Annotated in this window: 47 protein-coding genes, 2 tRNA genes and 1 pseudogene (1 of these 50 cut by a window edge); 19 read left to right on the forward strand and 31 right to left on the reverse strand. The window is 38.9% G+C overall.

Features of this window, described 5'->3' with window-relative positions; genetic code table 11:
• Nucleotides 1-357 precede the first annotated feature (357 nt).
• Nucleotides 358-1,656, forward strand: coding sequence for a (Fe-S)-binding protein (locus JAZ75_RS01930; RefSeq protein WP_208699951.1), 1,299 nt, complete (start codon nucleotides 358-360; stop codon nucleotides 1,654-1,656).
• 22 nt (nucleotides 1,657-1,678) lie between these two features.
• The gene (locus tag JAZ75_RS01935) at nucleotides 1,679-2,473 is read left to right on the forward strand and encodes a (Fe-S)-binding protein (RefSeq protein WP_132844127.1); all 795 of its coding nucleotides are present in this window, start codon (nucleotides 1,679-1,681) and stop codon (nucleotides 2,471-2,473) included.
• A 49-nt stretch (nucleotides 2,474-2,522) separates the two neighbouring features.
• On the opposite strand, the gene JAZ75_RS01940 is transcribed toward JAZ75_RS01935, so the two are convergent.
• From JAZ75_RS01940 to JAZ75_RS01960, 5 genes are all read right to left on the reverse strand, one after another.
• Nucleotides 2,523-2,606: transfer RNA gene (locus JAZ75_RS01940), tRNA-Leu, on the reverse strand.
• A gap of 88 nt (nucleotides 2,607-2,694) precedes the next feature.
• Nucleotides 2,695-3,573, reverse strand: a complete 879-nt coding sequence (locus tag JAZ75_RS01945) for an exopolyphosphatase (protein WP_132772036.1) — start codon at nucleotides 3,571-3,573, stop codon at nucleotides 2,695-2,697.
• A gap of 174 nt (nucleotides 3,574-3,747) precedes the next feature.
• Complete coding sequence (locus JAZ75_RS01950) at nucleotides 3,748-4,758, reverse strand: Gfo/Idh/MocA family oxidoreductase (RefSeq protein WP_208699953.1); 1,011 nt, start codon at nucleotides 4,756-4,758, stop codon at nucleotides 3,748-3,750.
• A gap of 16 nt (nucleotides 4,759-4,774) precedes the next feature.
• The gene (locus tag JAZ75_RS01955) at nucleotides 4,775-5,326 is read right to left on the reverse strand and encodes a hypothetical protein (protein WP_132772038.1); all 552 of its coding nucleotides are present in this window, start codon (nucleotides 5,324-5,326) and stop codon (nucleotides 4,775-4,777) included.
• Between the two features lie 73 nt (nucleotides 5,327-5,399).
• Nucleotides 5,400-7,976 carry a phosphoenolpyruvate carboxylase gene (locus tag JAZ75_RS01960; protein ID WP_208699955.1) on the reverse strand — a complete coding sequence of 859 codons (2,577 nt, stop codon included), beginning with the start codon at nucleotides 7,974-7,976 and terminating at the stop codon, nucleotides 5,400-5,402.
• Between the two features lie 195 nt (nucleotides 7,977-8,171).
• Between JAZ75_RS01960 and JAZ75_RS01965 the strand changes: the two genes are divergently transcribed.
• From JAZ75_RS01965 to JAZ75_RS01975, 3 genes are all read left to right on the forward strand, one after another.
• The gene (locus tag JAZ75_RS01965; protein WP_208699956.1) at nucleotides 8,172-8,582 is read left to right on the forward strand and encodes an organic hydroperoxide resistance protein; all 411 of its coding nucleotides are present in this window, start codon (nucleotides 8,172-8,174) and stop codon (nucleotides 8,580-8,582) included.
• Nucleotides 8,583-8,675: 93 nt separating this feature from the next.
• Nucleotides 8,676-10,871 carry an FUSC family protein gene (locus tag JAZ75_RS01970; RefSeq protein ID WP_232789334.1) on the forward strand — a complete coding sequence of 732 codons (2,196 nt, stop codon included), beginning with the start codon at nucleotides 8,676-8,678 and terminating at the stop codon, nucleotides 10,869-10,871.
• A gap of 20 nt (nucleotides 10,872-10,891) precedes the next feature.
• Nucleotides 10,892-11,872, forward strand: coding sequence for a YpdA family putative bacillithiol disulfide reductase (locus JAZ75_RS01975; protein ID WP_208699958.1), 981 nt, complete (start codon nucleotides 10,892-10,894; stop codon nucleotides 11,870-11,872).
• Between the two features lies 1 nt (nucleotide 11,873).
• Here JAZ75_RS01975 and JAZ75_RS01980 read toward each other — a convergent pair whose 3' ends face one another.
• Entirely contained in the window at nucleotides 11,874-12,479 is a 606-nt protein-coding gene (locus tag JAZ75_RS01980) for a TetR/AcrR family transcriptional regulator (RefSeq protein ID WP_021191073.1), read from the reverse strand.
• A 104-nt stretch (nucleotides 12,480-12,583) separates the two neighbouring features.
• Between JAZ75_RS01980 and murB the strand changes: the two genes are divergently transcribed.
• From murB to JAZ75_RS01995, 3 genes are all read left to right on the forward strand, one after another.
• Nucleotides 12,584-13,600 carry a UDP-N-acetylmuramate dehydrogenase gene (gene murB / locus JAZ75_RS01985; protein ID WP_208699960.1) on the forward strand — a complete coding sequence of 339 codons (1,017 nt, stop codon included), beginning with the start codon at nucleotides 12,584-12,586 and terminating at the stop codon, nucleotides 13,598-13,600.
• A gap of 264 nt (nucleotides 13,601-13,864) precedes the next feature.
• Entirely contained in the window at nucleotides 13,865-14,377 is a 513-nt protein-coding gene (locus JAZ75_RS01990; protein WP_021191074.1) for an RNA polymerase sigma factor, read from the forward strand.
• 20 nt (nucleotides 14,378-14,397) lie between these two features.
• Nucleotides 14,398-14,643 carry a cytochrome b5 domain-containing protein gene (locus JAZ75_RS01995; protein ID WP_021191075.1) on the forward strand — a complete coding sequence of 82 codons (246 nt, stop codon included), beginning with the start codon at nucleotides 14,398-14,400 and terminating at the stop codon, nucleotides 14,641-14,643.
• Here JAZ75_RS01995 and JAZ75_RS02000 read toward each other — a convergent pair whose 3' ends face one another.
• The 5 genes from JAZ75_RS02000 to JAZ75_RS02020 all read right to left on the reverse strand — a co-directional run bounded on the left by JAZ75_RS02000 (nucleotide 14,644) and on the right by JAZ75_RS02020 (nucleotide 19,104).
• Nucleotides 14,644-15,558: a PfkB family carbohydrate kinase gene (locus JAZ75_RS02000; RefSeq protein ID WP_031288945.1), complete on the reverse strand. Its 915-nt coding sequence runs from the start codon at nucleotides 15,556-15,558 to the stop codon at nucleotides 14,644-14,646. It lies immediately after the preceding gene.
• 62 nt (nucleotides 15,559-15,620) lie between these two features.
• A tRNA-Asn gene (locus JAZ75_RS02005) sits at nucleotides 15,621-15,694 on the reverse strand.
• A gap of 1,085 nt (nucleotides 15,695-16,779) precedes the next feature.
• Nucleotides 16,780-17,253 (reverse strand): Dps family protein, encoded by a 474-nt coding sequence (locus tag JAZ75_RS02010; protein WP_045754271.1) that lies wholly within the window; start codon nucleotides 17,251-17,253, stop codon nucleotides 16,780-16,782.
• Nucleotides 17,254-17,286: 33 nt separating this feature from the next.
• The gene (locus JAZ75_RS02015) at nucleotides 17,287-18,066 is read right to left on the reverse strand and encodes an SDR family NAD(P)-dependent oxidoreductase (RefSeq protein WP_086946681.1); all 780 of its coding nucleotides are present in this window, start codon (nucleotides 18,064-18,066) and stop codon (nucleotides 17,287-17,289) included.
• A 123-nt stretch (nucleotides 18,067-18,189) separates the two neighbouring features.
• Nucleotides 18,190-19,104 (reverse strand): AEC family transporter, encoded by a 915-nt coding sequence (locus JAZ75_RS02020; protein WP_208699962.1) that lies wholly within the window; start codon nucleotides 19,102-19,104, stop codon nucleotides 18,190-18,192.
• A 116-nt stretch (nucleotides 19,105-19,220) separates the two neighbouring features.
• Here JAZ75_RS02020 and JAZ75_RS02025 point away from each other — a divergent pair, with 116 nt between their 5' ends.
• Entirely contained in the window at nucleotides 19,221-19,745 is a 525-nt protein-coding gene (locus tag JAZ75_RS02025; protein WP_045754274.1) for an FUSC family protein, read from the forward strand.
• Nucleotides 19,746-19,763: 18 nt separating this feature from the next.
• Nucleotides 19,764-20,609, forward strand: coding sequence for an AraC family transcriptional regulator (locus JAZ75_RS02030; RefSeq protein ID WP_208699964.1), 846 nt, complete (start codon nucleotides 19,764-19,766; stop codon nucleotides 20,607-20,609).
• Between the two features lie 445 nt (nucleotides 20,610-21,054).
• On the opposite strand, the gene JAZ75_RS02035 is transcribed toward JAZ75_RS02030, so the two are convergent.
• The gene (locus JAZ75_RS02035) at nucleotides 21,055-21,315 is read right to left on the reverse strand and encodes a hypothetical protein (protein WP_045754276.1); all 261 of its coding nucleotides are present in this window, start codon (nucleotides 21,313-21,315) and stop codon (nucleotides 21,055-21,057) included.
• A 29-nt stretch (nucleotides 21,316-21,344) separates the two neighbouring features.
• Between JAZ75_RS02035 and JAZ75_RS02040 the strand changes: the two are divergent.
• From JAZ75_RS02040 to JAZ75_RS02075, 8 genes and pseudogenes are all read left to right on the forward strand, one after another.
• Nucleotides 21,345-21,974: pseudogene (locus tag JAZ75_RS02040) on the forward strand (TraM recognition domain-containing protein); the annotation flags it as partial.
• A gap of 96 nt (nucleotides 21,975-22,070) precedes the next feature.
• Complete coding sequence (locus tag JAZ75_RS02045; RefSeq protein ID WP_208699966.1) at nucleotides 22,071-22,457, forward strand: hypothetical protein; 387 nt, start codon at nucleotides 22,071-22,073, stop codon at nucleotides 22,455-22,457.
• 160 nt (nucleotides 22,458-22,617) lie between these two features.
• Complete coding sequence (locus JAZ75_RS02050) at nucleotides 22,618-26,958, forward strand: CusA/CzcA family heavy metal efflux RND transporter (protein WP_208699968.1); 4,341 nt, start codon at nucleotides 22,618-22,620, stop codon at nucleotides 26,956-26,958.
• A gap of 66 nt (nucleotides 26,959-27,024) precedes the next feature.
• Entirely contained in the window at nucleotides 27,025-28,182 is a 1,158-nt protein-coding gene (locus JAZ75_RS02055) for an efflux RND transporter periplasmic adaptor subunit (RefSeq protein ID WP_208699970.1), read from the forward strand.
• A 35-nt stretch (nucleotides 28,183-28,217) separates the two neighbouring features.
• The gene (locus JAZ75_RS02060; RefSeq protein WP_045754281.1) at nucleotides 28,218-28,787 is read left to right on the forward strand and encodes a cytochrome b/b6 domain-containing protein; all 570 of its coding nucleotides are present in this window, start codon (nucleotides 28,218-28,220) and stop codon (nucleotides 28,785-28,787) included.
• 11 nt (nucleotides 28,788-28,798) lie between these two features.
• The gene (locus tag JAZ75_RS02065; RefSeq protein ID WP_093099842.1) at nucleotides 28,799-29,560 is read left to right on the forward strand and encodes a phosphatase PAP2 family protein; all 762 of its coding nucleotides are present in this window, start codon (nucleotides 28,799-28,801) and stop codon (nucleotides 29,558-29,560) included.
• A 10-nt stretch (nucleotides 29,561-29,570) separates the two neighbouring features.
• Entirely contained in the window at nucleotides 29,571-31,364 is a 1,794-nt protein-coding gene (locus JAZ75_RS02070; RefSeq protein ID WP_208699972.1) for a heavy metal translocating P-type ATPase, read from the forward strand.
• A gap of 221 nt (nucleotides 31,365-31,585) precedes the next feature.
• Nucleotides 31,586-32,035 (forward strand): PhzF family phenazine biosynthesis protein, encoded by a 450-nt coding sequence (locus JAZ75_RS02075; RefSeq protein WP_410528622.1) that lies wholly within the window; start codon nucleotides 31,586-31,588, stop codon nucleotides 32,033-32,035.
• A gap of 119 nt (nucleotides 32,036-32,154) precedes the next feature.
• On the opposite strand, the gene JAZ75_RS02080 is transcribed toward JAZ75_RS02075, so the two are convergent.
• The 4 genes from JAZ75_RS02080 to JAZ75_RS02095 form a co-directional block, all read right to left on the reverse strand.
• Nucleotides 32,155-32,535, reverse strand: coding sequence for a hypothetical protein (locus JAZ75_RS02080; protein ID WP_208699976.1), 381 nt, complete (start codon nucleotides 32,533-32,535; stop codon nucleotides 32,155-32,157).
• 402 nt (nucleotides 32,536-32,937) lie between these two features.
• Nucleotides 32,938-34,242: a site-specific integrase gene (locus JAZ75_RS02085; RefSeq protein ID WP_208699978.1), complete on the reverse strand. Its 1,305-nt coding sequence runs from the start codon at nucleotides 34,240-34,242 to the stop codon at nucleotides 32,938-32,940.
• A 388-nt stretch (nucleotides 34,243-34,630) separates the two neighbouring features.
• Nucleotides 34,631-36,076 (reverse strand): hypothetical protein, encoded by a 1,446-nt coding sequence (locus JAZ75_RS02090; protein ID WP_208699980.1) that lies wholly within the window; start codon nucleotides 36,074-36,076, stop codon nucleotides 34,631-34,633.
• A 5-nt stretch (nucleotides 36,077-36,081) separates the two neighbouring features.
• Entirely contained in the window at nucleotides 36,082-36,630 is a 549-nt protein-coding gene (locus JAZ75_RS02095; protein ID WP_208699982.1) for a hypothetical protein, read from the reverse strand.
• Nucleotides 36,631-36,786: 156 nt separating this feature from the next.
• Here JAZ75_RS02095 and JAZ75_RS02100 point away from each other — a divergent pair, with 156 nt between their 5' ends.
• A complete protein-coding gene (locus JAZ75_RS02100; protein WP_208699985.1) occupies nucleotides 36,787-39,672 on the forward strand; it encodes a hypothetical protein in 2,886 nt (961 codons plus the stop codon).
• A 78-nt stretch (nucleotides 39,673-39,750) separates the two neighbouring features.
• On the opposite strand, the gene JAZ75_RS02105 is transcribed toward JAZ75_RS02100, so the two are convergent.
• The 15 genes from JAZ75_RS02105 to JAZ75_RS02175 all read right to left on the reverse strand — a co-directional run.
• Nucleotides 39,751-41,523: a DUF4209 domain-containing protein gene (locus JAZ75_RS02105; RefSeq protein ID WP_208699987.1), complete on the reverse strand. Its 1,773-nt coding sequence runs from the start codon at nucleotides 41,521-41,523 to the stop codon at nucleotides 39,751-39,753.
• Between the two features lie 30 nt (nucleotides 41,524-41,553).
• Nucleotides 41,554-46,749 (reverse strand): ATP-binding protein, encoded by a 5,196-nt coding sequence (locus JAZ75_RS02110; RefSeq protein WP_208699989.1) that lies wholly within the window; start codon nucleotides 46,747-46,749, stop codon nucleotides 41,554-41,556.
• Nucleotides 46,750-46,920: 171 nt separating this feature from the next.
• Nucleotides 46,921-47,568 carry a hypothetical protein gene (locus JAZ75_RS02115; RefSeq protein ID WP_208699991.1) on the reverse strand — a complete coding sequence of 216 codons (648 nt, stop codon included), beginning with the start codon at nucleotides 47,566-47,568 and terminating at the stop codon, nucleotides 46,921-46,923.
• A gap of 107 nt (nucleotides 47,569-47,675) precedes the next feature.
• Entirely contained in the window at nucleotides 47,676-48,299 is a 624-nt protein-coding gene (locus JAZ75_RS02120) for a hypothetical protein (protein WP_208699993.1), read from the reverse strand.
• Nucleotides 48,299-49,114 carry a DUF4099 domain-containing protein gene (locus JAZ75_RS02125; protein ID WP_208699995.1) on the reverse strand — a complete coding sequence of 272 codons (816 nt, stop codon included), beginning with the start codon at nucleotides 49,112-49,114 and terminating at the stop codon, nucleotides 48,299-48,301. The genes JAZ75_RS02120 and JAZ75_RS02125 overlap by 1 nt, the downstream gene beginning before the upstream one ends.
• A 29-nt stretch (nucleotides 49,115-49,143) precedes the next feature.
• Nucleotides 49,144-50,367: an ArdC family protein gene (locus JAZ75_RS02130; RefSeq protein ID WP_208699997.1), complete on the reverse strand. Its 1,224-nt coding sequence runs from the start codon at nucleotides 50,365-50,367 to the stop codon at nucleotides 49,144-49,146.
• Nucleotides 50,360-50,515: a hypothetical protein gene (locus tag JAZ75_RS02135; RefSeq protein ID WP_208699999.1), complete on the reverse strand. Its 156-nt coding sequence runs from the start codon at nucleotides 50,513-50,515 to the stop codon at nucleotides 50,360-50,362. The genes JAZ75_RS02130 and JAZ75_RS02135 overlap by 8 nt, the downstream gene beginning before the upstream one ends.
• Before the next feature lies 1 nt (nucleotide 50,516).
• Nucleotides 50,517-51,041 carry a M23 family metallopeptidase gene (locus JAZ75_RS02140; protein ID WP_208700001.1) on the reverse strand — a complete coding sequence of 175 codons (525 nt, stop codon included), beginning with the start codon at nucleotides 51,039-51,041 and terminating at the stop codon, nucleotides 50,517-50,519.
• Nucleotides 51,038-53,062 carry a type IV secretion system DNA-binding domain-containing protein gene (locus tag JAZ75_RS02145; protein ID WP_208700003.1) on the reverse strand — a complete coding sequence of 675 codons (2,025 nt, stop codon included), beginning with the start codon at nucleotides 53,060-53,062 and terminating at the stop codon, nucleotides 51,038-51,040. The genes JAZ75_RS02140 and JAZ75_RS02145 overlap by 4 nt, the downstream gene beginning before the upstream one ends.
• 84 nt (nucleotides 53,063-53,146) lie before the next feature.
• Nucleotides 53,147-53,995: a conjugative transposon protein TraN gene (gene traN, locus JAZ75_RS02150; RefSeq protein ID WP_208700005.1), complete on the reverse strand. Its 849-nt coding sequence runs from the start codon at nucleotides 53,993-53,995 to the stop codon at nucleotides 53,147-53,149.
• Nucleotides 53,996-54,015: 20 nt separating this feature from the next.
• Entirely contained in the window at nucleotides 54,016-55,179 is a 1,164-nt protein-coding gene (traM, locus tag JAZ75_RS02155; RefSeq protein WP_208700007.1) for a conjugative transposon protein TraM, read from the reverse strand.
• 15 nt (nucleotides 55,180-55,194) lie between these two features.
• The gene (locus JAZ75_RS02160; RefSeq protein ID WP_208700009.1) at nucleotides 55,195-55,635 is read right to left on the reverse strand and encodes a hypothetical protein; all 441 of its coding nucleotides are present in this window, start codon (nucleotides 55,633-55,635) and stop codon (nucleotides 55,195-55,197) included.
• A complete protein-coding gene (gene traK, locus JAZ75_RS02165) occupies nucleotides 55,613-56,233 on the reverse strand; it encodes a conjugative transposon protein TraK (RefSeq protein WP_208700011.1) in 621 nt (206 codons plus the stop codon). The genes JAZ75_RS02160 and traK overlap by 23 nt, the downstream gene beginning before the upstream one ends.
• Nucleotides 56,234-56,258: 25 nt before the next feature.
• Complete coding sequence (locus JAZ75_RS02170; protein ID WP_232789336.1) at nucleotides 56,259-57,401, reverse strand: plasmid transfer protein; 1,143 nt, start codon at nucleotides 57,399-57,401, stop codon at nucleotides 56,259-56,261.
• A gap of 18 nt (nucleotides 57,402-57,419) precedes the next feature.
• Nucleotides 57,420-57,671, reverse strand: partial view of a hypothetical protein gene (locus JAZ75_RS02175; RefSeq protein WP_208700013.1) — the 3' end only. Its footprint extends 537 nt past the window's final position; only the last 252 of its 789 coding nucleotides appear in the window; its start codon lies off the right edge, out of view — the gene reads right to left on this strand; its stop codon occupies nucleotides 57,420-57,422.

Raw genomic sequence — 57,671 nt, forward strand, 5'->3', positions numbered from 1 at the left:
ACCTTACCTTACCTTACCTTACCTTACCTTACCTTACCTTACCTTACCTTACCTTACCTTACCTTACCTTACCTTACCTTACCTTACCTTACCTTACCTTACCTTACCTTACCTTACCTTACCGTTTGTTGCTAATAAGCAATAGCAAAACTGAAAATAGTAAATACCATCATAAAGATTGCTTAACACAATATATCTATCGTCAGAATTGAATACACACCCCAGCCCTACCTCCAAACCACAATGCCAAACTTATTTATTCAAAAAAGTCATTAATTTTTAAAAATTCTAAATAATATATTATGCATGCATAATATATTATTTATATTATATTTGTGTATACAGTGATAAAAAGATATGATTAACCAACTTATATTTACATTATGCTTTGTTAGCGCAATTATTCTGTTTGCAAAAAATGCTAGGCAGATTTATAAAAATATAAAAATAGGAAGAGCGCTTAATCGAAATGACAAACCTGCCGAACGTTTTAAAACCATGCTTTTGGTTGCATTTGGTCAAAAAAAAATGTTTAAGCGGATTATTCCCGCAATACTTCACCTTTTCGTTTATATCGGTTTTTGTATTATCAATATAGAGATGATTGAGATCGTAGTAGACGGCATATTTGGTACCCATCGTTTTTTATCATTTTTAGGAGGATTTTATAATTTCTTGATTGCCTCATTCGAATGGTTAGCTTTTGGTGTTCTGTTGGGCTGTATCATTTTCTTTATTCGCAGAAATGTCCTTCACTTAAAGCGCCTCAATAGCCCAGAATTAAAGAATTGGCCAAAAACAGATGCAAACCTTATTCTGATTACAGAAATTCTGTTAATGACAGCGTTTTTATTAATGAATGCCGCAGATCAAAAATTACAGCTCTATGGCGAATCACATTATATTATTGCCGGCTCATTTCCAATCAGTCAATATATAATTTCATTCCTACCTTCCGATCCATCTGCTCTGATATTGATTGAGCGGATCTGCTGGTGGTTCCACATTCTTGGAGTATTAGCTTTTCTTAATTATTTACCCTATTCAAAACACCTGCACATTTTGCTGGCATTCCCGAACACCTATTTTTCGAATTTAAAACCCAAGGGAGAATTAACGAATATGGAAAGTGTAACCAATGAGGTAAAAGCGATGTTAGATCCAACCTTCACCCCTCCTGTATCAGATCAACCTATTCGTTTTGGTGCAAAAGATGTTCAGGATTTAACATGGAAAAATTTATTGGATGCCTACACCTGTACAGAATGCGGACGATGCACATCCTCTTGTCCCGCAAATATAACAGGCAAATTGCTATCTCCAAGAAAAATCATGATGGACACACGCGATCGTCTAGATGAAGTCGGAAAAAATATTAAAGCCAATGGAAGCTTTGTAGATGATCAAAAATCTTTATTAGACACTTATGTAACTCGTGAAGAATTATGGGCCTGCACAAGCTGTAATGCATGTGTAGAGCAATGTCCAGTGAATATCAATCCCCTTGAAATAATTATTGAATTGAGAAGGTTCTCTGTGATGGAAGAATCACAAGCACCTGCAAGCATTAATACAATGTTTGGAAATGTAGAAAATAACGGTGCACCTTGGAAATATTCACAAATGGATCGTGCAAACTGGACTTCTCAACAATAATGCTTTTTATAAAACGATAAAGATGGAAAAAGAATTACACGTCCCAACGATGGCCGAGTTAGTGGCTAAAGGTGAAACAGCAGATATTCTATTTTGGGTAGGTTGTGCCGGAAGTTTTGATGAAAGGGCTCAAAAGATAACCCGAGATATTTGCCGTATCCTACAGCATGTCGGAATCAAATACGCGATATTGGGAACAGAAGAAAGTTGTACCGGTGATCCAGCAAAACGTGCTGGCAATGAATTTCTATTTCAAATGCAGGCCATGATGAATATTCAGGTATTAGATGGCTATGAAGTAAAAAAAATAGTAACAGCATGCCCCCATTGTTTTAACACACTTAAAAACGAGTATCCTGCACTTGGGGGGAACTACGAACTGATTCATCACACCCAATTGATTCAAAGTCTAATTGATGAAGGAAAACTGAAACCTGCAGACGGTCATATTTTTCAAGGCAAAAAGATCACTTACCATGATCCCTGCTACTTAGGGCGTGCCAATGAAGTTTACGAAGCACCCAGAAAAGTACTGGAAAGTCTAGATGCACAATTAATCGAATTAAAAAGATGTAAAAGCAATGGACTATGCTGTGGAGCTGGTGGCGGGCAAATGTTTAAAGAACCTGAGAAAGGCACAAAAGACGTCAATATAGAGCGCATAGAGGAAGTAATCGACAGCCAAGCTACGATTGTTGCCGCCGCCTGTCCATTCTGCATGACTATGCTTAAAGATGGAGTAAAAATTAAAGACAAAGAAACGGAAATAGAAGTATTAGATATCGCCGAAATAACGGTACGAGCTAATCGAATATAAAAAAAGGTCTGGAAAAATATCCAGACCTTTTTTTATCATCAATATGATGTACCCAGAAGCAGATTCGAACTGCCACACCCATACAGGCGCCACCCCCTCAAGATGGTGCGTCTACCAATTTCGCCACCTGGGCCTAATTTCAAAATGGTATCGCAAATTTAAACGTTTTTTTAAATTCTACAAGTATTTTTTACCTGTATATTCATTTTTATTTTTACCTCTTATTTTAGCAAATTCTTTTTTATCAAAGTATGGATAACCCCGTCAACTAATCCTACGCGAGGTACCATAATCTGCTTCAAGTGTCCATACTTCATGATAGTCATGAAAATTTCTGTCGCTGGAATAATGACGTCGGCACGATCATCATTTAATCCCAATAAAGTAATGCGTTCTTTTAAAGAATACGAAGTTAGATAATGATAAAGAGCCTTCAATTTTGCATAAGAAATAGGCTTATCACCTTTTTCATTTGCCAAGCGAGAAAGCTTATTGATATTACCGCCCGTTCCTATACCGTACACCTGCTTATACATTTTTGTATTAGTGGTTACCCATTCCTTAAGGTCATCCCAGGTCTCCTGTTCATCTTTGTTATCCAAAATACGGATTGTTCCTAAATTAAAAGATTTAGAATTCACCAATTTGGCATTTGCAAACAACGATAATTCAGTACTTCCACCGCCAACATCGATATACAAATAAACTTTATCCATATCCATCTTCGCTTCCAGATGGCTATTGTAAATTATCTCAGCTTCTTTGGTTCCATCAATAATAGCGATATCAATACCAATTTCACTTACCCGTTTCACAACCTCAGGACCGTTGGTTACATCACGCATCGCCGATGTAGCACATGCCATATAATCTTCAACATTATACACATCCATCAGTTCACGAAATGCACGCATAGTCTTTACTAAATTATCCGCTTTTTTAGGCGATAATTTTTGATGGATGAAAGCGTCATCACCAAGACGCAACGGCACCCTTAGTAGGGTATTCTTTTTAAAAGAAAAACCTTCTTTTTCTTGAACAATATCAGCAATTAAAAGTCTAACCGCATTGGAGCCGATATCTATCGCAGCATACCTCACATTAATACATTTAAAGTAAATAAAAATGAAATTGATTTCTTACTGAGAATGGATAAAATACTCCTTCACAATAAGCCTTCTTTAATTGTTTCGAAAATATAAATAATAAATGAAGACGAAGTGAAATTAGTGTTAAATAATTATGAACAAGATAATAATTTAACACTAAGTCGGTTATTCCAAAATTTCCAATTGCCAATAAATCTGTTCTTCCGTAACAAAATAAGCCTTATCGTTTCTTATTTGATCGTAAACAGCATCAAACAACAGCATATAATTACCTTTTAAAGCTTTTAATCGTTCTGAGACCATATTACCTTGCTCTAAGTAAGTAAGCAATCCTTCGGCATGTTCATTCTCTTCTCCATAATGCTCATCAATAGGACTAATACCATCAATCAGTTGATTCTCTTGCACGTCCGTACGATCCTTCACAAAGGTTCCTTGTGTACCATGGAGCAGAAAGCTGTACTGTGATTCTAAGACCATCATACTGACCGTGATAAATACGGTAAGACCATGATCAAAAGTCAATAGAAGTGTAGCAAAATCATCAACCTCAGAATCTTTACGATGTATAGATGTTCTTTTGACAGCAGTTAATGGCTTGCCAAATAAAGAGATCACCTGGTCCAGTAAGTGAGATCCCAGATCAAACAAAATTCCCGCGGCAGGACGCTTAGTTTCTTTAAAGACCTTTTGTCCAATCTCAGCACGATAACGATCAAATCGTAAATGAAGTTCAACAGGTTCACCAACTTTACCACATTCCAAAACAGATTTTAGCGAATTAAAATCCGAATCAAATCTTCTGTTATGATAAGGTAATACAAACTTTCCAACCTTTCGTCCCAAATCAAACAATTCCTTTGCTTCTGATACCGTAGGCGCAAATGGCTTTTCAATCAGAACATGTTTTCCTGCCAGCAAAGCTTGCTTAGCTAAAGAAACATGGGTATCGTTTGGTGTATTGATAATGACAAGTTCAATTGCATCATCTGCGAGAAGCTCCTCAACACTATCATAACTGATAATCGAAGGATAATCTAATTGTGCTTTTTTAGTTGATCGCTCTACAACTGCCCGCAATTCAAAGCGATCATTATTGGCTATAAATGGCGTATGGAATACCCTTCCGGACATTCCATACGACAAAACACCTGTAATTATTTTATTTACAGTCATTAAAATAAGATTTTATTTAGTGATGTGCATGCTCATCTACTTTACCACCAGCAAGTTTATAAACCTCTTGAAGTTTTTCTAAGCTCTCATGTGAAAAGTGATTAACAGCAGCATTTGTATTGTGAGACTCTTTCGTCAATTTTTTATTTACTTCAGCTTGAATCTCAGCAACAAGATGAGTATAAGCTTTATCATTAAATGCTGCAGTACTGTCCGCACCTAAAGCAACCGGAGCTTGAAAAGCAGGAACACCTCTCATCGCATCATTAACATGAAGGCTCAATGCTAATGAATCCAACTGCGGAAGAATAGTACTATACGACTCTTGAATTTTTGCAGATAAAGCTTTCGTCTCTGCAGAAGTAGATTTTGACTCAGCAAATTTCGCCAAATTCATCAAATAGTTCCCTTGCTCACCCACAAACTTAAACATGGCATAAGCATCACCATCAGCCAAAGAAGCACGCGAATTTTTATATTGGTTATCCAAACCTGTTTGGTAGTTACAAGAAGCTAATAAAGAACTTCCACAAACTGCTACCGCTACAAATAACTTATTAAATTTCATATCAATTATATTAACAGCACAAAAATAATAAAATAAACGGGGTTCAAAACTCTAATTAAAAAAGAGTTGAACTTTATGCCACATTTCTACCGGCATTAACAACCCCATAAATTGTTCTGGCAATTAATTTAGCATAAGCTTCTCGCTTCTTTTCATCCAATTTACCCTCATTGATTACCTTGATAGCATAGTGTTGAATAATTAATAATGGCAACACAATATTCTCACGTGCCAATATGGATTCACGATCAATAGGGTAATTTTCCATTAATTTCGATGTATTGCTCAATTTTAATAAATACTCTTTGGTAATTAAAAACTCGGCATGCAACATCTTCCAAAACTCACCATATTTCTCATCATATTGCATATAAGAAGTAATGTCAAAGTTCGATTTGGTCATGGACATCATACAGTTATCAATTAAAGTCTGAAAGAAACCAGAAGATAAATATAACTGTTGAACATCTTTCCAAAGATTATTTTGTTCAGCCCATTTCAATGCTGTACCGACACCATAAAAACCTGGTATATTTTGTTTCAATTGACTCCAGGCAGTTACGAAACTGATAGCACGAAGGTCTTTAAGCTTCAGCTCCTTATCCGAATTTCTTTTAACTGGACGACTACTGATATTGATAGAGGAAAGCGCTTTTAAAGGTGATAAATTTTCTAAATAGCTTAAGAATAAAGGATTCTTACGTAAATCCATAAACTTATTATAGCTGAGATCTGCCAATTTATCCACAATACCTTTCTGATGCGGCGTTAAAGTATCACCCGACCTTTGTTTAAGATCTGAAATAATCCCAGCATGAAGTAATTGTTCGATATTAAATCGTGCTGTATCTAGAGAACCGTATTGACTACTTATAGTTTGTCCCTGAATAGTTAATTGAATATGATCATTAGCAATTTCTTCCCCCATTGATGCATAGAAACGTTGCGTTTTACCCCCACCTCTCGCAGGCGGACCACCACGACCATCAAAAAATACGAGATCCACATCATATTCTCGAGCAATAGCGGTTAATTCAATTTTAGCACTATAAATAGACCAGTTAGCCATCAAATAACCACCATCTTTAGTACTGTCAGAATAACCAAGCATAATTGTTTGCTTATTTCCTCTCAATTTAAGATGCTTTGCATACTCCTTATTCGTATAAAGTGATTTCATCACATCAGCAGCACGCGTCAAATCATCAACAGTTTCAAATAGAGGTACAAAATCAATAGTTAAAGTATCTTTCTTCCAGCCAGACCAGAGAAATAACTGTCGTAATCCCAAAATATCGCTCGCTTGCTGACAATTACTGATGATAAATCGCTGTGCAGCACGCTCAGATCCTGATTTTTGAATATCTTTCAGTAAACGAATAACTTGTAAAGTATCAACTTCCAATGCGGTAGCCTCTTCATCAAACGCTAGATCTAACTCTTTAAAATCAATAGCAGTCTGTTTATCTACTTCAGATAACGATGAGAAATCAGCTGAAATACCAGTTTCTTCCGGATATTTCTTAATGATATATTCAAAAGTTTGAGTCAGAATACTACTGTCCTGACGAATATCAAGCGTGGTAAAGAAACAACCGAAGGTCATTACTTTCCGTAACAAATCGTCAACAATCTCAACAAAAAGATTATTATGGTCCTCTTTAAGCACAACTTGAATAGCTTTTAGATTTTCAACAATCTGTGCTGTTTCATCAACAGGATTCTCAACAGGGTTAAAACTATTTTCATAAAACAGTTCCTGCAGATTATCCATATATTTTTCAACCCCTCTAAATGTAATGCGACGTTTTACAACTCTAAAATCCCTATAATAACAGCGAAATAAGATTGTTCTTAAAAGTGTCGCTACCTTTTTAGTACTTTCAGCACTTACATTAGGGTTACCGTCACGATCTCCCCCCGGCCAGAAACCCAGTTCAATCAATTGCCTAACCTCTTCCGTCTCTATACCTAGCTCATCATCAATATATGTCTGGATTTCAGAAGCAACCTTGTAAAAAACATTTTCCAAAAACCAAGCTAAACTAATTGCTTCATCAACTGGAGTTGGCTTACTGTTATTAATAAATGGTGTTTTACCTAACTGTTGTAATAATAAATGAATATTGTGAATATCATTCTCCTTAATCGCTCCAATTAAATCATTGATAATCGATAGAACAGTCCCAGGATAAAACTGAGTTGGATGAGCCGTTAACACAAGACGAACCGAAAAATCTTTCAATTTACCAACTATCTTACGCTTTAATTCCGGATTTATTTCAGAAGATTTAATTAAAGACCCAAGCTGTGAAGATTGATCAGTCTTGCCGATCGCTTTAAATGAAGAATCTTCAATAGCATCAAAAAGAACCACCTGTCTTTCTATATATTGCACAAATCGAAATAATAGATCGACCTGAGTTTGTTCATCCGAATAAAGCTCATGCTGCACAAAGAAAGAATTGATAATTTCCTCTGGAGTTTGATGTTTCTCAACACCCTTCTCACAATGTTGGGCAAAAAAAGGTAACAAGGTACCAGTATCCTTCACTTGCTGGAAGGGCAGTGTTAAAAATAGACTTTTAAAAAGTTCAAATCGCGTCAAAACTTCGTTTTGAAAAACGGCTTCTTTTGTACTCAATTTCATATTATAGAAAAAACAAATTGTCGTTAATGGAGAATGTTTGAATAAGATCAAACATTCAAATATATAAAATTAATATTCAAATAATCATTTAAATGAAAAATAGATAATAATAACATTGTAATATTACAATATTATTAAGAACAAAAACCTTTTGCCATTTGTTATATTATTTTACATCATTCAACAAATAGCGAAATGGGAAAACTATATACAGCAGAAGTTACCGCAACAGGCGGACGTAATGGCGAAGTGAAATCTTCAGATGGAATAATTGATTTAATCGTTAAAAAACCAACAGCAATGGGAGGTGAAGGTAATGCCACCAACCCTGAGCAATTATTTGCGGCAGCATGGAGTTCATGCTTTTTAGGTGCCGTAGCTGCAGTAGGAGAAAAAGATCATGTCGACATGAAAGATGCTACCGTAACCGTAAGAGCTTCATTTAATGAAGAAAACAATGCATTCTTTATCTCAGCTGAAATTGATTTGCACATTCCCACATTAAGTGCATCAGAAGCTCAAAAGCTTGCCGAAAAAGCACATCGTGTATGCCCTTATTCTAAGGCGACCAAAGGAAATATAGAAACCAAAATAACTGGAATTTAGATTCTTGTATTTAAATATTAGCAAGCTATGCTTTTACAATAAAAAGCATAGCTTTTCCTATTCAATCTTGTATATTTGTTTGTATTCGATATTATGAAGCAGACACAAGAGATAAAGAGTTTTTTTTATAGCCAATATTTCGCAGATGGTATTAGGATAACCATTGGGTGCATAGTTCCTGTCATTATTTTTGCCGCCATGGGTCAATTCATAAATGGTACATATGTGTCATTAGGAGCCTTATTGGTCGGATTATCAGACACGCCCGGTGCCCCTTCCCATCGCCGTACCGGAATGTATTTTGCAGGTATATTAACCATCATTACCTTTATACTTACTGTTTCCGTAAACGCTAATATCTATTTATTGACCATACTCATTGCGGCATTATGTTTTATCTTCGCAATGTTTGCAGTTTTCAATGCCCGAGCTGCGAATGTAGGATTAATGTGTATGCTAATGATGTTGATACATGTCGATACGCCATTTACCCTATTTAGTGCCCTATCATATCTATTTTACTATAGTATCGGATGCCTCTGGTATATCATCATCAGCCTATCCATCACGCAGATTCGTCCATACAGATTAACACAGCAGGAACTCGCAGAATCCATTCGTCATGTTGCCGACTACCTCAGATTAAAGGCTAATTTTTATGATATCAATGTAGATAATGATAAGAATTACCTTAAACTTATCGAAAAACAAGTAGAAGTAAATGATCATCAGGAAAATGTAAGAAACTTACTTTTTCAAAGTAAGCGATCCATAAAAGATACCACCAAAACGGGCCGCTATCTAACCTTTGTCTTCAATGATATCATTGACCTTTTTGAACAAAGTATGGCGACACATTATGACTATAACACCGTCAGTGAAAAATTTGGTCATACCGGTATTTTGAACGAATTCAAACATATCATTTTAAAACTGACGAATGAGCTCGATCACATTGCATATCAACTCAATGCCAACAGAATGCCGAAACCTATGTACAACTTTGATCAAGAGATCAATTTATTACATAAAAAAATTGATACTGTTGAAAAAGAGCTTCAATACAGTACGATTGCCTTAAGGAAGATTTTAATCAATGTCCGAGATATCATCAGACATATCAATGATATCTACAGCTATTCCCATTTAAAATCTACAGAAGTTAATAAAATGGAAATTGACGAAGCAAAAAAATTTATAGAACCTTCGATCATTGATTTTAAAAAAATAAGAGAAAATTTAACCCTAGAATCCACTTATTTTAGACACGCATTACGCATGGCTATTGTCATGTCTGTTTCTTATTTTGTAGCCAAATCATTTCATATAACTGAAAATATCTTTTGGATACTGTTGACGATTATGGTGATTTTAAAACCTGGTTTTGGCTTAACAAAATCAAGAAATATACAGCGTCTCATGGGAACCGTAATCGGCGGTCTTATTGGCGCTCTTATTTTATTCGTAGTTCACGACGAAACGATTCGCTTTGTTTTGCTTATTTTTTTCTTCCTAAGTGCATACAGTCTTTTTCGGGTCAATTATATCGTTGCTGTTATTTTTATGACGCCCTACGTACTCATTATGCTAAGTTTTGTAAGTACAAATACCATGGAGGTAACAAAAGAGCGTATTTTAGATACTTTCATAGGAGGCATGATAGCATTTTTGTCCAGTTATGTCATTTTCCCAAATTGGGAAGCGACGCAGGTCAAATTCTCCATGCAAAAACTACTTATCGCAAGCTATCACTATATAGCACTAACTTTAAAAGAAATCGCAGGAAATGAGCCCACTATTACAGAATACAAACTGGTAAGGAAAAAACTTTACGTTGAAACAGCCAATATGGGATCAACCTTTCAACGCATGTTAACGGAACCAAAAAATAAACAGAAATACACAAAAGATGTAAACAAGTTTGTTATTTTTAACCATGTTTTAGCCTCGTTTGCAGTTACCCTGCATAATCAGGTTACATCCTCAAGAGTCAACCACACAATAACAAAAGAACATATTAAATTGATCCGTAAAATATTAAGTTCCTTAGAAACGGCTATCAAAGCATTGGCCAACCCCAATGAAGAAAATCAATTTATACCTGTAGATTTTCAAATACCAGAAAATCAAATATCAGTTGATGAAACGGCCGATGAAAACAGTACTTTAATGACCGAACAACTTCAATTTATTACTAAAATTGTTGCAGACATAGCTAAATTGGTACAGCAATTAAAAGAAAAAACAAGCGCTGAGATCGACCCCATGTTAAACAATAAAATGCATTAATTTTCATACAACAAGCAACTATGCACGATAATTATTACGATATCATCATTGTAGGCGGAGGACCAATTGGACTGGCCTGTGCTTTAGAAGCATCTTTAAATAACAAGACATACCTGATCCTGGAGAAAGGATGTTTGGTGAACTCGTTATATAATTATCCGCAGAATATGACTTTCTTTTCCTCTTCCGACCGCTTAGAAATTGGCGACATCCCATTTGTAACCACCTTACCTAAACCAAAAAGAGCAGAAGCATTAGAATATTATCGCCGCATCCAGCAGAAATTTAAGCTCAATACCCGATTATTCGAAGAAGTAACTGAAATAACAAAAGATCACCATCTTTTCAAAATCAATACGATAAAAAATACCTACAGTTCGAAAAATGTCATCATTGCTACCGGGTTTTACGACATCCCCACGCTACTTAATATTCCAGGTGAGGAATTAGAAAAAGTAAAACATTATTATCAGGATCCGCACTATTATGCCAATCAAAAAGTAATTGTAGTTGGAGCGAGCAATTCATCAATTGATGCCGCACTTGAGACTTATAGAAAAGGCGCAGACGTTACGCTCGTGATTCGCGGGAAAGAAATTAGTCCAAGAGTAAAATATTGGGTCAAACCAGATATTGAAAACAGAATCGCCTCCGGCGAAATACGTGTACTATATAATAGCAAATTAAAAGAGATCACAGATTCGCACGCACACGTCCATACCCCAACAGGCGATATCATACTAGAAAATGATTTTGTTTTGGCCCTGACAGGATATCAGCCAAATTTCAACTTTCTTAAAAAAATCGGTATTCATATTCCCTCCGAATCACCCTGTCTTCCTGAACATGATCCTGATAGTATGGAAACAAATATTGATGGGTTGTATCTTGCAGGTGTGGTCTGCGGAGGTTTAAATACTCATTTATGGTTCATTGAAAATTCACGAATACACGCAAAACAAATTTTAGCAGATATCAAGAAGAAAGAAATGAGAGAATAATTTACTTTCTTAAACCTCTCAAAAATATTTGCATCATCTTCTTCTGCAAACTTAATATCACATCAAATTCATCCTTGGTCGGAAACAGCATATTCTTCATATCTTTCAATATTCCCATTCTCATTCCAAACAAAGAATATAATAAAATGCGGGCAGTCTCTTCAACATCCTCTACCTCGATTTTATCAGTTTCAACACCTATTTCTAATATTTCAGCAAAAAGATCAACCTCCCTTACATAAGATTCTTTGAAAACGCGTTCCAGTTCTTCAGGAAGTTCTTTGACCATATTGATCGTATATTCAAAAAGATTATAATATTGATTAATTAGTTCAACTCTTTTATCGATGGTATACATCATGATTTCTTCAAAATCATCACAGGTGTTGATCTTCTCTCTAATATCCTGCACCATCTTATCAATCACATACTCGAATACAGCAGAATAAAGACTATTCTTATCTGGAAAATAATAATAAAGAAGTGCTTTTGAAAAGTTCAGATCAGTTGCAATTTCGGACATGGTTGTTTTGGCCATACCAAAATGAGCAAATCTACGCGTTGCTGCCTCTAAAATCCTTGTCCTCTTTAAATCTGCATTTGCCATCAATTCAAAAATTAATTACACATAATAACTGCTTTGTACTATCTTTACTAACTATTATATAAAGATAATTTATTTTTTTGAATTTTTGAAAAAACTAGTCAACAATGGGTATAAATATACAGTCAGATATCTCTTTAAAAAAATATAACACCTTCGGCATTACTGAAGTTGCTTCACATTTCATTGAAATAACAGAACCCACTCAGTTATTAAGCGCTTATGAAGCCGGAATATTTGAAAAAGATTTCTTGACATTGGGAAGTGGAAGCAATATTTTATTTACCCAACCATACGCAGGTTATATCATTAAAATCAACATTAAGGGGATTACAGCAAAACCGCATCAGAACGACATCTTTATCACCGCTGCAGGTGGTGAAATATGGAATGAACTCGTTTGGTTCTGTGTCAATAAAAATTATAGTGGTTTAGAAAACATGGCTCTAATTCCTGGAACAGTGGGCGCTTCTCCAGTTCAAAACATAGGCGCATACGGCACCGAGCTTATGGACATTTTTTACAGTTGTATTGCTTTCGACACATTAGAAGGAGTGTTTAGAATATTCTATAATGAAGATTGCAAATTTTCTTACCGGGATAGTATTTTCAAATCAGAACAAAAAGGACGATATATAATTACAGAGGTTACTTACAAAGTTAATTCTTCTCCATCAATAAATACCTCTTATGGAGCCATAAGTGCCGAACTAAAAAAAAGAAATATAAGTGATCCTACCATAAAAGATATTGCAGAAGTGGTATCCTTTATTCGAGTTGAAAAATTACCTGATCCAAGTACGGTAGGCAATGCTGGAAGCTTTTTTAAAAACCCGATTATTTCATTAAATAAATATCAGGGATTAAAAGAACTCTATCCAGATATAGTCAGTTACAACATGCCCGATGGTGGTGTAAAGTTAGCTGCAGGCTGGTTAATAGAGCAATGCGGATGGAAAGGGAAAGTAATCGGCCAGGCAGGTGTATGGAAAAATCAAGCACTTGTACTAATAAATGTACAATCTGCAAGCGGAACTGAAATTTTTGAATTATCGTCTAAAATAATAAACGATGTTGATCAAAAATTCAATGTAAAGTTAGAACGTGAAGTAAATATTTTTTGATTTTTAATAAAAAAATATTTTAAAAATAGCTTTATAAAAATGGTCATTTAAAGCTTCTGGCTAGGCGTTTTACACAAAATAACATTTCTATAGACGAAACTTCCTGTTAAATATTTATTAAATTTATATCAATTCTCAATAATTAGCATACTATTTGCGATTAGTCAACTGAACCGTATTAAAATCGCTGAGGAATCAACATTTCAATTTCTCACTCAGTGTTTTGTAAACCATTCATTTTAAAGTGAATAAAAATTCAGTGATATGACTAAGTATGAATTCAACTCGTTAGTGGTAGAGCAGTCAGACTCTCTAAAACACTATGCAAAGAAGTTTACAAATGACAACGAAGATGCTAACGATTTAGTGCAGGACACTCTGCTTAAGGCTGTTACATATTTCAACAACTTCAGAGAAGGAACCAATCTTAAAGGATGGTTATATACTATTATGAAAAATACATTCATTAACAATTACCGCAGAATTGTTAAAACGAATTCTTTCATAACAAAAGAAGAAGAAATTTCAAATGCAAACTTGATCTTATCAGCATCAAAAAATCAAGGTGAAAACAAATTTGTCATGGAAGACATCCATGATGCGCTTTCAAAATTATCAGAAGACTACTACGTTCCATTCAGCATGTATTTCGAAGGCTATAAATACCATGAAATTTCAGAATATTTAGCAATCCCAATTGGTACTGTAAAAACCCGGATACATATCGCCCGCAAAGTAATGAAGAAATCATTATCCACATATAAACTTATCGACTAAGTTTTTTATAACTTCGTCCTATGGACAATCATGAGGAGTTAACGGTATATTCTAAATCAAAACTTGCTTTACGAAATGGGCAAGATAAGCCTGAAATATGGGTTGCTTTTCAGGGCATTATATATGATGTTACAGAAAGTCGATTATGGAGGTCCGGAAAACATTACGAACATTGGGCAGGTCAAGACCTAACTGAGGAGCTTTCAGAAGCTCCTCACTCAGATCAAGTATTTAAAAAATTTCCAATAATAGGAAAGATCGGATAATTAGATATCAAATTTAGATAAAGCAACAAAGGCTTTTAATCGAGCTTCAATCTCGTCTTGCGTTAACGTTTGCAAACGCTCCGTACCGAATTTCTCAACACAGAATGATGCTAACGCCGATCCATAGATAACCGCATTTTTCATATTGGTAAAGTTAATCGTTTTTACCTTCGCCAGATATCCTATAAAGCCACCAGCAAATGCATCACCAGCACCTGTTGGATCAAATACTTCTGCCAGTGGTAATGCTGGTGCAGAGAAAATTTGTCCTTCACCAAACAATAATGCACCATGCTCACCTTTTTTAATAATCAAATATTTAGGTCCCATCTCAAGAATAGTTGCGGCAGCTTTCACCAACGAATATTCACCAGATAATTGACGCGCTTCACCATCGTTGATTGTCAAAACATCAACATGCTTCAACACCGCTTTCAAATCATCCATCGCGATATCCATCCAGAAGTTCATGGTATCCAAAACAACCAATTTAGGTTTGTTCTTTAGACGATTTAAAGTAGTCATCTGAATCTGAGGAGTAGCATTGCCTAATAGCAAGAACTCACAATCCTGGTAGCTCTCAGGAATAATCGGATCAAAGTCAGCTAATACATTCAATTCTGTAGTGATTGTATCACGGCTATTCATATCATTATGATACTTACCTGCCCAGAAAAATGATTTTCCACCTTCAATAATCTGAATCCCCTCTACATTTACACCTTTACTCGTAATGATATTTAAGTTATCATCACCAAAATCTTCACCGATTACACCTACTAATTTCACCTGGTCATATAAAAAAGACGCAGAAAGAGCTGCAAAAGTACCTGCTCCGCCAACAATTTTATCTGTTTTACCAAAAGGCGTTTCGATAGCGTCGAATGCTACCGTGCCCATTACTACTAAACTCATAGTATATAAATAAATAACTGTAAACAAAAAAAAACCGGCTATAAAGCCGGTTTCACCTAACGCTCCTGAAGCTGGGCTCGAACCAGCGACCCTCTGATTAACAGTCAGATGCTCTAACCTGCTGAGCTACTGAGGAAGATAATCATTTATGATCTAAACCCACTATTTAAATAGTTATTATTAAAGGATTTAGAAACCAACGTTCTTGATTTACTGTTACAAATTTACCAATATTTTTCAATTCTACAAATGCGTTTGTACCATATTTGTACCAAAAAAAATAAACAATCTGAAATACAATTCTTTATTTGTTTGAGCTTGAATTATAACTCCCCTACTACTAACATAAACTTTCGTTTACAAAAATCGATTTGTCGTAATGACAGTGCTATCATTTTCCAAAAAACTTTGTGCTAAAAGGAGGAGAAGATTAAGAGTCTGCAGGCCGGCTCTCCTCAACAGGAGTAAAAATCTATGTTTCCTGCTTGCTTTAGCAATTTATGAACTTCTTTTTATTATTCAAAATTTACAGCTGTGACGTATTTGTGACGGTTGATTTAAAGGAAACAGTAAGTTATTTCAAAGGGTCCTCCAAGAAAGCTTTGAGACCTCTAATTTCCCATAATGAAGGATTACAGGTTGGATTTTTGATTAATGTTTTTAGGGAGTCTAATTGTCGATAAGTTCATTACATGCTAAAGTATTAATTCATAATATTAAATTTTATACTTGAATGAAAATTTACTAAACCATATATTTACGTTGGACCAACTGAAAAAACAGAACAAGAAATATAAAAAAAAGAAGCAAAAAAATTTCCTAAAACTACTTTCAGTTCTTGGATAAACTTATCACAGTTGGGGTTTAGGAAACTTTCCCACCAATTTATGGAAATCAACCAAATTGGAAGTTAATTACTTCATTTATACCTTTTTATCGATTAATTCTAATAAATTTCATTAATTCTTTTCAAATATTTATAAGAAATTGTCATATGGAAACCACAATAACTTGATATTCAGACCTACCTAAGATTTTAACGTATACAACAAGATTAGGTTATTAAGCGGAATAATGCTAAATTTTAAAAACATTTGGCGAAATCAGAATTTACTAAAAAATAGAAAATGAGATCTATCCTAATAAGCTATAATAAATAAATGCAACTTGTTTAACTAAAAGTTGCATTTGTTCAATAATATAAGAGAATTTAATAGATTACTACTTCAAATGTGCTCTTAACATCCACGCCATTTTTTCGTGGGTTTCAATAAATCCGGTGATGTAATCGCTGGTACCGGCATCGTTATATTTTTCCTGAACCGCATCAATACTACCCCTGATAAAATCGATTATAGTATCATGATCAGCCAAGAGTTCTGTTATAAAACCAGCACTGTCATTCTTTTGGTTAGTGACTTCGCTAAGATGCGTAAGTTCCAAAAATTCTTTTAATGTTCCGGGGGCATAATGACCTATCGTACGGATACGTTCAGCTACACCATCCATCAAGTCTGCCAATTGTTGATACTGACCTTCGAAGAAAATGTGCATAGAATGAAAGTCAGGTCCTTCAACATTCCAGTGTGCATTTCTTGTTTTGGTGTACAATACAAATTCATCTGCCAATAATTTACAAAGAATTTCGGCTACTGCCTGTCTGTTTTCGCTTTTAATTCCAATTTGCGTTTTCATTTCTTGATTTTTTTATTTATTAATAATACTTTTTTACATAGTCATCCCACCATCAACAGCTATGGCTTGCCCTGTGATATGGGGAGCAGAAGCGATGAATAAAACCGCATCAGCAATATCCCCTGCACTCTGATCCACACCTTGCGGTATCAGTGTTTTCTTGTTACGTTCCCATGACTGACTTTCGGTTTCTCCGGCTTGTTTCCAGCGGTCTGCGATACCACCTTCACCACGCCACATCCCTGTACCAATGATACCAGGGCAAATAGCATTTACGGTAATTCCTGTTTCGGCAACCTCTTTTGCAATACTATTGGTAAAACCAATCACCGCAAATTTAGAAGCTACATAGTGTGATAAATGTGCCATACCCATTTTGCCGGCTATAGAGGCCGTATTGATAATGGCTCCGCTTTTTTGTGGTTTCATGACTTCTAACACCGCTTTAGTACATATAAAAACACCTTTTGCATTTACCGAAAGTACTCTGTCCCATTCATGTTCATCTATTTCCTCGATACTTCCTATACCCACTACACCAGCGTTATTTACGGCTACGTCTAAACTTCCAAAGGTATTTATTGTTTCACTTACTGCACTTTTTACGGAAGCATAATCTGTTACGTCTACAGCCAAGGCCAAAGCTTTACCTCCAATTGCTTTGATTTCTTTAGCCACTTTTTCTACGAATTCTTTTTTTACATCTGCCAAAGCTACATGGGCACCTTTCTTAGCAAAAGTCAAAGCAATTGCTTTTCCAATTCCGCCACCTGCTCCGGTTACAAATACTGTTTTATCTTTGAAATTGTCCATATTTCATCTTTCTAAGGTTAGCTATCTGTTCTTTATATTACAAATATACTTTATTATCAGCCAAGTCTATTTGTAGAACGATGACAAAATGATGTAGAAAAGATTTAATCATTCTAAAATCTGTCAGATAACCAATAACTGCATAATGCTGTTCCAGAATGCTGTAGTAATAAAACCAACTAAAATGCTAACTCCGATAATCAGGTTAATTAACCTCGCATTAAGCCTGAATTGTTCTGCAATAATACTGGAAGTAATAAGGGTGGGCATTGCTGCTTCAAATACGCTTATACGTGCAATATCTCCTTTAATTCCTAACAAAATTGAAGCAATTAAAACCAATGCCGGAGCAATCATTAATTTGTATAGCATGGACATTGAAATCTGGGAGATTTCCTGTTTCCATCCCTTAAATTTCAATTGTAACCCTACGGAAAAAAGAGCTAATGGTCCTACCGTAGCTGCCAATTTATCAAAGAAAGGTTCAGCTATGCTCAAATCTGTCACCTTAGATAAGATAAGTGCACCCATACAACCTATAAAGGGCGGAAAAGTCAGCAATCTTTTAACCAAAACTGATGCTTTTATTCCTTCTTTATCTGAACGGTTTCCTTTAATTGCTGAAATTATACCTACAGTGGATAAAAGTACAAACATCACTTGGTCGCAAATGATGGCTATGCTTAAATCTTGTTCGCCATAATATGCCATAATTAATGGAAACCCTATAAAAGACGTATTGCTGTAACCTCCAGCAAGCTCAAGTGTACTTCGGGAGCGTTGACCATACCCTTTGTACCGGGAATAAAATTCCATAAAAATCCAGCATCCAGCCCAAACCAATATAGGAGAAAGAGCAGGAAATAACATTTGGCTGCTCCATTCAATCTTAGGAATATATTTAAAAGAAACAGCAGGGAGTGCCAGATATAAAATCCATGTGTTGATTCCCTTATGTGCATCTTGCGGAATTAATTTTCCTTTTCGAAATATCATTCCGGCAATTATGCAGAATGCTATCATCACAAAATTGACCATAATTTCAATAATATTTTAACTATGCAAAATTAGCAGATTGGAATACCGCCATGTATGTATAAAATAAATAAAGGTTTGTATATTTGTGTTATATTAACCTATCTGAAAAATAATTTGTGAAATTTGAAATTTTTAAAGACCCCCCAGATGCCGGTATTGTTGTAAAAGCTTCTTTACTTACGCTTGTTATCCTAATTTCTTATTTTTTAGGTCTCGGGATTAATAAGTTACTACAACTTTCTGATGATTATTTAAGTGGTATATGGTGTGCCGTATCCGCTATTGTGGTCTTTGATGACCTCCCAAAAAATGCTAAAAGTCTGATGAAAGACCGACTTTTGGGCACATTTGTAGGAGTTTTGCTGACAACAATAATAGTTTACTTTACTACAAATCTTTTTTTGTCAATTGGCATTGCATTGTTCTGTACCTGTATTTTTATTTCTGTTTTTAAATGGACAGGAGCGTTAAAAATTGGATGTATTACTGTTATTATTGTTGGATTGAGCACCCATGACAAAGCTTTTGAAATTGTCTGGCGGTCAGGATTAATGCGTTTTCTTGAATCTGTTGCCGGATGTACTCTCTCTCTTGTCGCTACTATCGTCATAGAGCAAATAAAAATAAAAACGAACAAGTAATTTTTGAGAGAGCAAAGCATGACTAAACTAAAACAGTTTTTCCCGTTAGAAATATTAGATTTTGAAGAAGCTTCGTTTCACCTTACGATTCACGGTCAAAATTATTTTGAGCTGGTGTATATTTATGATGGAATGGGGATTCATCAGATTAATCAAAATCATCTTTCATATTGTTCAGGAGACTTATTTGTGATTTCTCCGGAGGATGAGCATAATTTTAAAATGGATACAAAAACCAGGGTCATCTGCATTAAATTTACAGATGACTATTTTAGCAGTAAAGAGCACTGGAAATTTCAAGATTATATGAATAACAATCCTGAAAGCATTATGAACAACAAAATCTTGAAGGAAGTTAAATTAGAATTTAGCCCGGAAATTCATCAAATACTACGAAATACAATTGATAATATACTTCTTTACAACAACTCGCATAATGTTGTTACATCACCTGTCGTTTTTCATCAGGTGCTTTCTGTTTTCGGCATTATAAAGGAAGCTATGCAGGATATGTCGCTTAACGAAAATGACCATTTTCCAGCAAGGGAACAATTGATTTCATATATCCATCAGCACATTTACATTCCTGACAAAGTAAAAATAAAGAATATTGCTTCACATTTCAACATTGCCACTACGTATTTCAGTGCCTATTTCAAACGTAATTTTGATATAAATTACCGAGAATACCTTAATCATTACCGTTTGATGCTTATTAATAAAAGACTGAAATCTGGACAATTTAACATGAGCCAAATTGCTGAAGAATTTGGATTTAATGATGAAAGCCATTTTTCTCATTTTTATAAGAACAACACAGGTCACAGTCCATCTCTTTATGATCTTTCTAAAAAAAAGAAATGACACAAGGAATTATAAAAAATAATTTTATTACAAAATGAGTTCATTAATCGGTCAAAATCTACTTCTCATAGCCAAACAAACCTGCCAAAAGTATAAGAGTAATTATCCTTATTAAATTCACTGTTCACAGCAAAATGAAGAACAATTATGGAAGTAATTGAAACCCTCCAAAAAAAGACAATCTAGAAAAATTTGTGATAAACTGTATTAGTGTTTTCAGTTCATAAAATAAAGAACTCTGGAAAATATCCTGTGACCATCCATGCTCTAATCAAATGTGCAATAATAATGAATTTCCTTTTGAATTTTATAGCACCGGTATGGTACGTTCGTTTTACATTATCAATGAGGATTTTAATAAAAAAGCGATATGACCCTAAAATAAAACTAGGGATAATCGATAGAGAATGAAAACAAAATAACACACAAAATGAATTGTCAATGTCTACTTGATCTTTTCAACAGCTGCTCGAACCTGCTGAAGATCGGGCTGTCTATCTATGCATTCCTGAACGCCCTCGGGATATCTCTCTAAGATGAATTCATTGAAATCCTTACAGCTCCTGAAAATATTGAACTGCTTGTCGTGGATGTTCCATACGATGCCTTTTCCCTTTATGGCGTTCTGTGCAATGGCAGCTCCACCGACTCCCCCCAGGCCATATCCCAGGCCCTGTTTCCATGAATTTGCCAACTCCAGCTCCATATATAGATAGTTATGGCCTCCAAAGAGCACCTGTCATTATAGACGAGTTACCGACAATTTATTTTAGAGGCTTGGACAATCTTATTGCAACGGCGAGAAGTAATAAGGTAGCGGTTTGCTTAGGCTTTCAGGATTTTTCCCAATTAATTCGTGACTATGGAGATAAGGAAGCTAAGGTAATTCAGAACACGGTCGGTAATATTTTTAGCGGTCAGGTCGTGGGCGAAACGGCAAAGAGCCTGTCAGAACGCTTTGGGAAAGTATTACAGAAACGCCAAAGTATGACGATTAACCGAAATGACAAATCAACTTCAATTTCTACCCAATTAGACAGTCTTATTCCAGCTTCAAAAATCAGTACACTTACACAAGGTATGTTTGTCGGTTCAGTGTCCGATAACTTTGACGAACGTATAGAACAAAAGATATTTCACGAAGAAATTGTAGTAGATAACGAGAAAGTTGCTGCCGAAACAAAAGCATATCAGAAGATACCGGAAATTTTATCCTTTGTCGATGAAAGCGGAGAAGATAATATGAAACGGGATATTGAGAACAATTATCGTCAGATAAAATTAGACATTGTTCATATCGTGGAAAGTGAAATGGAGCGTATAAAGAACGACCCGAATTTACAGCATTTGATACAGGAGGGATAATATTGAATTTTTAAATCATTTATTTTGAAATATTTTAAATTACAGCGTCTTATAAAAGAGAGCAGACTTTTTTATTAACTTTGTTAAGTGAAAAAAATGTTTTCAATATTATTATTGTCTGTGTATTTAATTTCGACAACTGAATTAGGTCAGTTATTGAAGTTTCCTATACTTATAGAGCATTATTTCGATCACAAAGAAAAAAATCCGGAGGTTACTGTTTTGCAATTTTTGGAAGTTCATTACGCCGGGAGCCATCTGGAAAACCATCCACACGATGACGATTATGAACAAGACAAACAATTACCGTTTATCGTACATATCGATGTTTTGAATATCAGTTTTGTACTTGTCCCCCCTTTTAGTTTTGATATAGAAACCAAAAAACTTGTAGGCAAAGAACCCAAAACCTTGCCTTTGGAAGATACATTTTCTGATAACAATTACCGTTCTGCCATCTGGAAACCTCCGAAATTCTGTTAATCTTTTTTGATTTCCACGATGAATCCTTTCATCGTGCATTTGCTGTTTGATAATACTTTCATTCGGGCAGTCTGTGTATTTTGTGTCCGCCTGTAGGATTGATCATGTATTGGAAACGTCAAATCTCTTTATTTATCATTTATGATTAACAGAATAAATTATGCTTACAAAAATCATTGAGTTTTCTGTAAAGAACAAACTCATTATAGCATTATTGGTTCTTGGTTTAATCGGCATTGGCTCTTATCAGGTAAGCAAATTACCGATTGATGCTGTGCCGGACATTACCAATAATCAGGTGCAGGTTATTACAATCGCTCCGTCTTTTGGGGCAACCGATATCGAACGTCTGGTTACTTTCCCAATTGAACAGGCGAACTCCAATATTTCCGGACTCAAAGAAATCCGCAGTTTCTCCCGTTTCGGATTGTCCTTGGTTACCATTGTTTTTGATGATGGTATTGATGTGTATTGGGCAAGACAACAAGTGGCAGAGCGGCTGCAACAGGTTCAGAATGAAATTCCGCAAGGTATCGGAACACCGCAATTAGGGCCGATTTCTACCGGTTTGGGCGAAATCTATCAATATGTCGTTCGTCCTAAAGAAGGTTTTGAACAAAAATACGACGTTACGGAACTCCGTACCATTCAGGATTGGATTGTGCGTCGACAGCTACTTCAGGTCAAAGGCGTAGCGGAAGTCAGCAGTTTTGGCGGTAAATTGAAGCAATACGAGATTGCCGTGAATCCCGACCGACTTAATGCTTACGGCATTACCATCAATGATGTTTTTGATGCACTGAATGCCAATAACCAGAACACCGGCGGTGCTTATATCGAAAAAGGGCCAACCGTTCTCTACATTCGGAGCGAAGGTTTGGTGGGCAATATTGAGGATATTCAAAACATTTCCATTACCAATAAAAACAACGATGTACCGCTGTTTATCCGAGATGTAGCTGATGTCAAAATTGGTTTTGCCACCCGTTACGGAGCGATGACTTACAACGATCAGGGCGAAGTTTCCGGTGCGGTGGTGATGATGCTGAAAGGTGCCAACAGTAGTCAGGTCATCAAAGATGTAAAAGCCAAAGTGGCTCAAATCCAGAAAACCCTGCCCGAAGGCGTGGTGATAGAACCCTTTCTTGACCGTACCAAAATGGTGAATAATGCCATCAGCACGGTAGAGAGAAACCTTATGGAAGGTGCTTTAATCGTGGTATTTGTCCTCGTTTTATTTCTCGGAAATTTCAGAGCCGGCTTACTCGTGGCTTCGGTGATTCCACTAGCAATGCTTTTTGCTATTTGTATGATGAACCTTTTCGGGGTGAGCGGCAATCTGATGAGTTTGGGTGCACTGGATTTTGGATTAATCATCGACGGAGCGGTCATTATTGTAGAAGCCGTCCTGCATCAGTTATCCCTCAATCCTAAGTTCAAGGGCCTGCTGAAAATTCCGTCCAATGATATGGATAGTGTAGTTACAGAATCTGCCGGAAGAATGATGAACAGTGCAGTTTTCGGACAAATTATCATCTTCATTGTGTACATTCCGATCCTAACATTGCAAGGGATTGAAGGGAAAATGTTCCGCCCGATGGCAGAAACGGTGGCGTTTGCATTATTAGGTGCATTTCTGCTTTCCCTAACCTACATTCCGATGATGAGTTCGGTTTTGTTGAAGAAAAGAAGTTTAAAACCTTCGTGGTCGGACAGGGTAATGAAGAAAGTAGAAGCGCTTTATTTGAAAACCTTGCTGAAAGTTTTACGCATTCCGAAAACCATTTTTACCATAATCGGGATATTGTTCATCACGGCAATAATTCTGCTAAGCAGAATGGGCGGCGAATTTATTCCGTCTTTGGAAGAAGGTGATTTTGCGGTGGATACCCGCGTTTTACCGGGCAGCAACCTTACCACCACGATTGAAAGTACGCAAAAAGCAGCCCATATCTTAAAAACCCGTTTCCCCGAAGTGGAAAAAGTGGTCACCAAGATAGGAAGTGGAGAAGTGCCTACCGATCCGATGCCAATGGATGCTTCGGATATGATGGTCATTCTGAAAGACAAAAAAGAATGGACTTCCGCCAAAACGTTTCCCGAATTATCAGAAAAAATGAGCAAAGCACTGGAAGATGTGCCCGGTATTACAGTTGGTTTTCAGTATCCGGTAGCGATGCGTTTTAATGAACTGATGACCGGTGCAAGACAGGATGTGGTCATCAAAATCTTTGGCGATAATCTGGATTCTTTGGTGCAAAATGCCAACCAACTCGGTAAAATCATTGAAACGGTAAGAGGTACACAAAACCTTTATATAGAACCGGTTTCCGGGCTTCCGCAGGTGGTGGTAAAATACAATCGTCCCGTGATTGCTCAGTATCATCTTTCTGTTGCAGATGTCAATCGGGTGATTAATACCGCTTTTGCCGGACAGAGTACAGGTTTGGTTTTTGAAGGCGAAAAACGCTTTGATATGGTAGTACGCCTGAATGCCAGTGACCGAAAAAACATCAATGATATTCAAAATCTATTGGTTCCAACACCTGCAGGCAATCAGATCCCGCTCAATCAGCTGGCAACCGTAGATGTGGTGGAAGGTCCCAATCAAATTCAACGTGAAAATGCACAACGCCGTATTGTCGTCGGCTTCAACATCAAAGACCGTGATGTGCAAAGCATTGTGGAAGAATTGCAGGGTAAAGTGGACAAACAGATTAAACTTCCGGCCGGCTATTCTATTACGTATGGCGGTTCTTTTGAAAATCTGAACAACGCCAAACAACGGTTGATGATTGCCGTTCCGCTGGCATTGGCATTGATATTTGTCCTGTTGTTTATGGCGTTCAAGTCGATTAAAGAAAGTCTTCTGATTTACACCGCCATTCCGTTGTCGGTCATCGGAGGTGTATTTATGTTGAATTTACGCGGAATGCCTTTCAGCATCAGTGCTGCCGTTGGTTTTATCGCTCTTTTTGGCGTAGCGGTTTTGAACGGTATTGTATTGATTTCAGAATTTAACCGACTGCATAAAAACGGCATTAGAAATATCGTCAGAATTGTGATTGATGGCGGCGAAAGCCGATTGCGTCCGGTATTGATGACCGCAGCCGTTGCCTCCCTCGGCTTTATCCCGATGGCAATAAGCACAGGTGCTGGAGCAGAAGTGCAGCGACCTTTGGCGACCGTGGTAATTGGCGGACTGATATTGGCCACTTTGCTCACCCTTTTTGTCCTACCGCTTTTATATGTCAATATCGAAAATGGATTTAAAATGAAAAAACCAAAATCCAAACATGTCGCCTCTGTTCTGTTGATTTTTATGCTGTTTTCAGGAATAAAAATGAAGGCACAAACCATAATTTCTTTAGATGAAGCCGTGCAAACAGCGTTGCAAAACAATCGCAACCTGAAAAATGAAAAACTGCGTTCGGATTATGCCAAAGCATTGATTAAAACTTCTAATGCCGATATTCCGCAAACCGCAGTTACAGCAGATTACGGACAAATAAATAGTGCATACAACGATATGAAATTCGGGATTTCACAGAGCATTGCTTTTCCGACTGTGTATCAGAAACAGAAAAATTTGCATTCCGAAGAATGGAAAAAAAGCCAGTTGAATGTTTCGCTTAAAGAATTTGAACTGAAAAAAGCCGTCAGCCAAAGTTATTTCCAGATGGTGTATTGGAAAGATAAGGAAAAATTGCTGAATGAAACGTTGCAACTGTACACCCAATTTTTAGACAAAGCCAGTTTGCGTTTAAAAGCTGGAGAAAGCAATATTCTGGAAAAAACAACGGCTTCCAACCAAAAATCGGCAATTGAGATTCAGTTGAAACAAGTGCAGCAGGAAATAAAAACCTTGCAGTTGCAGTTCAGTTGGTTGCTCAATTCCGAAACGGAATATCTTCCTTTGGAAAATTCCAGACCGGTTCTTTTGCTTCAGGAAAATGCTTCGCATCCCTTGTTACATGTATTGGAACAGCAAAAAACGGTTGCCGGCAAACAAACCGAAGTGGAAAAATCCAGACTTCTTCCGGATTTGCAAATCGGTTATAATCTCAATTCGTTCAAAGGTATGGGACCTGATGATAAACTGTATTCTGCTACACCACAGTTTCATTCGGTGATGGTAGGTGTTGGCATTCCAATATTTTCAGGCGGACAAAAGGCAAGAATTCACGCTTCTAAAGTGGCGGAAAGCATTGCGGAAAACGATTGGCATAATACGGAATTTGCATTAGAGAAAAAACAGCAACAGCTCAAGCAAATGTATCAAACGAATCTCGAAATCATCAACCGTTACGAAACTGATGAACTGAAAAATGCAGACATCATTACCAAAACAGCACAGCAACAATTCATTAACGGAGAAATCAATTATCTGGAATTTGTAATGCTCGTCAATCAGGCAGTTTTGCTCAAAAGCAATTATGCAGATGCCCTATTGAAACTAAACGAAAGCGTGGTTGAACTGAATTATATCACGATTCAGTAGTTGATGAACAGGATATTTTAAACAGTAAACAGAATTTTTCAAATCAATATATAATTAGACAAGAAAATGAAAATATTAAAATTATACGGTTCTTATTTTTTGGTCTTGATAGTACTGCTTTCCGCAGTTCAATGTCAACAAAAACAAGAAACCACCGCCACCAAAACTGCAAATCCGAAAGACGAAAACACGGTTATTTTCACCGATGCACAGTTACACAATACCCCCATTGAAACCGCGGAACTGTCGATGCAGCATATTTCCACCGTATTGAAACTCAACGGTAAAATTGATGTACCACCGCAAAATCTGGTTTCCGTAAGTACACCGCTGGGCGGCTATCTGAAAAGCACCCGCCTTTTGCCAGGGATGAAAGTAGTTAAAGGTCAGGTAATTGCCGTTATTGAAAATCCGCAGTTTGTACAGTTGCAGCAGGATTATCTGATGGCAAAATCCAAATACCACTTTGCCCAACTGGATTATAACCGACAAACTAAGCTCAACCAAAGCCAGGCAAGTAGTGATAAAGTGATGCAGCAGGCACAATCCATTATGAGCGATCAGAAAATTCTGATGAATTCCATTGCCCAGCAACTGAAGTTGGTCAACATAAATCCGGCTAAGATATCTGCCGGAAATATTCAGCAGAGCGTACCTGTCTATAGTACCATCAACGGTTTTGTGAGCAAGGTGAATGTGAATGTAGGCAAATATGTAACGTCTTCGGATGTGCTGTTTGAACTCATCAATCCTTCTGATATTCACCTCAATTTAAAAGTGTATGAAAAGGATTTGGAAATGCTGAAAACCGGGCAACAGATTGTGGCTTATACCAATGTAGATCCTTCAAAAAAATATGCCGGTGAAATTTTGCTGACGAGTAAAGACGTGGACGGAAGCGGCATGGCTGAGGTTAATTGTCATTTTGAAAAATACGATCCTGCACTCATTCCCGGAATGTATATGAATGCCGAAGTGAAAACAGAAAATTCTTTTGCCAATGCTATTCCGGAAGAAAGCGTGGTGGATTTTGAAGGGAAAAGTTATGTCTTTACAGAAACCGGGAAACAGACCTGGAAGATGGTCCCGGTCACATTGGGAATTTCCGAAAATGGCTTTGTTGAAATCCTCAACTTTGCTGATTTTCAAGGTAAGAAAATCGTGGTCAAAAACGCCTATACCATATTGATGAAGTTGAAAAATACCAGTGAAGATGAAGAATAACAGTCAGATAAAATCTGATATAAAAATTTAAAATAATGAGAAATTCAACAAAAATATTTACCCCGCTTCATCGTGGTTTACACTGGGGCACAGCTCTACTAATGACGGTTTTGTTTATCACCGGATTTCTTCGGATCAACTGGATGGGTAAAAAAGCCATTCTGGGAGCTATTGAAAAAAATATGCAAGGCATTGATTTAACCAATGAACAAACCATCGTAACAGTAAAAAGCATTCTGGACCCTATGTGGCAATGGCACGTATATGCAGCGTATGTTTTCTTTGTAATCATTGCGGTTCGCATCATTTATATGTTGGTAAAGGGCATTCGTTTTCCAAATCCTTTTTCGGCAAATACATCAGCAAAAGAAAAATTTCAGGGATTTATTTATCTGCTATTTTACTTGTTTGTGATTGTTTCATCCATCACCGGAGCCTACCTGAAATGGTGGAATGGAGACCTGAAAGATACAATGGAAACCATTCATAAATGGGCAATTTACTGGTTTCCGATTTTTATTATTTTGCATTTTGGCGGGATTTGGCTGGCAGAAAAAACAGCTCAAAAGGGAATTGCTTCCAAAATGATTGGCGGAGATGATTAATAAATTTAAGAATGAGACATTTATTATTGATACTCATATTGTGCGTTTATCAATTGGGAATAGCACAAACGGATAGTTTGGTAACAGGTCAAAAGATGGATCAATCATTTGACCACGCCTATCAATTTAAATATAAAAAGCTGATTGTACCTTCTGTTTTTATCGGATACGGAATCCTAAGCCTGACGTCTGATGATCTGAAACAGCTGAACCGTTCCACCCAATATGAAATTGGGGAGCATCAGCCGGATAAAATAAAACTGGATAATTATACCCAATACGTACCTGCAATATTGGTTTATGGATTAAATGCTATTGGACTTAAAGGAAAACATAATTTGAAAGACCGAAGTATTATTTTAGGCACATCACTGTTGATTTCAAGTGCTGTCGTATTACCTACCAAGCATTTGGTGAGAGAAGAACGACCAGATGGTTCTAATAATTTGTCGTTTCCTTCGGGACATACTACAACTGCTTTTACAACAGCACATTTTATGTTCCGTGAATATCAGGATGAAAATATTTGGTTAAGTTTGTCTGGTTATCCAATTGCTGTTTTTACGGGAGTTTATCGCATTTTGAATGATAAACATTGGGTGGGTGATGTGGTTGCAGGTGCCGGTATTGGAATTCTCTCCACAGAAGTTGCCTATTGGTTGTTCCCAAAAGTCAGTCAATTATTTTCAAAAGATCATAGCAAAAATAGTGCTCTTGTATATCCGTTTTATCAAAATAAAACAATGGGATTAGGTTTGTCTTTAAACTTTTAAATTTATAAAAATGAAAAATATATATAAATTCATTATCGTTCTCAGCATTGCCTTAGTGGCACTTGTTCTGGAATTTATCCTGAAAGAACCGCATTATGCTAAAATCTTAATTACGGCAACCGGCATTTTGATGTCCATTGTTCTTCTGAAAGGAATGATCGACGTGCTTCGTTCCGGGAATTTTGGCGTGGATATTTTGGCGATTTCTGCCATTGCTGCAACCTTAGCTGTTGGTAATTATTGGGCGGCACTCATTATCCTCATTATGATTACCGGAGGTGATTCGTTGGAAGATTATGCCCAGAAAAAAGCCCGGAAAGATTTAAAATCATTGCTTGATAATACACCCCGAATTGCTCATAAAAAAACAGGAAACGATTTACATGATGTTCCTGTGGAGGATATTAAAATCGGTGACATCATCATCGTAAAACCCAAGGAAATTATTCCCGTGGACGGAATTTTACTGAGTGCAGAGGTGCTGCTGGACGAATCTTCGCTCACGGGCGAATCCAAACCCGTCAACAAAACCAAAGGCAACAGCTTATGGTCGGGTTCGGTGAATGGTTCGGGAGCCATTACCATTCAGGTTTCCAAACTCGCCAAAGACAGCCAGTACCAGCAACTCGTGCAATTGGTGCATAATTCCGAAAAAGAGCCGGCACATTTTGTGCGAATGGCGGATCGGTACGCTTTGCCTTTTACCATCGTTGCTTTTTTAATTGCCGGAATTGCTTATTTGATTACCAAAGATCCCAACCGCATTGCCGAAGTGTTGGTGGTGGCTTCGCCCTGCCCGCTGATTCTGGCGGCTCCCATTGCCCTGATAGCCGGAATGAGCCGTTCCAGCAGAAATGGGGTGGTGATAAAATCCGGGACTGTCATCGAAAAACTGGACAGAATGAAAGCCATCGCCTTCGATAAAACCGGAACCTTAACCAAAGGCGATCTTACTGTGGACGACATCATCCCGGAAAATTCTTATTCGCAAGACGAACTGATTGATTTTGTAGCCAGCGTAGAACAGCAGTCTTCCCACGTTTTGGCGGTTTCGGTGATGAAATATATCGGGGATAAACCGATTCCTCTGGCAACAGATTTAAAGGAAATAGAAGGAAATGGTATTGAAGGAAAAGTAAACGGCAAACTGGTGAAAGTGGGTAAACTGAATTTTGTAACGACCGAACCCATTTCAATTAAAACGGAAAAAACCTCGTTATTTGTTTCGGTGAATGACAAATATGCAGGGGAAATCACCTTTACCGATGAAGTGCGCCCCGAAGCCCGGCAAACCATTGCCCAATTAATAAAAATGGGTATCCAAAAAATTATGATGATTTCCGGCGACAAGCAAAGTATTTCTGAAAACATTGCCAAAGAAATTGGCATTACGGAAGTGCACGGTGGCTGTTTGCCTCAAGACAAACTGAAAATCCTGAAAAGTATGCCCGACGAATTTCGCCCGGTTGTAATGGTGGGTGATGGCGTGAACGATGCACCGTCGTTAACCGTTGCCGATGTAGGCATTGCGATGGGTGCTAAAGGATCGAGTGCCGCCAGCGATTCGGCAGATGTGGTGATTTTAAGAGACAATCTGCAAAAAGTGAGTGATATTATTCTCATTTCCAAAGAAACGATGAAGATTGCCCGTCAATCCGTTTTCATTGGCATTGCCGTTTGTACCGTGCTTATGCTGATTGCAGCCTTCGGTGTTTTACCGGCATTGATTGGTGCAGGATTGCAGGAAGTGGTGGATCTGATTTCCATTACCTCGGCATTAAGGGCTTTGAAGGACAGAACGTAACCACAACATTTGTTAATTGTCAGGAAAACCTTCAAAGGTCGCTGTTCAAGCAAAATAAAAACGTCCATAAAGACCGAAGGGTCGATAATGACCTGTTGAAAGGCATAAAGGGCTGTTAAAAAGAATCGCTTCTAATTAAGCAATTTTAAAAGGGGATTGTCATTCCTTTTTATTCGCCACGCAGCGGAGAGCTGCCCGTATCCGTTCAGGACGGTAATTATATACTAAATTTTCCAGTAGACGAGTACACTGAAGTATCATTGACTGACGAGCTGTTAACAGCTACCGACAAAAAACCTATAGCCGCATTTAAAGGAAAGACAGATTATATGCTGGTATTTGAAAAGGAAGAGGATGTCGCTTCTCTACTCCCTGATTTAGCGAAAATTGCCAAAATAAATGCACGAGGAATTATTGTAACCGCCAAAGGTAATCAATATGATTTCGTTTCCCGCTTTTTTGCTCCGGCATGTGGCGTTAACGAAGATGCCGTATGCGGTTCTGCACATACAACGCTCACTCCTTATTGGGCTGGACAATTAGGCAAAACTGAATTACTCGCTTTTCAACTTTCAGAAAAAACAGGCGAACTACATTGTAAGATATTGGGTGACAGAGTTGAGCTGGGAGGAACAGCCGTACTGTATTTGAAAGGCGAAATATTCATCTGATAAAAATGGTGGAATGAGTATAGAATCAGCTAAAAAACATTTAAGCAAATGGAATATTTGATATAATAAAAAAGAACTACCATTGAACCAAAAGAATGCCCAAACAAGGTTAATTTGTTTTATCCCGTCTCTATTCTCAGCTGTTCCAGATCCTCGACTAGTACCATAAGATTCAAAGTATTGGCAATCGAATCGGGCACTCTCGAGAGCAGACTTCCCCTCTGGTCATACAGTAGAAAACTATTCGAATGCGTATTATTTCGAAATGCATCTACAAGATAATAGAAGTTGTTTCCCGGTCCACCATGAAGGGAAACCACGGTATCACCATGTCCAATGGATGTTACGTAAAGTTTTGCTTTTGAATCAGCGGAAGGCAAGTACCAGGAGTTCATATCAAGTACATCAAGGATATTCTCAACAGATCGCTCTTGGCTCTTTAATCCCGGTGTAATCAAAAATAGTACAGTAATTAGAGACAGGATTTTTATTATTTTCATAACGAATTGGAGCATTGGTCAAAATCGAAATCACTAATAGTCAAATTCTCACGTTGAGTGTATAATGCCGCAAGGAATGTGCCATATTGCTTATTCGGAGGATGACTTTTCGAAGTTTACAGAGGATGTTTTGACTTTTTTAACCACACCATCATCATAAAAATCAATGTTTTCTATGGGGTTTTGTTGTAATCCAAAGGAATAAGAACCATACACCAAAAGCTACACTGAATCCGATCCAAGGAGACTTCATGCTGATCGCAGCAAAGAACCCGATTGTTGACAAGAAACACGTTAAAAAGAATAAAAGTAAATTTTTCATGAGTAAAAGTTTAAATATTAAAAAATTAAGTCTGTATCCAACGAATTGTAATCGTTGGATACAAATCAAGTTAAGCAGCTTTACCTGCTTATTTCTTTCTTCCTAATCAGTTCCAAAATTTTAGGCTCTGATTTCCTCAAGAACTGCATTACTTTATTTTGGACGTCATCTATAATTCTCCAATCCTTGGCGATATAAATATCTGTAACACGATTTCCATTATCGACATGGTTGAGTGCTAAAGCAACATTATCTTTACTCATCCTACAGTCATTTCTAGCTGTATTTGCGAAGGTATGGCGCGCACCATAAAGCGTTACTACCTGTACACCCGAAAGTTCTCGGAGTTTCTTCATTCCATGTTTTAATGCGGAATTGAAAGTGGTCCGGCTTGAATATCTTTGTGATAACTTTCCAATATATTTCTCCAATAAAGGTTTAGCTTCATCAATTATCCTTATACTAATAAATGCTCTGTCTTTTCGTTTCCCCTTAGTTTTAGATCGATTGTAGTCAACCCGACCATTTCGAACATTGTCAGTAGATATTTTAAATAAATCAACAGCATTCATCCCGCACAAATAGAATGAGAGCATATATAAGTCCCGAGCGAGTTCAGCCCTAGTGTTAGGTAACACTTTACAATCTCGAATTCTAATAACCTCTTCAAGATTATTATTTCTATTTTCGGTAAGAGGAGCTGAACCTACCTTATATTTTTTGAAGGGATAGTGTTTAATCAATATAATGCCCAGATCTTCATTATTGTAATGGTTCAACGCTTCATTAAATAATGTACGAAGATCTCTCATATAATTATATAAACTAGTATCCGAAACAGGCTTTGAAACAGTAGTAACGGGCTTTCCCAACTGGTTTATTCTTGTTATTGTCCGTTCAGATTTCAAGTAACGTTCAAACTGAACGAGCATATTAAAATGTATTTCATTTATTGAGACAGTTTCCCGATTAAAAAAATCAATGAGGTGGTTACGGACTGATCGATGGTTAGCGGCAGAACCATCACGACCGTCATCCTTCTCTTGTTGAATATAGTTCGCACAGAACTTGATAAAATCAATTTCTTCATCTATATTTTTGAGATAATCCCTTAATGAACCCGCGGTGAAAAAGTCAAGCTTCTCCTCGAGCTCGCTGATCGTTTTACGGTAGTCCTTTAGTTTCTTGTCAACTATTTCAAGGACAAAAGGATCTTTAATACTAAATTCTTTTTTTCCTTTCACCTTGGTGAGTTGTTTTAGGGAAAGGAAATGAGGAGTGTCTATAATTTTTTTTTCCTCTTTGTGATAGACCCTAATTTTCACATTGTAGGTTCCATCTGCTTTTTTGTGGTGTTCATAAACCTTTGCGCTTACGGTTGCCATAATCTTTTCATTACCACGAAAACCTTTGTGACGTATTTGTGACGGTTTTACGTGAAGTTCAACAAAAAACTATGCAAAACACACCGTTTTGAGGTTTTTCAAAACGTGTAGGGAGGATGTTCCAAAACCACCCTAAGGAAAGCAAAAAAGCCGTTCTACGCAAGTAAAAACGGCTTTTTTAGATAGTGACCCCGCTGAGGCTCGAACTCAGGACCCACAGATTATGAGACTTTCGGCCTGTACCTTTTTACACGGTGCAAAATCGTCGTTTCCGACTTGCAGAAGCAATATATGAACATTTTTTGGAACCGCAAAATTTTCCTCCGTAACACATTTGTAACGGTTTTTAGTGAGTTATTTTAGTACTGATTTGCTAGAAGAATTAAGCCTATTTGGATTTCCGCCTTGTCGCACGTTCAATTAAAAATTGTTTTAGCCACAGAGGTTCTTTACCTTGATAAGAAAGTTCCTTTACTACATCCCGCATGTCAAAACGTTCCCTAAATTGGCTATCTTTCAATTTTATTAACAAATTGCGAGCACTATCAGCGATACTCTGCTCTGTACAGTCCGCCAAAATTGTTGCAACATATAACACCAACATTGCGTTATTTTCAGAAAGCTGTACCTCTCTAATATACTTGCCCAACGCTTGTGCAAAGGGATGCAGTTTTAATGTGCCTTTTCGATAATAGTGAATTAGAACCGCTACATTGATATGATCATTTTGCCCTTCTTCCAACTCCTGCCATGATAATCCTTGATAGATCCGGTTTCGGTTGAAAGCTTGTACTTGTTCATATGGTGGAAGTTCCGAGTCAATGACATCATTCCATTCAGTTTCCCAAAGAGATGTGCCGAGATATGCAGCAATCGCACGAGCGCTTACAATCCGTACAGTTTCGATATCTTCATAGATATCTTTCATATGTGAGAAAAATGGTTTAAGAGGATAAATAACCTTATCCTCATAAAGATTTACCCTACCATGAGCAATTGCATTACGGTGATGAAGAAAACGTTCGATAAGCGCTTTGCTTTTGGGTTGCAATAATTGCAATTCCTGCATCATCCGCAAAATATTTGGTTTCACCGTTCTGTATGCATCTAACGTACTGTGTAGTAATTTTACTAAATCACCGTGTATCTGATTATTTTGGATAAAAAAAATGTCTTCTAACACCTCAGAAGCAAAAGTTCTCACTTTTTGGTCTATGTCAACCTTAATATTTATGGCATATTGTTCACCAAGTAATTCAAGAATATGAAAACAAGCTAAAATAGCCTCATCCTCGTATAGAAAGCTTTCTTCGCTTTCCACTTTCAAGTAGCTTGCTTTTCTCCAGCGATCTAGCAGAGAAAATATTAATCTTTGTTTATCCGGGGATAGTCGATTCATTGCCTCCAAAAGCTCCCTAAGTGCAGAGGAGTTGTCATTATCATCCCTGGTAAGTTTAGTTTCGTGGTCTAAAGATACTCCACCAGGGTTGTTAACTATGTTCGAGAAGCTAGAAAAGAAATCGAAAGTGGTTAAAGGTTCATCTGTTACGAAACAAATGATACTAAGAATGACAAGAATATTAGGACGGATAATAGAAGCGATCTCACTCACCCTATCAAATTCTTCTATCTCACAGAAGCTATCCACTAGTAAATATTTTCCGTCTTTAGAGTATTCTTCCTTCTGGTCGGTTTCTTGAACTACATTGGCACGATTCATTAGTTTATTATAGGTGGGATAGTCAACGGTGTAAGCCCTTGATTTCCCCCAATTCATGTCTATTTCAAACTCGGATTCAAACCACATTGCCCGTCTTTCAAATACTGTTACCATATATATCATTTCTTGGGTTTCTGCATTTTTGCGTGCTTGATTATAATCTGATTCTCATCAAGGAATGTCTTATACCTAATTTCATCCTCATATTCAATTTTCTCTCCAGTCCATTCATCATAGTCCTCCTCGATTTTGACAATATATTTTTCGATCACAAAAGTCTTATAGGATTTGAATTCCTCTTTCTCCTTAAACTCAATATCTATCTTTATCCGACTTAGCAGGTTCTCAGGATGAAATTCAATCGTATTGACTTCTTGTTGGATTTCCGTCAATTTGCTAACATTTCGGATAAGCCCCTTGACAGCGTCATCTATTCTGTAGCTATAGGGCCGTTGCCAAAAATCCTTTTTATCGAGCTCCCAGTCTTCGGATTCAATCCATTCATTGAGTAATTCTCTTGGAATCTTGTATTTATTACAGATTACACCTCTATTTCTGGCATCATAGACGAAATCGGAATGGCAGCACTGCTTCAATCCATCCAAATCCCACTCAACTCCATTTACGATGATTGTATTCGTTTTCAGGTCATATTGTACTTTGCTCATGCTACGGGTCGATTTAAATTACTTGTATTTAAAAAATCATTCTACTGTTCGGTCGCTTTGTAAATTTACAAATACTTCCTGACGATAGATAACCGTGAACAGTTTATTGGGTCATCTAAGCAAAATTGATTATTTTTATGGACATACTTTTTCTTGATGAACAGACCGATATTTTCTAAACCATTTTTAGCACAATATCTAAAAGACTTTAGGCTAACAACCCAAACGGATATCTTCCGTAAAAAAGATATTATTGACACTTGGATCAAAACGTTGGAATCAAGCCGTTTGGACCGTTCTAAAGAGGAGGAAACAAAGTCACGATTCATCTTAGAAATCTTTGGAGATGTATTGGGTTTTAATTACAAAAATCCGAGCAATTGGCTGATTCGGGAAGAACTGAAAACCATTGTGGACGCAACCAAACCCGATGCCGCGCTCGGTAGATTCAAGATCAACGAAACAGGAATAGAGAATGACGTCCATGTTGTCATAGAAATTAAAGATTCCAAAACCTCGGTGGACAAACCACAAAATAGAGCCGCTTTCAAAATATCTGCGGTAGACCAAGCATTCTTATACGCCTCCAAGGTGGGCGGGAACTGCAAATGGGTCGTTGTCTCCAACTTCATTGAAATCAGGTTTTATCACCAATCCAGCCAAGGAGAATATCAATCCTATAAGCTGAACGATTTACGTGATGAGGATGTTTTACGGGAGTTCCTATTTCTCTTCCACAAGGATCGGCTAACAAATAGTGTAAAATCTGCCACGGATAAATTATATGAGCTCCGAGAAAAAGAAATGGAGAGCGTACAATCTGACAAGCATATCATTGACCAAATGTATGAGGCCATCCATAAGTTCGAAGGATTAGGTTTTGTGGATCCCAATTTTCTTTGCAACGTGTTCCCGTTCAATGTATCAGAAGATTACGTATGGCACTACAACAAAGGTCGTCTACTAGCGCTCAATCCGGAAATCACCGATTTTCTGAGAGAAATAACCACGTCAGAGGAAGGGTTATCGTTGAGTAAAGAATTGACGGCGATAATCAAAAAAAAGAAAGTAGTGGAAGCGCAGCAAAAAATCGAGTACATATTCGAAAAGCTCCATCAATTCAGGATCGAGAAGATATGCGCTCCACTGGATTTAAAACCTTTACAAAAAAAGGAAATCAACTCCTTAGGTTACAGCCTGCGCCATTTTGAACATATCGATGACGACGAACTGGTTATCGTGTTTACGGGCTTTGGTCCTGAACTTAAATGCGAATGTATCAATTGTTCCTTTCGTAAATTGGACTTCGACAAGTATATCACTAAATTAAAGCAAGATGAGCAGAACCAAACAACAGACACGCTTGACCTCGCATATGGCCATTACCTAGTTTCGACCGATAATTTTAAGAAATCCTACTTCCTTTACAAAAACGTAGATATCAACACCAAAGGTCGGGAAGATAAGAAAATCCACTACTTTCTGTCGAAAATTAACCAGCTCTATCTCCTCAACTTAGTAGCCACCGGAAGCAAGGAACCTCAAGAAAAAGAAATTCTCCGCGATATAAAAAGTATCGATCTGGATAGAAGTATTCATGATGAACTGGAAATATATGTGGATGCGGATGTTCGAAAATATCTGATCGAGATCAAGGAGAACAAGCTCTTTAGGAAAGCGAAGGATTATGTCAATGATGCGCTGGAAAAATTGGAAAAATCCAACGGCACGTATAATGACATTGAAGAGATTCATCGCAGGTATCTTATCCTTCATGCACACATCCATAACAACAAAATTATCTATGATGCTTTTTCCGATTATCAGAAACTATCTGAAAAAGTCTTTAGGGCAATGGTGTTTGCGTACACCACAAAAAAACCGCTTATCAGTGATATTCCAAGTTTCTATTTCACAGAAGCAACGCTGTATATATCCTCACGGGATCTGGAATCAATCCTAAAACCTCTAGGCGAACTAACCCTCTCAGATGAAACTAAGATAAATCTCATTGAAAAAGCAAAGAATCTTTTGGCCTCCTATGCAAGAGAAGGGATTTGGGGACATAGTATCAAGGAGGCATTGGTATCAGCCCAACTGGAAAACTTTTGGTTTCAAAGCCGATTTCTCCGGATTTTCTCTAACCTTTTTACAATCCTGTCCAAAACAGAGTTATCCAAAGCATTGGTAGAGACATTGGCAAAACCCATTTTCACTTTTTTAAAGGCTGAAGACTTTCTCGGGTGGAACAATCTTAAAAAATTGGGAAACTTTATTCAAAAATATGGACACATCTTCAAACCGCAACAACTACATGATTTGCTAAGCCATGCTATTGGCGGTACTAAATATGGTTATCATAAATATGATGAACTCATCAAATCAATATGCCTTGCATACAGGGAGAACTATCCTGACCAGCCTATTACGGATAAAAGCTTAGTGCCTAAAGCCCTTGCGAATTCCATGAACTCAAAAGGGGAATCTGATCCACGTCGATTTATATATCTCTATCCCATCATTGAAGAACAGGGCAAACAAAAGCTATTACAGGAGATGGATGCTTATCTATACAGGAATTTCGATGACTATGTTTTTTTTGATATGCTCGGACTCGAAATTGTATCCTTCTATGATGGCAAATATCTCGGAATGTACATTGATTCAGCGGCCAAATCAAAGGGTACTGGCTTCATTGGTGTGATTGATGGAGTAGCAGAACACAACAATCTTACCATGATTAACTTTATTAATCAGATTTACGCAAACGATATTCAGCTAAATAAAGAACAGATAAAAAAGTTCACTAATCTCGGCCCTTTTGAGTCTTGGGCATTGAATCCACATGAATTCAATTATCAAACCTTTGACACTGACTGGCTAATTGCAGTAAACAGAGATTATATTTTGGAGAAATTGGCGGTGATCCCGGCGATACATCAAGCCTTAGAACAACGATTATCTAAGGACTTCAATTCTACTCTTGCTCAGATTTACTTTAAATATTTTGTGGAAAATTATAGGGATTTTACTTCGTCTTGATTAATAAGCCTTTCTATAATTTAAGGAGTTTTAGCATATCTGGAATTTTGACATAGTCTATGTTCATATTTTTCGAGATTAAGAATTAGACTGGGCTTCGATCCAACGGATCATTCCAAGGCAAAAGAAGGCATGCATCAGCCTTTGGGCGGTTTGTTCATTGAACAGTTCCGATTCTAGCAAGCCGTGCGCAACCTGATTCCGTAGATTCCAACCTTTGCTATCAACAAATAGCATTTTGAAGTAATAAACAAGATCATCGCCGAATGCCTTTGCAATAATCGGATCACCTAGCACATGTCCGAAAGTCTTTACCGGATAAGTATCATCGCTATAAGTAAGGATATTCCCTCCGTTAGCCTCTAACAAATTTCGTAAAGCTTCCTCGAATTGCGGAATCAATATGTGAATGCATACGAAATAATTTCTGTCAAAAAATGCCCGAACACCGGTATTAATCAGCTCATATCTCTCTTCGTCAATGATGCACGACTTCTTTAGGAAATCCATCACCGTTTCCGTCGTCAATTTATTATCGCGTATGCCTACTGAAAAAATAAAGTGTAGATAGATTGCACCACCCATTTGAAGTGTACGATAATAATGATTGACTAGGTGGTCATCTTTTGTTTCACTGATTGGCTTGATTTTCGCAATTACCCTTCCGTGCTTATCAACGATACTGTTGGATACGTAATACCTGATTGGATGCGATTGAACCGACTGGTCAAAGTCATCCTTTAATTCCTTGATTTCAATGATCTGCGCTTTAATGATGCGCGCAAACATCACATCTCCGTCAAACTTCAATATCTTGTTGGCATATGCCTCTAGCTCCTTGGTGTTAAATTCTCCCGAAACAGACACTTTTTTAAATTCCTCATCCGCTTTTTTGCTGACTTGGCGAATTCTGACCATAAGTAGATCAGCTTCCTCATTAAGATGGAAGTATCGATAGATCAGCATCAGTTCCTGCAGAAGACCGGCTACCTGTATTGCAGGAATGTTAGCGACATATCTGTTAAATGCTTCGCCTAATTTATGCAACACTCTGGATACCTCGTTCAATATGCCATTTTTTTGATAATATCCGGCAAGCCGTTCTGCCGCAGCTTTTGCTGCCCAGGGATCTAATGGAGTTAACTCGTTGAGCCTTGCTTCGAGTAATGAGATGATTGTTTGTTCCTCATCATAATCCACCAGTGCCGGTTTTCTATTAACCAAAAGATCGTAAGATGATGACCAAATGTTTTTTGTCTCTCCAACTGGAATAGCATTATCATTGAGCATTATTAGATCCTTGATTTGAGTTTTTAAAGCTTTCTGATTATCTGTCACAGCAAAATTTAGAGCACGATCAATACGAAATTTATTAGCTATTGCTGAACAGGTCAAATTATTGCGATATATTGCGATCAGACTTTCAGTGCAGATCTTCCTTATTTCAAAAGGAGCACGTTGACCAAAAATATTAGTATAAAAGTCACATACAACACCGCTATACCTGGCCTTCAATATTGGATGCCTAGTATCTTGTGCACGTTTCGCCCAATAATTGATTATATCCTGATTAATCAATTCAATATCTGGCGATTGGCAAATAGCGTTTCCGTCTACCTGATAAATTTCTGGTTGGTAATATGTCCCCCACACAGAAGGCTTGCCAGTACCATTCTCTAAAAATTGAAAAGCCATCAATTCCGCTTGGCACACTGGATTTGCTTCTAAATTATGTCGCTTAACGAACATCGCTAAATTAGAATAGAATACCCGTTCATTGAGATACAATGCTGGATCAGTTTCAAAAGGTTTGAAATAAGTTGTTAGGGCGAGTGGAAATACGTATACCATAATTCTCATTAAAATGTGAATATTTATTTCTTATCGTTCAACCAGTCTATCCTGTAGTTCCAACCCAATTGGATTCTGTATAGCAACAAGGTGTATGATGATATTCCTAAAAGCCTGAAAAATTGAGTCTTTTGCCGTCATATAAGGTTTATAATTAGTCCATAGATAGCTGCACGCTGAGGCAACACTATCATAATATTTAAAAGGTACTCTTACTAATCCGGAAGGAGTTTTGGTAGTATCTAATTCATTCTGCCATTTTAGATGCATATCGAGTATCAGAATACCGGAGTCAATGAAATTTAGAGCACTTGGTGTTTTTAACAATGTTGCAACAGTATTTATCGCATCTGAGGTCATCCATTGTTTTGCAAGATATACAATGACTTTTTTGCTTACCTTCGCTAATAGGTCCTGATAACCTAATTCCCAAACCTTCATTTGGAGATTTGAAACGCCTAATAGACCCTCCCATAACTTACGATGTTCATGATAGAACTCACGCTTAAATTTCCATGTACTTTCTGTATTTGCATAATCGATCATATCATTCCAGATTAGCCCCAATGTTTCATACTTATCCAGTTCTTGATAATTTTTAACAATCAAGTTATCAAAAAAATAGCTTAACCATACTGAATTTATTATGCCATAAGACAGTAATGGTTTCCAAAGCTTACTCGCTTGGTCTTTCTCCAATTTTGGTAGTAATAGTGAAAGGTTTAAGATTAGCCACTGGTCGAATGAAGAGAGTGACATATCTAAATTTGGCGAATCCTCGTTCGCTTCTCCCCAAGTCCACAACGTTAGATCAACCAGTTTTTGATACCACCCAAGTACATATTCTTTTTCCCGTTGTTCCAACATACTTTCAAACTCTGGAAATTGAAGTGCTGGAAAAAGAAAGTTCACGTCAATTCCGGGATCCTTAAGTGGTGTAACGGGCTGACCATGCCTTCTTCTCCTCCGATTCTCCCTCTGAATGGTCGTAGCCATAAAACCACAAATATCGATTAAATTATGTGGTGTTTTGTTTTCAACATAATCCTCCAAAATTTCCTCGAAAACTTTAGCCCAGTCGGTTTCCTCATCCCATTGAAGTGGTTTATACTGACTTATTAGTCGACATCGTTGTATATATAGGTTTTGAAGCTGAACAAAAGTAGGATCATTAAATTTAAGAAAACAAGAGGTTTCTTTGAACAAGTATCCAACTGCTTCGTTATTGAAATTTAGTGCAAGAATCGCCAGCCAACGGCGATAGATTTTGTTTTTTGGCTCTTTAACAAATAATTGTGGAACAAACTTAGCAGCAAATCTTTGCCAGCTTCCCACGCCTATGAGCATAGTAGATTCCCGTGGTGCGAATGATACCTTTCCAAATACTTCCTCTGCCATCTTGTCAATCCATTCAAAATATTCTGGATGAGGTTTTCGTATAATATTTTCATTTACAACAAGTATAGCTATTCCTGCAAAAATATTAGATAGCCGCTTGTTAAGATGGTTGAACAAGTCATCCTCTAGCTGTTCGGAAAAATTTTGAATTTTTTTCCATATCTGTTCAAGTTCTTTAATTTCATATTTCCTGTTGCTTTCGAGCCCTTGCTGTTGGACGAAAGCAAAAGTAAAATCGTCCGAGTCAACAGCAGAAACTGACCTAATAGGTTCCAACTGCTGTGCAACCTCCTCTGGCTCTTTGTAAACTAATCCGACATTGTGCTCATCCTCATATGCAACATAATTTTCACTATTAACATGAGCGATCGTATTCACCAAAAAAGGATCGAGGTACCCCTGATCGTTATATTGTTTATTCAACTCGATCCATCTTGGAATAATAATATTTTTAAACATGTCACTGATTTCTTTGCTCCCAAATACCAAGCGAAGTACAACAGATTTAATCGAAGTTTTACGATGAGGCATAGAGTTCCACTTTGATGCGAGTTCCCAAGTAGTACTGTCCAATAAATTAGCCCCCATCATTTGATGTCCTTCTATTCCCATTGCACCATAATCTAATTGACTTTCAATTTTGTATAAATCATATTGAGCTAAAAGTGGTTTGAGAACTCCCAAGAATAATTTAGGATAATATCGTCCAACAGATGATAGCAGACCTACCACCGCAAGTGAATGACTGTTCTCCAGTAGTTGAGTAATATAACTTTCAGGTTGTTTGCCCTCATCAATCAGATCGAGGAGAAATTTCTCAAGTGCCATTAATATCGATACCAAACTATGTGGTGCATTGCCAATATCCCTAAACCAATAATAAACACGACTATCTCCATAAAATTCTTGTTCACCTATCCCAGGAATATCCAATACAATAAAGGTAGCCTCCTCTCGACGTGCTTGTTGCTCCAGCTTCCATTCGTCCGTAACAAAATTGGTCAGAGTAATTACGAAGCTAACAGCTTCCTTTGACGCTGTTTTAAAAAAATTTAGGAAAGGTCCTCGATGATAAAATGGTGGAAACCATTGATGTGGCTCATAAATATTATATTTGAAGTTGTGAGATCCAGGATTTTCTACATTCTCGGGTTCATTGATTAACAGTGCAAGTAATATATCCTTTGTCAATTGGGGATTTACCTCCATCATTGGTATTAGATTTTCTTTATCTAAGCAGGCCTCTTGAAAATCGTCATCCACTTTGAATAGAGGTCCATGGGATAACTTTGTTCCCCTCCTTGGATTGTAACTGCGCAAGAAATGATGATCGTCGGAATCCTTCTTTCTGGGATTTTCCGGTAATGATCTACCACAAAGTTGGAGTGACAATTCTTCTATGTCTTGCTGTTTTTCACGAAAAGCTAGTAGCATCGGCTGGTAAAAATCTTTTCCCGAATGGTTCATAGCAAAACCTCCATTTTCCCTAAAATCGATAAACCATTTGGCAAGCATAACAGCAATCTCAGCAGCTGTATTTCGAAAGATTGAACCAAGCGGCGTATGCTCCAACCAGTCTTTTGAAATTCTAATAGCATTTTTTTTTGAGAGCTCTACTATCTCATCGACATGACCGGATAAAAATCTCATTATCGGTATCCAATAAATAAATTTTGGCGTGCGGTGGAAAGTGGCCAGTTGGGAAACAGTTATCCCCTGAAGCTTTCCAACAAGCTGCAAAATAACTGGGTTTGGAAGAGTCGCCTTAAAGAAAAACTGTTCAAAGAAATGATTTAATATTTTGGCTTCGTCTTTTTTAAATTCTTCCCAAAGCTCTTTTAAGTATTTTTCTGTGTCATTGGAAAATATGACGGACTCTAATAAAAGGTTTTGAATCATTTTATTTTTGGATTCAATGGTATCAAAACCTTTATATGTCGTCAGCCATTCCGTAGCATCTTTATTCTTTTCCAGTAAATAGATACCGAAAAGTCGGATTGCTTTACACCATAATGGTGAAAACAGGTCCAACTTAGGTAAATAATCAAAAATCTTGTCTCTATTTGCGCGGATCATCTTATATCTTGCCCAATCCCCATAGAGGTCATGTGTGAAGTAAAGTTGATCCTCAAGCTCATCGATGATCTTATTTTGTCTCAACTCGTTGATATGCATAGATTCTGAAATCTGAAATTCAGTTATAGGTGTAAATAGTCTCAACTCATTGGCCTGTTTTTCCGCAAGGCTTTGTAAAAATCTCGAGTTCGCAGCACCGTTATCACCTTTATCTGAGATTTCCTGCTCCCAAATCCAATCTATCAGATGAGATTCTCCGATATCTTTTGAAAATTGTGACGAATTCTCTTTTGAAATATTAAAGATGACAAGATCAAGAAATTTCAAGTTTGACAGCAATTTAATCAAATGTTCATGTTTGATCAGTTCTGCAAGTTGCGGAAATCTCCCGGCTACTTTCAGCATTTGCTCTTGGTCGATAGTCTCTAAAGTAAAAATACCAGAATGAGGAATTGTCAGATTACTTCGGGAAAGTTTTTTTACGAGTCCTTCATAGTCGTCTTGTTGGCTGGTTATCAAAATATTCCACGAACAAAACGGCAAGTCAATTACTGAACGTATCAGGTTGGATATGAACTCTATAGATTCTTGTTTATATAAACGATCCGCCCCATCGATTACTAATAGGTTAGCAGTTGTTCTAGACTTCGATATCAATTCTTTAAGTGAATGATCGATCTTAAAATGATGTTCAGAAATAGAGGATATTAGTATGCTTGTATCTAACCAAACTACTTTCGAATGATCTGCAATCACTTTTTCAGCTATTTTCTTTGCTAATACCGTTTTACCAATACCGGATGGACCAAGTAGGAATACTACCTGTTTATCGGTCAACATTCTCAAAAGATTTTCAATCTCTTTATTCCGATCTATAGCATAACTTTGCCCGATTAAATCTGGTATGTTTTCGATTTTCGCCCTTGTGTAGTTTGTTATTTTTTGCCAGTCTGCAGTATGTTCGGCTAAAACCGAAAGCTTGAATTGCCCTGTAATTTTTGATAGTAAAATATTTTCATCTATATATCCCCCGAGGGGTGCAAACTCATTCCTTAAGTTCGAAAGTCGATCAAATAAAAAACTAGCCTCCGTAACCGCTTTAGAGTGTAGGCTGTCCTGAAGTACACTGATTAGGTTTACTGTATCATTTGAGGCGTTACTCTGAAAGTCAAATTCCTTTATCATGATACGTGTCAACAACTTACAGGTTTCTTCATCAGTTACATTGTTTGTTGTTTTAAGTGATGTAGGGCATTTTAAATTGTTAAAAAGCTTTTTTTGTGCAACAGAAAAGCTTCCAGTATTTAAACGTTTGAGCATATCGTCTGGCGAAGTCACCCTCGCCGTGCTAATTAGCGTAGAAAAGTTTTCGCTGACTGATCGAGCTAGTGGCGAAACGACAAACAGCATAAAATCAAGATCAGGATCGAAAACTTCTTGATCAGCGTTTAAATACTGATTCCAAATGTCAGTTACGATTTCGGTAGGAAAGCCTGATCCCGTAATCTGTCGATTACTTTTTGCAGATACCGCCAGTTTGTGATAATTCTTACCGTCATACGTGGTTAGCAACAGATCATCAAATAACCATCCAAGAGGTCTTACTTGAAAGTCTATACGTTTAATCAAGCCGAGCTCAGGCTGTAAGGGGAATTTCCCAGACAACAAATACGCTAAAAAATAAGCAGTGACCTTGTTTTCGAATTCAAAGCCTCCACCTCCGGTCTGTTTTGCTGTTGCAACTTTGGCCATTTCTAAAGATTTACAAATAAATTTAATCCTAATTGCCGATGATCTAATGGAAATTGATTCAAATAATCAGTCAATAGGATTAGGCATTCAATTAAATATTCCTTTATCCAAAAATACTCCTTAATCATCAAACTGAGGAGTATTTTTTATAATCCCATTTTTTTTATCAGTTTATCTTGATCTCCCTCTGTTATTTTTATTCTCGTCTACATCGGGAATTGTTCCATATCGAATATTCTGAATTGTTGGTTTTACATACTGCTCCTCTTTCAAACCAGCGGCCTTAATTATGCTTTCGGGAATATTGGTGTTTAAAAGTTTGTTACCATCTTTTAACTTGGGTAGGATTTTATCTATGATGGTTTGCAGGACGGTTTGAGGACCTTTGGGGTGAGCCAGGACTTTAACAAGTGGTAGGTTAAAAGTAATAGCGCCAAAGGATTGATCGGGCACTCCGTAGACTATCCCTTTCAACATCGTCTTATCTAATTTAGCATTGAATTTCGCTGTTTCCTTTTTTTCAAGGTATTTATTCAATAAGTCATCAATATAGTGTTCAAGATTCATATCGATTGAAAACGCCTCCATATACTTGTCGGCAGGATATTCAATCGGTGGAAGTGTCTTACAATATTCCTCCGCCTGACGGATTAACTCTCTCCCTTTTTCGTTTTTAGGCTGGTAAAAAGTGTTACCTCCATGTCCCTCATTCTTGGCATAACCAGCATGAACGCCATTTATATACAAATTGGCGGTAAAGGCTTCTGTTTCTTCACTAAGTTGAATACTGTGATAAATACTTTTTAGTTCGATTTTCATAACGAGTGGATTAAAAGATAAATAATTAGTGCCTGTTTTTTCTCGCTAAAGCTGACACACGACAAAAACCTGACCCAATAAAGGATCAGGGGTGCGGGTGGGCTGGTTCAGATTAGCCCGTTTGTAAAGGATTGGTAGAACGTTTCAAATGGTGCTTTGGGTTTATGGGTTCTGATACCTGCACGGATGCCAGACAATCTTTCAAAACGGTTTAATGAAAAATTACCGACCGGAATACGGTATCTCTTTTTGTTGCAGTAAAACTCTCCGTGGTCGTCAACAAGACTAAACCTTGCGTTCTTACCAAGTTGCCATGTTGCCACTTTACAATCGGCTACCCGGCCGCTTATTCCCCCATCGAATACCGTATGGATTTTGGCATTGGGGAACAGACCTTTTAGGTAAACAAACTGCTCCTTAGATGGCAACAAACCCAATGAAGCAAACGTAACCAGACACGGTGAGGTAATCCAATTAGGGTAATAATGACAAAAGCATAATATATCGCTTGCAGAATGACCGATAAAAAGATTGGTGACAGATACAGGCAAGCTGTCCGTCACCAACCACATAGCATTAGAGACAGGAATACGGACACCGTTTTCGTTCCAACGTTCATGATCTATGACCTGATTTTCCAATGTATAGGGAAACAGAATTTTATCTTCGACTATGTCCATATAGGGAGCAAAGAAGTTCCTTACTTCGGCTTTTAATTGGAGAAATGCCATTACCTCGCAACGGTACGGGTATAGCCCCTGCTCTCTTGTCTTTCCCGAAGATTTTGCGCAAGGTCTTGAACGGTTTTCTCATTCCCTTTTTCCCTTAGCTTTTTGTCGGCCATCATCATGTCGGTCAATGCGCGGTTATATCCCTCGCTGTATCCCTCACTCTGCGGTTCAAACCTACCTTTTAGGTTATTAAGGCCTCGGAAAACCAAATAGGATATACCGCCGTCCAATAGCACGGATAGGATAAGCCGTTTTCGGTCTGAACGGATACCCTTGTTGTCTGTTGCCGAATGTTGGATTTTGGTACCGTCTTTGAGTTCTACCACTTCACCGTTGCGGAAAGCCTCCTGTTGCTTTTCCGAAAGTTCTTCGCCGTTTACTCTGATCGGAGCCTGCACTTCGTCGGGTTCATACGCTATAAATTCCCTCGTCAAGTCGTCATATTCAATGATGACTTTCTTTTTTTTGTTGCCGTCAATCTCCTGTTCTTTACTCACTACGTGCTGTTCTCCTGCGATCAGCGCTTTTTCCTCGTCATCGCTCAATAATGGATGCCATTGCGGTTCTCGGTAAATGGGATGTATGTTGAGCTGGACATCGCCGAGCTCATTCCGGCTAAGGGATAACTTGGCATCGAGTTGACGGATGGCAAACCCGTCGATGTTCAGACCTGCCATGCTCAACATATCGGTTCTCCTCCCTGCAAGCAGGGCATCGATATTCTCCGGACTGATGCTGAATCCTCCGTCTTTATAAAGCCCCAATTTTTCAAGTTCGTTTAGGGGCATTTCGTTTTCGTTGATCGGGTATTTCATGATGTAATTGTTTGTTAAGTTTTATGATTTTATCTTCTAATGCCGTAGGCGGCAACGGTCTCCATTTCGGTATGTACCGGACGGTGCTGGGTTTCACTTGCCTTAATACCGTTGGGATTTTGCTTGGCATATAGCAGGGAATTATATAGCCCGTCAGTTTTCGACAGGGAAAATGTGTTTCCCGTCGATAGGTCTTCCATGAGCATGCGTCCACGTTTCAAATGCCCCTGCACCCGGTACACCGTATTGTTGTAGGCAATTTCTTCACCCATTGACAGGGTTGCTTCTTTTACCTTTTGCTGTTTTGCTTCGGTCTGTTCCTCTATGGGAACATTGGCCGCCTTGATTTCCCTTTTCCTCTCGAATGCCAAAAGGTAATTGAGAATTTTCTCCGCATCGGCGGCGGCGGCATGTATTTCAAAGGGTGTGTCACGCAATATCTGTATCCAACTGTCCACGTAGGCAATGTGCTGGCCTGGATCATGGCCAATGTGGAGTTCCTGACCTATTAGCATTGAAGCGATTTCGGCACGGAGTTCCTCGCGGGCATAGCCCTCTGTCCCAAAGCTGCCAATCATACTTCTGTCCAGACGGTCTTTGTGTCCCGTCCAATGGCCGAGCTCATGGAGCAGGGTGGCATAATACTTATCCGATGCGTCGAATTGTTCCCGCATGGGCATGGTGATACTGTCACGGAGTGGGCTATAAAATGCTCGGTCGCCCGCTCTGTGGGTTATGTCTGCTCCCGAAGCCTGAATAATATTTTCTGCCCGTTGGATGGAGTCCCATTGGAATTGCTTTACTTCGGGTTTTACCAAAGGTTCGATGCCATCGATCTGCTGTGCATTGAATACCCATGCGCTGGTAATGATTGCTCTGTTCAGACCTACTTTGGCTTTTACAGGTTTACCCTTTTCATCCAAAATCGGTTTGCCCTGTTCGTCTCTTTTGATCACAAGTTCATGGGTCTTGACAAATTGGATCAGGGATGCTTTTTCTCCCTTTCGTACTTTCCAACCGTTTGTTGAAGCCTGATTGAACGTCATCCAACGCGGGTCTTCACGATCTGACGATAACAGCGACAGGCTATTGATACCTTTGTAACGGTTGCCCGTAATCGCATTATAGGGCAGTTCAAATGCTGGACTGTTGCTGTTCCACGGCTTCTGCCACGGTGCCGTACCCTGTTCAAGTTTCTTGATGATGTTCTCCGCAACTATTTCATGCAGGGATTTTGAATTTTTGCTATTCATCTTCGTCCACCTCCGGGGATTCGTCGTCTGGCCATTCGTCGGCGTATTCTACGCCATAAATGGCGGCTTCCTGTGGGGTTAAACCAATATCCTCACCACTGGCCAGAATACTTAGTTTTTGTTGTAGTGATCTTAAATGATAGTCCATATTATTCGATGTTTAAAGGTTTATCCGATTGTTCTCTTAGTCTGTGCAGGAATTTCAATGGGTCAAGGTATTTCCCTTTGAATTTCACCGAGAAATGCAAATGCTCACCCGTCACCCTGCCCGTTGCTCCCGTAATACCAATGGGTTGTCGTACCGTTACCGTATCACCGGGCGAAACGAGTATTCGGGAAAGGTGTCCGTAAATGGTTTCCACGTCACCATGAAGTACCCGTACATATTTACCAAGTGCTTTATGCTTTCCGGTTGCTTTGACCCGACCGTCAAGCACATTGAATACAGGATCGGAACGGGCGGCGAAATCGGCACCGTTATGGTGCGATGCCTTACCATTGATCGGGTGAATACGATACCCGAACGGTGATGTAACCTTTAGCTTGTCCAATGGCAGACTGTAATCGACGCCCTGCCCATAAAGCACAAAGGGTACAAATAGCAACCACCCGAAAACAAGGATTGGGATAGTTAATATGTTCCGCTGATCGGCAGAACGTTCTGTGTTCTTCATGATATTTTGGTTTCGGTTGGAGTGGGAATCTGGGGTGTGTCCTGTGTCGGCATTAACTGCTCGACCATCTCCTGTACTTCTCTGTTGATACGGAAAAAATTGGACAGTAGGATTTCTTCTTTTCGATCTCCGAAGTCGTAATAGGTCGGTAGTTCCCGATAATTCGCTTCTTCCTTTTTTATGGCTTCCATGTCCAGATTGACACGGCAGTTAACCGCCGTGGTCTCGTATTTTCCCGTGTAGGTTTCCATCGTATCACGGGCAACGATACCAACGATTTCACCCGCTTTTAGCGATGCTATCTTTCCGGCAGGAATCAGCGGTTCGAGTTTTTCGTTCAAGGAAAGCGAGGTTCTTGTACGGTCGATGCTTAGGCTTTCACCCGTTTGCTTGACCTTACCAAATAGGCGTTCCAGCCACTCCAAAGTTTCTTTGCTCCTGACTGCGCCGGACAGCACGTTACCCATAATGGACGTGATGGTTTCCGCTGTTTCCTTACCGTACTGTTGGCGTAACATAGGCAACTCCTGAAGCCCCAAAACGACCCCAGATAAATTGGACCGGGCCTGTGCCACCAATATGTCCACCCGGTGAATATATAAGCTGGGGACCTCATCCACCACTAAACCTATGGGCAGGTTACCCTTTGTATTGATAAGTTTGGTAACCCGATTAAGCACCACTGACAAACAGGTGGAATTAATGCTTTGCGTGCTTGGGTCGTTGGCGAGCACCAAGATACCGGGGTGCTTGGGGTTACTGATCTGGAGCTCGAAATCATCCGCACCGAAAACCCAAAACGTTTCTTTGGTCGCCATCCGGCTAATAAAGATTTTGAGAGTACCAACCTGCCCCTCCAACTGGTCAAACGCTTTTGCCTTGTAGGCTGACATGAACGGCGATAAAAGGGAAGCAAGCTCCCCATTACTGAACAGCACCGTAAAAATCTGTTCATACGAAAGATTAAGAAAGGAAAGTACATGGGGCAGGCTGGAATAACGCCCGTCTTCGTACCTGCTGAAAAAGAAGATACAGGCGGCAAGGAAATTGACGGCGGACTGCGTAAAGAATTGGTCACTACCACCGCTTTTGTCTCCTTTTTTCAAGGCTTCGATAAGTGCTTCGGCCGTTTCCGAAGCATCGGCAAGCGTACCCAGATACTCCCGTTTCAAAGGGTTTACCCGTCTGCTCTTTGCAGGGTCGTTGAGATTGATAACATGGAAAAGGTAATCCTTGCACCGACCGTTCTGCTTGGCAAGTAGATAATGGTAATAGGCGATCTTGCCGAGATCGGGATATTTCAGATCATAAACCGCCAACGTGAAAGAATTAGCCAACATTTGGCGGATGATTGGCGCAATGACCCCAAACGATTTTCCACTTCCTGGAACCCCGCAAAGAAGCAGGCCCCTAAAGATATTTTCAATTAAGATGTACCCTTTACGGACTTTGCGCTTGTAATAAAACAGGGTCGGGATATTGATCGAGTACGGGTTTATCACGGGTTCGGTCGGCTGCATAAAGGATTCTTCCTCGATGTTCCAACGATCCTTTCCCAAGTTAGAGCTGATGATCTTGGACACGTTGTCCATTGCAACGTGTACCAAAACGGCTCCCGCAAACGCACTCGTCACATAGGCAAGGTCATACCAATTCACTTGCCCCCATACCGGAGCCGCTCCACGTCCTTGCAACCACAATCCCGAAAAAAGAATGAGCATCCCCAATGCCAAAGGGTAACCAATCTGGGTCTTGGGATTGAGGTCTTTTTTCTTCCGGCTTAACGTTCCGATGGAGACCAGACAGATCAGTACAAGCGTAAAGAGTTTGCTGTTTATCAATTCGGCATAGAACGGCACCCTCGAAAGCCTCTCCACAAAGAGTAGCAAACTGTTATTTGCTACCCCTGCCAAGAGGAATCTATCTACATAGAAAAACAAAAAGACTTCGAGGACAACAGATAGGTATATGCCAAATTGCAGGGAGCGGTAAAGCCCCTGTTGCTCTTTGGTTTCCTCCATAATAATTTGATTTTGAATGGTTGGTGGGCTGCCTTACGGCGGTCTTCTATAAGTGTCTGTTTTTAAAGGTTGGATAAAGCTGACCTAAAAGGTGTCGGCTTTCAGAATATCTCCGTACTTTATCTTTAGGTTGACCGTACGACCTGAAATCTGTTTTTCGGTGAGCGTTACCCGAAGTACCTTACTGCCGGGAAAGGTGGCCTTTTTCAGCACAAATATATTGCGGTGTCTTTTCTTAAATTCGGTGAGGGGTTGATATTGCCATAAGGGTTTGATTTCAACGGTCTGCACGTTCGTTGCTTTGGTAATCTTCTTGTCCTCAATGAAAAACCGCAGTTCATCCACATTGTAAGAAAGATTTGATGTGTTGGTAAACGATACGTCAAGAAAAATATAATCGCCTATCGTACTGATGCCATTCAAGGCGATACCCACACCGTAATCCCTCGTGCTCCGTACCGAACGGTGAATATTTTTGGTAAGCAGGCTAAGTGCAAGGTTTTTCATCTGGCTTCGGCTCAACCCGATCTCCGATATTTCCAACGGTCGGGTGTGCTCCGGTTTGATTTCCAACATGGCCGGAATACTCGTATCGTTCATCCATAATGGAGCCGTCAGGCGATATTGCGCCACGAAGTTATCGCCGACAATGGTAACTGTTCCAAGTTCATGATCGAGGTGTTCTGTCTGCGTGGTATCTTCATTTAATTTGATACGCAATACGTTTTCAAGGGGCAGGTCGCCCGATACATGGTGCGAAGCGATGTCAACGTACCTAATGGGTTCGGGTGAAAGCATATGCACCGTATGGCCGCGGTGCAGACTTAATTCGGGAAGTGTTCCCAACCGGGTTTCCGTAGCCTGTTGACTGCGGGCGGAATATCCTACAAAACATAAAAGGAAAAGGATTAGAAAATGATGTTTCTTTTTCATGGTGAAATATTAAAATGGTTTTACTGTTTGTAATTCTGTTGGCTTTGGCGGAGTGCCTGCGGATCGATGAGGTACACCATCGTATTGAATTTTAATTTGGCCCTGTTCTTCCGTATATGCTTTGATACGGCGGTCGTTGTGGATTGGAACATCCGCTGAATAGCGCTCATGACCAATTGGCTATTGTTTTCCGCTTGTTGTTGCAGCGTAATTCCCTGCGTGGTGTTACCGCCGAGCTCGCGGCTAAACTCCCTGAATGCCGAGGCGGGCACGTACAGTCCGGGGGAACCGTCATTGTCGTAGATTTCCAATCGGACGGGCAATATGTTGTTTTCGTGCATAATGGAAGTGATGGTAAGAAGCACCCGTTGTCCTGAAAAACCGGAAATCCTTGCAAATACATGCGTACCTTTCTTAACGATGTGCTGTCCGACCAACAGGTCATCCGTAAGCCGTATCCGTAGACGGGAATCGGCATAACCCGTTATGTTTTCGTCAATGATGGCCTGTATGAACGTATTGTCGCTTTCGGGTCTGATGGTGTTGAATGCTCCCTGACCTGTACCGTATTTGGAAACGGAAAGACGGGGCTGGTTTTCGAGTTCTTTTTTCGTTTCTTCCATGTGTTCACGTTCCCTGCGGGCTGCCTGTTCGTCGGGGTCATTCGCCCTTGCCATACTGTCCGCATAGGCCATCTGTTTGCGGAAAAGTTCCATCGGGTCGGTCTTGTCCGGTTCCGCTTTGGTCGGTTCGGGTTTTCGCTGTAATGAGGAAAGGGCCTGTTGCAATGCTCGGTCTTGGTCGTCATTTTCCGAACCTCCGTTAACGGAAACAGGTCGCTGATTTTTGAGCGCCCGTTCGATGGAATCAAGCCTGCGCTTTTCTTCCTCGTTATAGAGTTCATCAAAACGGAATTGTTCGGCTCTTTCCTCCTGTAACTGGCCTATTGCCGTATAGCCATCACCACGGCGGTACTGCTCACGATAGGCGGCAAGTTTGTCGGATAGCGCGCGGTTCTTGACGTCCTCCGATACTTCGGCAATCTGTCCCTGTAAGGGATCGCCCTCTTGCTGGGATGCTTCTTCCTTTGCAAAACCTGTTTGGTAGACGTAAAAAAACAGGCAGAGAAAAGGCAACGCAATGAGGGGCAGCACATAGCGCGGTTGTCTAAAATTGATTTTCATGTTTGTTGGATTGTATTAGGGTGAATTATGGTGTTTGTTTGCTTCGGCAAGTCGCTTTTCGAGGATCTGCATCCTGTCGATGGCACTTTCCATCAGTAGGCTGTCGGCACTTTCCAAACTTTCCTTTTGCATAAGCGTGTCAAGGAAGGCACGGATTTCAAGCAGTTCCTTTAAAGCTGAAACGGTGGTGACAATATCGCCCATTCCGTCCATTAGGGGTTGTTGCATGGAAAGTTGTAAGGGTTCTTTCTTCGGTATTTCCTTTGGGAGAAAAAGAAAGCAACTGGCAGAAACGAGGATACTTACCACCATTGCAGAAAATACCGCACGTGGCCGGGCTTCAAGAAACCGTTTGGTACGTGTGGTGCTCCCATCGATGTACTTGCCAAACTCTTTGTAAAAAGCTGCCCACAACGTAGTGTCGGATGGTCGGTTAGAAGTTATTTTTTTGAACATAGCTGATATCTTTGTTTTCGAGTGTTTTCCATCGGGTTATCAGTACACCGTGACCATTGTTCTCCGTACGCATTTCAAGGTCCCGTAAATAGCCCTCGGTGACCAGCGAGCGTATCACGGTAGAGCTGCGCCGATCTATGGTCTGTTTGCCATAAAACTTAAAGTATTTCTTTACCGGATCGACGTGGATGGAGTCCGTCTGGATGGTGAGCACGGAGCTGGACGATAGCACGGAGTTAAAAAATCCTTTTTCCCGCAGGTTGTTGTACTGCAATGCACCGGATTCATCGATCAGGTACATGGCTTTTTTCATCTGGTATTCGATAAACTTCTCGTCGGGCGCAAGGGTAAAGAACAGGGAATGAAAAAGGTTGATATGTGTCCGGTATTCCACGGGCCTGTTTACCTCTACATCGGTCTGGCTTGCGGACATGGGAACGTTGTTAGCGTCAAGTATATACACGGATCTACGTGCATTGCCTACCTGTTTGTAGGCAAAAAAAGATACTGTCATCACCATGAGCACGGCGGCAATCAGACTTGCCCCGGCAATAACGGTGGCAAGCCTGATCTTGGCTTCAATATTTTTTATTATCATAGCATTACGTGTTTAAAAAAAGGGGTTAAAACTTGGCGATAATCTTTCTTGCGGCACGGCCCATATTGGATGCCCCACGCCCCATTGTGCTTGCGGCCGAAGTGATACCACTTGTCGATACGATCCATGTGCTGATACTCGGCACGGTGAGCATAGTAAGTCCTCCGATCAGAAACGTCACGATGACGATACCAAAACTTAAAAGCCCGTTACTAGCAAACCAGCCCATTTTCTCCATCGTGTCGCCCGTGCTGTCAAGAAGTTGCTGATACCGGGTAATCTCGGCTTCCATCGCATACTGTTGGAACAGGCTCGCTATGTGCATGACGAGATAGGCAATCCCCGAATACAGGTTTACGCTGATAAACCGGGCTATCCATGTACCAAAGGAATCCCTAAAGGCGGGCAGGATACTTACGGCGACGGAAAATGGTCCCAATATGATTAGGACGGTCGAATAGATGATCTGGATAATGAATATAATGTAAACGCAGATACGCAGTATCCAAACCGCCAACGTTTCCAGTGTATAGGTCATCAATAGCTGAAAACCTACCTGCATCCTGTTCCTGATCTGGGTAACCGTATTCCATACCGTCGAAAACCCCTCCTTTACGGTTGAAGTGACCGCATCCCAAGCCTGTCCGTACCACGTATCCGCTTCTTTTTCGGCAACCTCGGTTTCGGCCTGTATCGTGGTCAGCTGATCGGCAACATCGACCATGAGTTTTGCCCGTTGCAGGCGTAGGTTGTTAACTTCGATCTGTCCGCTGTCAAACAGGCTTTCTGTTTTGGCGGCAACGATGTCGGTAGGATACGCAAGCACGCGGGTAAACGTTCCCCACCAGATGATGACCATTACCAGCCCGAACGGGCGCAACAATGGCATGATTTCCATTTTCTTGTCGCCCGCCATCATTTCGTAGGATTTGATAGCAAAGAATATGAGCATGAAAATAGCGGCAAGAGCCTGTGCATCGGTTATGAACGTGTCGAAGTGCGTCCATATCGTGTTTTTCATGCCTTTGAGAAAGTGCATAACACCCTCCTCGTAGACACCGTTCCCTTGCAGGAAATTGAACGTGTCTTTAAAAGAGTCCGGTACATTTACAGGATTTCCCTGCAATAAAAAACGGGGTGTTAGCCCCGTCATGTTTATAAAGTCCATATAGTGATTTTCTTTGGGTTATTGGGTTCTTTTTAGGATGTCCTCCGCAATCTGCACATCGGAACGATCCGTCGCAAATTCCGGCATATCGGGGTTATCACTTTGCAGTCGGTTACGGTTCTTGGCTAAGAAAAGGAATTTGGCAGCATAGTTCTTTTTGGCTTCCCATGCGGACAGAAGTTTCCGGTGTTCCCCAAGCAAACGGTGGTAAGCCATGATGCGGCTACCACGGTCGAGCGTGGTCGTTCGGGCAGCTTCCAACCGTTCTTT

The sequence above is a fragment of the Sphingobacterium sp. UDSM-2020 genome (genome assembly GCF_016132525.1).
GTDB lineage: Bacteria > Bacteroidota > Bacteroidia > Sphingobacteriales > Sphingobacteriaceae > Sphingobacterium > Sphingobacterium anhuiense.

What these genes read in the sequence shown, in the direction of transcription:
- JAZ75_RS01930 (WP_208699951.1), top strand. Translation starts at nt 358, where the DNA reads ATGATTAACCAACTTATATTTACATTATGCTTTGTTAGCGCAATTATT.
- JAZ75_RS01935 (WP_132844127.1), top strand. Translation starts at nt 1,679, where the DNA reads ATGGAAAAAGAATTACACGTCCCAACGATGGCCGAGTTAGTGGCTAAA.
- JAZ75_RS01950 (WP_208699953.1), bottom strand. Translation starts at nt 4,758, where the DNA reads ATGACTGTAAATAAAATAATTACAGGTGTTTTGTCGTATGGAATGTCC.
- JAZ75_RS01955 (WP_132772038.1), bottom strand. Translation starts at nt 5,326, where the DNA reads ATGAAATTTAATAAGTTATTTGTAGCGGTAGCAGTTTGTGGAAGTTCT.
- JAZ75_RS01960 (WP_208699955.1), bottom strand. Translation starts at nt 7,976, where the DNA reads ATGAAATTGAGTACAAAAGAAGCCGTTTTTCAAAACGAAGTTTTGACG.
- JAZ75_RS01965 (WP_208699956.1), top strand. Translation starts at nt 8,172, where the DNA reads ATGGGAAAACTATATACAGCAGAAGTTACCGCAACAGGCGGACGTAAT.
- JAZ75_RS01970 (WP_232789334.1), top strand. Translation starts at nt 8,676, where the DNA reads ATGAAGCAGACACAAGAGATAAAGAGTTTTTTTTATAGCCAATATTTC.
- JAZ75_RS01975 (WP_208699958.1), top strand. Translation starts at nt 10,892, where the DNA reads ATGCACGATAATTATTACGATATCATCATTGTAGGCGGAGGACCAATT.
- JAZ75_RS01980 (WP_021191073.1), bottom strand. Translation starts at nt 12,479, where the DNA reads ATGGCAAATGCAGATTTAAAGAGGACAAGGATTTTAGAGGCAGCAACG.
- murB (WP_208699960.1), top strand. Translation starts at nt 12,584, where the DNA reads ATGGGTATAAATATACAGTCAGATATCTCTTTAAAAAAATATAACACC.
- JAZ75_RS01990 (WP_021191074.1), top strand. Translation starts at nt 13,865, where the DNA reads ATGACTAAGTATGAATTCAACTCGTTAGTGGTAGAGCAGTCAGACTCT.
- JAZ75_RS01995 (WP_021191075.1), top strand. Translation starts at nt 14,398, where the DNA reads ATGGACAATCATGAGGAGTTAACGGTATATTCTAAATCAAAACTTGCT.
- JAZ75_RS02000 (WP_031288945.1), bottom strand. Translation starts at nt 15,558, where the DNA reads ATGAGTTTAGTAGTAATGGGCACGGTAGCATTCGACGCTATCGAAACG.
- JAZ75_RS02010 (WP_045754271.1), bottom strand. Translation starts at nt 17,253, where the DNA reads ATGAAAACGCAAATTGGAATTAAAAGCGAAAACAGACAGGCAGTAGCC.
- JAZ75_RS02015 (WP_086946681.1), bottom strand. Translation starts at nt 18,066, where the DNA reads ATGGACAATTTCAAAGATAAAACAGTATTTGTAACCGGAGCAGGTGGC.
- JAZ75_RS02020 (WP_208699962.1), bottom strand. Translation starts at nt 19,104, where the DNA reads ATGGTCAATTTTGTGATGATAGCATTCTGCATAATTGCCGGAATGATA.
- JAZ75_RS02030 (WP_208699964.1), top strand. Translation starts at nt 19,764, where the DNA reads ATGACTAAACTAAAACAGTTTTTCCCGTTAGAAATATTAGATTTTGAA.
- JAZ75_RS02035 (WP_045754276.1), bottom strand. Translation starts at nt 21,315, where the DNA reads ATGGAGCTGGAGTTGGCAAATTCATGGAAACAGGGCCTGGGATATGGC.
- JAZ75_RS02045 (WP_208699966.1), top strand. Translation starts at nt 22,071, where the DNA reads ATGTTTTCAATATTATTATTGTCTGTGTATTTAATTTCGACAACTGAA.
- JAZ75_RS02050 (WP_208699968.1), top strand. Translation starts at nt 22,618, where the DNA reads ATGCTTACAAAAATCATTGAGTTTTCTGTAAAGAACAAACTCATTATA.
- JAZ75_RS02055 (WP_208699970.1), top strand. Translation starts at nt 27,025, where the DNA reads ATGAAAATATTAAAATTATACGGTTCTTATTTTTTGGTCTTGATAGTA.
- JAZ75_RS02060 (WP_045754281.1), top strand. Translation starts at nt 28,218, where the DNA reads ATGAGAAATTCAACAAAAATATTTACCCCGCTTCATCGTGGTTTACAC.
- JAZ75_RS02065 (WP_093099842.1), top strand. Translation starts at nt 28,799, where the DNA reads ATGAGACATTTATTATTGATACTCATATTGTGCGTTTATCAATTGGGA.
- JAZ75_RS02070 (WP_208699972.1), top strand. Translation starts at nt 29,571, where the DNA reads ATGAAAAATATATATAAATTCATTATCGTTCTCAGCATTGCCTTAGTG.
- JAZ75_RS02080 (WP_208699976.1), bottom strand. Translation starts at nt 32,535, where the DNA reads ATGAAAATAATAAAAATCCTGTCTCTAATTACTGTACTATTTTTGATT.
- JAZ75_RS02085 (WP_208699978.1), bottom strand. Translation starts at nt 34,242, where the DNA reads ATGGCAACCGTAAGCGCAAAGGTTTATGAACACCACAAAAAAGCAGAT.
- JAZ75_RS02090 (WP_208699980.1), bottom strand. Translation starts at nt 36,076, where the DNA reads ATGGTAACAGTATTTGAAAGACGGGCAATGTGGTTTGAATCCGAGTTT.
- JAZ75_RS02095 (WP_208699982.1), bottom strand. Translation starts at nt 36,630, where the DNA reads ATGAGCAAAGTACAATATGACCTGAAAACGAATACAATCATCGTAAAT.
- JAZ75_RS02100 (WP_208699985.1), top strand. Translation starts at nt 36,787, where the DNA reads ATGAACAGACCGATATTTTCTAAACCATTTTTAGCACAATATCTAAAA.
- JAZ75_RS02105 (WP_208699987.1), bottom strand. Translation starts at nt 41,523, where the DNA reads ATGGTATACGTATTTCCACTCGCCCTAACAACTTATTTCAAACCTTTT.
- JAZ75_RS02110 (WP_208699989.1), bottom strand. Translation starts at nt 46,749, where the DNA reads ATGGCCAAAGTTGCAACAGCAAAACAGACCGGAGGTGGAGGCTTTGAA.
- JAZ75_RS02115 (WP_208699991.1), bottom strand. Translation starts at nt 47,568, where the DNA reads ATGAAAATCGAACTAAAAAGTATTTATCACAGTATTCAACTTAGTGAA.
- JAZ75_RS02120 (WP_208699993.1), bottom strand. Translation starts at nt 48,299, where the DNA reads ATGGCATTTCTCCAATTAAAAGCCGAAGTAAGGAACTTCTTTGCTCCC.
- JAZ75_RS02125 (WP_208699995.1), bottom strand. Translation starts at nt 49,114, where the DNA reads ATGAAATACCCGATCAACGAAAACGAAATGCCCCTAAACGAACTTGAA.
- JAZ75_RS02130 (WP_208699997.1), bottom strand. Translation starts at nt 50,367, where the DNA reads ATGAATAGCAAAAATTCAAAATCCCTGCATGAAATAGTTGCGGAGAAC.
- JAZ75_RS02135 (WP_208699999.1), bottom strand. Translation starts at nt 50,515, where the DNA reads ATGGACTATCATTTAAGATCACTACAACAAAAACTAAGTATTCTGGCC.
- JAZ75_RS02140 (WP_208700001.1), bottom strand. Translation starts at nt 51,041, where the DNA reads ATGAAGAACACAGAACGTTCTGCCGATCAGCGGAACATATTAACTATC.
- JAZ75_RS02145 (WP_208700003.1), bottom strand. Translation starts at nt 53,062, where the DNA reads ATGGAGGAAACCAAAGAGCAACAGGGGCTTTACCGCTCCCTGCAATTT.
- traN (WP_208700005.1), bottom strand. Translation starts at nt 53,995, where the DNA reads ATGAAAAAGAAACATCATTTTCTAATCCTTTTCCTTTTATGTTTTGTA.
- traM (WP_208700007.1), bottom strand. Translation starts at nt 55,179, where the DNA reads ATGAAAATCAATTTTAGACAACCGCGCTATGTGCTGCCCCTCATTGCG.
- JAZ75_RS02160 (WP_208700009.1), bottom strand. Translation starts at nt 55,635, where the DNA reads ATGTTCAAAAAAATAACTTCTAACCGACCATCCGACACTACGTTGTGG.
- traK (WP_208700011.1), bottom strand. Translation starts at nt 56,233, where the DNA reads ATGATAATAAAAAATATTGAAGCCAAGATCAGGCTTGCCACCGTTATT.
- JAZ75_RS02170 (WP_232789336.1), bottom strand. Translation starts at nt 57,401, where the DNA reads ATGGACTTTATAAACATGACGGGGCTAACACCCCGTTTTTTATTGCAG.